Below are 57,671 nucleotides of genomic sequence, written 5' to 3'. Positions count from 1 at the left end.
GTGAAAAACCACCACCTGCTGCTCCGCCTTTTAGTCCCATTGTTGGTCCAAGAGATGGTTCGCGAAGTGCAATTACTGTTTTCTTACCAATTTTATTAAAAGCTTGACCTAAACCAACTGTTACTGTTGATTTACCTTCTCCAGCTGGAGTTGGGTTAATTGCTGTTACTAAAACAACTTTACCGTCTTCCTCATCTTGTAAGCGCTTAAAAATATCAAGAGATAACTTACCTTTATAATGCCCGTATGGCTCTAATTCATCTTCTAAAATATTTAAATCAGCTGCAATTTCTTGAATCTTCTTCATACTCGCTTCTTGTGCGATTTCAATATCGGATTTCACTGTTGTAGTAGTTGTCATATACCCTAGTCCCCCTTTAATTGGTTCTGATGATATTGTATCAGTTTTTTGTATTTTCTGCACTTATTTACCTCCTAAAAATTCTTTCATTTCTTTATACGTTTTTTAACATAAATACCCATAAGAATGTTAACGATTGTTGTAACTCTGTAGGTAGTTGACCTAGCATCTTCTCATTTACTCCGCGCTTATATACGCCGATGCCATCTACAACTTCAAAACCTTGTTCTTTCGCTAACTGTTCAAATTCCCAAGGCATCATCGTATTACAAACAACGTCTTTTCCATACAAGCGAGGATAACTGTTCTCTCGTGGCTTTGCTGTCGGTCCTAAAATTGCAATACATGCATATCCATCTTTCTTTAACACACGCTTTATTTCATTTAACGCTCGTAATGGCTCTTCCGTCCATTCTAAAGAATTAATTGCCATAATTGATTCAAATTGCTCATTTTCAAATGGTAATGCAGAAAGATCTCCTTTTATAAAAGATAAATTCGGTCCTTCTCCGCGCTCCTTACCTTTTTGAATCATCACTTCCGATAAATCTACTCCCACTGCTTTATAGCCTGCGCGACTTAATTTATATGTACCGTAGCCATCACCACAACCAACATCGAGCACTTGTGCTTCTTTCTTCACGTATTGTTCAAAAAACGGAATAATTGTACTTCTGCTACCACTGTCCCACATCTCTTGACTATTTTGATTCCAAAACTCTGCACTACTATCCCATTTCTTCTCCGCTGACTCGTGCCAATTAAATTTCGTCATACATTCCCCTACCTTCACGTATTATCATTCATTTCATTCTACATCATTTTCCAAAATTCCTGTTTTATCCCGCTTGCAGTAAGACACCTACCTCAAAATTCAATGGATGCGGACCAGTTAATGGGAGAGAACTGCTCATAAAAATCCAATTGTTGCTGGCTGATAATCAGTCGTGATGTAAAAAATCCCGCACTTTATCTTCAATAGGAGATGGATATGTTAACGATGGAATGCGTATTCTCCAATTTTTGCTTTACTTGGGTTTAACTCATACTCATGCTCTTCTCATTTTGAAAGATACTATAGATACACCCAATTGAAAGAGAGGGATGTACATGCGAAGAAAGAGAAATCATCATTTTAAAAGTGGTGAAAAAAACGAAGAGTATGCTGCTGAAATATCACCAGCTGGCATTCCAATTAGACATAAGCGTAAAGAAATTGCAAATGAGATAGAAGGTACAAATACCGGCGCAATGGTAGGCTATGTCGCTTTATTTCTTTCGTTATTCTCCATTGCTTTTTATCCCGTTACGCTCGGCTCCCTAGCAATTTTAGTTGGCCTATTAGCTGTCAATTTCGGAGCAAGAACACTTGGATATACAGCAATTGGTTTTGGTAGTTTTTCTGTTTTATTTACTTTACTTTATCCGCTTGCTTTGTCAGCGTTTTAAAAAAACACACCAAGTTATACTTGGTGTGTTCATTCATGATACAACATAATATGACCGCATCCACAACAATGTTTCGCTGTAATTTCTTGAAACACTGGATAATTTTCTTCATCTCGATGCTCAATAAATACTTTTTCAAATCGATACATGTTTGGTGCATATGCCCAATCTTGTTTCGTACGTGCATATAACGTTGAGGAAAAAAACTCCTCACCACCGCAAACGATACATGTGTTCTTCATCGCTATCCCTCCTATGCTTGTCTTACTTCATCTATATGAACATAAGCATAAAAAAAAGACCTTCTATTACTAGAAAGTCTTCTCTGAAACAAAAAGAAATGTACCAAACATTCCTACTCCGCTATATTCTTTTGAAACACCAGCTTCTGTTTTAAATGTTTGCTTTACAGTCATAAAGAATACACCATTTCGTGCATCTGTACTTTCAAATTGTAGTTTTTCTTTTTTACCATCTACATTTTGCGTGCATTCAAAACTACTCTCATTACAATTCAACGCATACTTATCCTCTACATACACTTTAAAATCTGATTCTTTCGGACAAGTTATAAGTAATATTGCCACGAGAATAATACTTATAATACCCACAATTGTATAATATTTCTTCATTTGTACTCCTTTCAAATGACAAGAAAACTTGACTTCATACGCCAAGTTTTCTTAGTCAACAACCCATTGCCACTCTTGTTCTTTCTTATCAAAAATGAGCCAACCTGTTTCTGTTGCTTCCTCTTTCAATTCATCGATATTATCTAACACCTCATCCGTACTTTCATACGAACCAACTACATATACCGGAATTTCAAGACCTCTTCTTGACTCAATCTTCCCTGCTAGATCTATGTAAAGACCATCTTCCATTAGTGGAATCAGTCCCATGATCAATTCTTTTGAAATTGCTGGGAAAATTTTTGATTTTTGGAAGAAAGAAAAACGTTTCTTACCGAAAGCACCGAGTTTATACGGAATGACTTTACTTAACATTCCTACAAAATCAGCAATTCTACGATAATACACTTTGTTGTACCATCCGTCATCATGTGAAAAATAAACAAATCGATTTTTCAACAGCGGAAAGAATGTTCTTGCAAGTGGTTCTTTTTTGTGAGCCAAATATAATAATTCTGCAATTTCTTTCGGCTCTAATTCATCTAAATCGCTTGCATCATCAAAATCTACCCAACAAAATTCATCAAATTCATCAATCTCTGCTTGAATTAACTTATGTATATTTTCTTCCTCAACATATTCAAATAAAGTATGATAATGAAAATCCGTCCATTCAAAGTTGTGCTTCAAAAGCAACACTTGATGAAGCGGTGAAGGGATGTTACTCGCAAACTCTTTAAACGTAATTCCTGATGTAATAAAACAATGACCTCGACGATTACCATTAATATATATCATATTCTTTACTTGGTCAGATCCTCCAGACAAAGCACCTAGCCACCTTCGTTTTATATGTTTCAATTCTATAGCATATTTTAACATGAAAAATTTTAGAAACATAGAAAAAACTTCAAAAACTATTTACAATTTCATGTGTTTTATTACATAGTGATTACAAGAAAAAACGCCTGCTCATAAGCAGGCGTTTTTAAAGGATTTCATCAGGGTTTTGAGGATGATGATTTCCCTCTTTCTTTTCTTCTTTTTGGAACATCGATTGAATTTTATCAATTGTTTGTGGAGCTAATTCAATCATTTTTTCTGCTAAATGTGTAGCATTTTGTAAATGAAGAATATTTACTCCATCTTTATTCACCACAAGAAATGCTACTGGTGTAATAGAAACACCACCCGCGCTACCGCCACCAAATGCAGCGTTACCGTTTGCTCTTTGTCCATCATTCGTTTGGAAATCAGAACCTCCTGCTCCAAAACCGAACGCTACTTTAGAAACCGTTAACACCACACCACCGTCAGCCGTTTGAACAGGCTCTCCAACAATCGTATTTACATCAACCATTTCTTTTAAATTTTCCATTGCTGCTTTCATTAACCCTTGAATTGGATGATCCACCGTTCATAACCTCCTTTGTCATATCTTTCCTAGTTTTTCCGAAAGTTTGTGAACTAAACATAAAATTTAATATTGATTTCAAAAAACTTAAGTTGTAATATTTAGAAAAATAAAAAAGAGGTCGATTCGTTATGATGCGAAAATTAACAAAGAAAGATCATGAACAAGTATTCCCTTACCTAAAAGAAGAAGCAGCCCTTAACTTGTTTATTATTGGAGATATTGAAGCTTTCGGTTATGACACAGATTTTCAAGAATTATGGGGAGTATTTAAAGAGGATGGAACATTAAAATCAATTTTACTCCGATTCCACGATTCATTTATACTATATAGTAAAGAAGACTTTGTTACCACTGATTATGAGGCACTTCTTTCAGCGTATAAGCCGCTTAAACTATCTGGTAAGTCAACTATCGTAAAAAAATTTGAAACTTCTCCTGCTATTCAACTAGGTGTCAAAAGTGATATGTATTTTTGTGAATGTCTAAATGGCAACAACTTACCTGACACGCCTATTCATGAAACGATTAAACTTGCATCAATAGATGATGTAGATCGAATTATGCAATTAAGAAGTAGCATCACTGAATTCCGAACTGCTCATGAATCAGAAAAAATTTTACGACAATCTATTGAAACAAATACAGGACGTACATATTATATTGAAAAAGACGGTGCAATCATCGCATCCGCCTCTACTTCCGCTGAAAATTCATTATCCGCTATGGTAGTTGGTGTATGTACACACCCGAATTATCGTGGAAATGGATTTGCTTCACTCATACTACAAAAAATGATTCAAGACTTTACGAAAGAAAGCCGAACACTTTGTTTATTTTATAACAATCCAGCTGCTGGACGAATTTATAAACGACTAGGATTTAAAGACATTGGGATGTGGACGATGTATCGATAATAAGAAGTACTCTATAAGAGGAAATAGTCGTAACTTAGTAATACAAGCAAATTACAAAATAACTCACACCGTTATTATGAAGATGGAGAAACTACTTGTAAAGCCGTGCCCCTAACTAAAACATGTCATGTATTCAAGCTAAATTTAGACAGATAAACGCCCCAGTTGCATCTACTCCAGCAACTGGGGCTACATATTTATACTCAATTTCTTTCCACTACAAATAGAAATATTTATGAAACATTTATCACACTTATGTCGCTATTATCTTTCCGTACAAATGCCCTTCTAAATATTACTGCGTCTCATTATACTTTGCTTTAAAATCAATATATTCCTGTTTCACATCTTGGTTATTACCTTGGTGACTATCAAAAGATGTGTGTATTTGTGATATATATTCTACTAACTTACCTTCATCATTTCGCTTCTTATAATTTATTACAATACTTACCTCCAATATCTGCTCTGAACTATCTTTAGAATCTATATGCAATGCGATTGATCCACCATCATATTCATCATATTGTATTTTCAACTTATCATTAACAATACTCTGAAACTCTGATTCATTTAGTTTGTATCCAACAGTACTAGGCTGATCAAACTTTTTTATATCATCCCCGGGCTTCATCTTTAGTTTCCCTATCCCTTTTAAACGATCTACAATTAAGTTCACATATGAAACATCCAGATTCGATTCCGGACTTTGTACCTGTCCATTTTTATACATAATATTGGTACGATAAACAACTTCTTCTTTATTATCTTTGCTGTCTACTGCTGAAGTAACCTCTTGTGTTGTATTTCCATATAAACTTTTATCTTTCGTATTATATATCCCTTCCGAAGTTTGATAGATTGTTTTTCTATGCTCTCCATCTTCCTTTTGCTCATATGTACTATATATACCTCTTTGTTTCACATACGCATATCCATCATCACTAGCGGACATAACCTTTTTCATGTCACCTTCATCCAATGCTTTGACAAATGGCCCATATTCTATCTTCGTCTCCCCAAAACCACATCCACTTAATAAACTTGATACTATTAACAGAACTATCATCATCCTAGCTTTCTTCTTTAACTTCATACTGACACCCCGTTGATTTCTCTAGGCATTTTTAGGTTCATTACATTCCCATTTTGATAGTAATATAGTTCACCTTTACTTACCGGTATTTATTAACTCATACAGATTATGTTGAAGATACTTTAATTTTTAATAGCATCGATTTTTATACAATCCTTAATTGTTTATATATTCCGTTCGAATTTTCAGAAAGCAAAACTTATTTTATTTCTTTGGCTTGCTTTTTTTCCTTTTCTTCATAAAGCTTTAGTCTTTTCTGACGTTCCCTTTCGTGTTCCTCCCATGAAATATAAAATGACGGAAATTTAAATCTACAATAGGCTAATAATTGGAACTCTGCTGCGCCTACGGCTACCGCGTACATTACAAGAGTTCCTGCTATATACCCTGCTAATATCTCTATTTCATAATCATTATGAAAATAAATTAAAATAAGAAGGATTAGTGCATATACCGTAACACCAATCATTACGTTGTTTTTTGTTTTACTAAAAAATGAAGCTGCCCTTTCATCCATACTAAATGCTCCACTCTCTGCTTGTTTAAAGGTATCAATTGTTGTCACCAGATGAACAAAAACTGCTACTAGAAACAATAAACCCACATACAATAATGTAATTTGATCAATCGAATAATTTGAAATTGCTGGAAGTATAAACAATGTGAATCCTATAGTTCCCAGCTGAAATGTACATAATAATATCACAAGCGCTTGCAACCTTTGACATTTAAAACGAACTTTTGGAAATAGATATAGAATTAAAAAGATTACTTGCAAGGTATATAAAACTAATTCAATACAAACAATTATTTTGTCAAAGAGATTTGGATAGTAACCCCAGCCAAATTTAACTAATGCTCCAAAAATAAAAAGCATGAATAATGAACTATAAACAGTTGCGCCAAGTATAAACACCATGGAGCGTTCTGGGCTTAAACGATTTCTACATGTAATTCTAAATTCATCTAAATCTTCTTCTTTTATGTTCCACATTTGTTAGCTCCACCTTTCCCCGAACTATAGTATATTACCAAAATAAAGATTCAATTTTCTTAGTCACTGATTTTATACCTTTTTATGTTCATCGCCACTCTTAACTATCTCTTTTGTTGTACTGCGCCTTGTATTTTAAATATTCCTGTCTTGCATCTTGGTTATTATCCTGTTTTCTATTAAAATACGTTATTATTTGGAACATATTTTCTACTAATTTTCCATCCTCATTCTTTTCTTTAAAATCTATATCTATCCTCATTTGCAAAATTTGTTTTGGATTTTTTGAGGCATTCAGGTGCAATACGATTGTTGCTCCATCAAATTCATCGTATTGTATCTTTAATTTATTATTAATAATATCTTTAAATTCAGATTCAGTTAGTCGATATCCCACTGAATTAGGCTGATCAAACTTTTTTATATCACCTTCGGGCTTCATCTTTAGTTTCCCTATCCCATTTAAACGATCTACAATTAAGTTTACGTATGAAACATCTAGATTTGAATCCGAACTTTTCACCTGTCCATTTTCATACTTAACATGAGTACTATAAATAGTTTCTTTTTTATAATTCTCATTTGTCCTTTTTCCCTTGTCTTTTTCTATATCAGTCATAACTGTTTGTATCGCCTCTCCGTATAAACTTTTATCTTTTGTATTATATACACCTTCCGTAGTTTGACGAATTGTCTTACTATGCTCTCCATCTTCTTTTTGCTCAAACGTACTATAAATACCTCTTTGTTCCACAAAAGCATACCCATCATCACTTGCAGACATAACCTTTTTCATGTCACCTTCATCCAATGCCTTAATAAATGGCTCATACTCTACCTTTTCTTCAAAAAAACTGCATGCTTGTAGTAGGCTGATTGTTATTATGATAGTAATCATTTTAGAAACCTTTTTTATGTTCATTTCATCATCACACTACCCACTCTACATTTTCGATCAGATAACCTTCTAATCACTTTAATCACCTTACATAATTAAATTTTCTTTTAGAAGTTAAAATACTCTCTTGTAAATAATTACTTTTCTATCATCAAAACGTACAATACGCACTTTCTTTATGCCTTACGTTTCGATTTACCTTTTTTATTTTTCTTTCGATATCTTGGAGTCTCTCTTTTATGTTGCTCCCACGTTTTATTAAATGATGGAAATTTAAATCTGCAATATGCTAATAGCTGAAATTCAGCTGCACCGATTGCTATCGTATACATTAAAAAGGTCCCTACTACATACATAAATAAATCATCAAACCCATAATCGTTATGAAAAGATATCAAAATAAGAATAGTTACTGCGTATAGTGTAGCCCACTTCATCATCTTTCCTTTTCCTTTACTAAAAAAGGAAGCGGATCTTTCATCCATACTAAACGCACCTTCACTCGCTTGCTTAAGTGTATCAAGCGTTGTAACAATATGAACAACAACTGCTCCTAAAAATAACAATCCTGCATACAGTAATGTAATCTGATCAATTGAATTATTAGCCATTTTAGTACCAATCAAAACTACGAGTAAGATTATTGCCATTTGAAATGCATTTAATAATACAACAAGTGTTTGTAGCTTTTGAAATTTAAATTGAGCTTTTGGAAATAAATATAGAATGAAAAAAATTACTTGCAGAGCATATAACAACACTTCCAGCTTAACAATTCCTATATTAAGGAGGACCATACAGTAATCCCAATCACCTGATACAATAATAGAAAAAACAGCTATTGAACTATAAAGTATTCCTCCAAACATAAATCCTGTAGCACCCTCAGGACTTAAACGATCATTACATGTCATCCTAAACTTATCTAAATCTTCTTCTTTTATATTCCACATCCTGGCCCTTCACCTTCTATACGTTTCAATTATTTTTCGCGCACTAAAATTCTATTAATATATTATTTATCCCGCTTTAATGGGCAGTAAGACCCCCACCTCAAAATGCAGCGAAAGCAAAGAAGTTAGGTGGGGGATCAACTGCCCATAAAAGTCCGATTGGTTCAACTAATAATCAGTGGGGGATGAAGAAAACCCCCACTGATTAAAGTTTCACTTTATTTTTCGTTTTGAATTTCTTATTTCGCTTTCGAATTCTCCCACGCATTCTCTCATTCTCTTCCCACGTCATATGAAATGACTTAAATTTGAATCTACAGTACGCCAATAGTTGGAATTCTGCCGCTCCGATTGCAACCGCATACATTAATACAGTTCCTACTCCATACATAACAAAAAAATCAATTGAATAATCATTTTGAAAATACATCAAAATAAGTAGTATGAATATATATATTATAGCTCCCTTTATCATAGCCCCTTTTGTCTTACTAAAAAACGATGTGGATCTTTCATCACTACTAAATGCACCTTTACTTGCTTGTTTAAATGTATCTAGCGTTGCTACACTATGGATAATAACTGCTCCTACAACTAGTAGCCCGGTATACATCCTACCAATTGAATTGTCAGCCATTTCAGAAACAATCGAAACTACAAATAATATTGTTCCAAGTTGAAACGCATATAGTAATACGATTAGCGTTTGTAACTTTTGAAATTTAAAACATGCTTTCGGAAATAGATATATAATTAAAAATATAATTTGAATACTAAATAACACAATTTCAGTTTTAACAATTGCTCTATCAAAAAAATTGTTGTAGTAATTCAAATCACCTACAAAAATAATAAACATAAATATTGAAATATAAAATATTGTTCCAAGCATAAAACCCGTAGCACCTTCAGGACTTAAACGTCCTTGACATGTTATTCGAAATTTATCTAAATCTTCTTCTTTTATATTCCACACCCTGACATTTCCCCTTCTATACAGTTTAAATAATTTTCGTGCACTAAAATTCTATTACATTCTTAATATTTTTAAGTACATAGATCTTTGTACAATTAAATTCAGATAATCTTTTAGATATACCATTACCACATTAATTACCATAATCATATACTCAGAATGCTTTTTGATAGTTCAAATAGTATCCTTTCTCCTCAAAAGTTCCAAATATTCTTCTCTCTTTCACTTAAGTATAACCGTCTTCTTGTCACCTTCATCCATTGCCTTTATTAGGCTCTCATACTTTATTTTGATTTCCTAAAACTACACGCGCTCAGCAAAACATAACTGTTATCACAGTAACTATTTTTCACTACCCCTTTACTCATATCCTCACAACATTTATCATTCTCAAAATTCAATTAAAATATCTTATTTTTAATTTATATACTCTTTTTCATAATTTACATATTCTTTTTTGGCACTTTGATTATTATCTTCTCTGGTATGATAATATGTTGAAATTTCTTGATTGCGTTTTATAAGCTTATCTTCTTTTTTCTTCATAATTTACCGCTATTGTTATTTGTATTATTCTCATTTGATTTTCTTTTGTATCATTAGGCGTATTAAATTCGATCATCAATATTGCAGAATTAAATTTATCATATTTTAAATTTAACTTGTCATTTATGATGCTTTTAAACTGTAATTCAGTTAAATCATAGCTTATTATGCTCGGTTCACTAAATCTTTTTGTATCTTCACTCGGTTTCAATTTACTAAGTTCATTTAATCCTCTAAACATTATTTTTACATATGAAACATCTATACCTTGATTGTGGGCTATTGAACGGGATTTTTCATTTTTCAAATTTGTACTATAGACAGTTTCTTTTTTGTAATTTTGATTACTACCAACGTTTTTATCATTTTTTATATCAGTAGCAACCTTTTGAGTTGTTTTCCCATATAAGTCGTCTTCTTTCACATTATATACTCCATGGGTTGTTTGATATATTATCCTGCTATGTTCACCATCTTCTTTTTCTTCATAAGTACTGTCGCTAGTCTCTTCTTTCACATATGCATATCCATCATCACTCGCAGACATAACCGTTTTCATATCACCTTCATCCAATGCCTTTACTAATCTCTCATACTCTATCTTCGTCTCCCCAAAACCACATCCACTTAATAAATTTGCTATTATTGACAGAACTATCATCATCTTGGCTTTCTTCTTTAACTTCATACTGACACCCCATTGATTTCTCTAGGCATTTTTAAGTTCATTATGTTCCTTTTTGGAAAGTAATACATCTCACCTTTACTTACTGATATTTACTTACTCGTACAGATTATATTGAAGATGCTTTAATTTTTAATAGCATTGATTTATATACAATCCTTAATTGCTTATATATTCTATTCGAATTTTCAGAAACCAAAACTTATTTTATTTCTTTCGCTTTCTTTTCCTCCCTCTCTTTATAACGTTTTAAGAATTCCTGACGTTCCCTTTCATGCTCCTCCCACGAAATATAAAATGATGGAAATTTAAATCTACAATAGGCTAATAATTGGAACTCTGCTGCACCTATGGCTACAGAATATAGTATAAGGGTCAATACGGCATACCAACCTATTTGCCCCATCGTATAATCATTATTAATATAAATTAAGATTAAGAGAGTTAATACATATAGTATAGAGGCAATCATTAATAAATCTTTTGTCTTACTAAAAAATGAAACTGAATTTTCCCACTTACTAAATGCGCCTTTGCTAGCTTGCTTAAAGGTATTAATCGTTGTAAAAATATGAATAATAAAAGCTCCTAACAATAATAAGGCTACATAAGTCAATGTAATACGATCATTTGAATAACCAAAAATACTCGAAACAACTACTGTTACAAATCCTATAGTCGCAAGTTGAAGTGCATATAACAATATAACTATAGCTTGTAACTTTTGAAATTTAAAACGGGCTTTGGGAAATAAATATACAATAAGAAAAATGATTTGTAAGCTATACAAACATAACTCTATTTTAATAATTGTTTCCTCTAGTAAACTAGGATATACTGACCAACCAAATTTCACCAAACCATAAATTACACCTAACATGATTAATGAGATGTATATGATTGAACCTAGCATAAAACCTACAGCAGCCTCAGGACTTAAACGATTTCTACATGTTATTTTAAATTCATCTAAATCTTTTTCTTTTATATTCCACATTCAGTTTTTCACCTTCTATACAGTTTAAATAATTTTCATTCACATCAATTCTATTTCACTCTTATTTACTTTTCGATTTGGATTTTTTATTTTGTTTTCGAGTTTTCCCACGCATTCTCTCATTTTCTTCCCAAGTCATATTGAATGATTTAAATTTGAATCTACAGTACACCAATAGCTGGAATTCTGCTGCACCAACGGCTACTGTGTACAGTAAAACAGTACCTATTACATATCCAATAAAAGTATCAATCGCATAATCATTATGAAAATAAATCAAAACAAGTAGGATTAATGCGTATATTAAAGCTACTTTCATCATAGCTCCTTTTGTTTTACTAAAAAAGGGAGCGGATCTTTCATTCATACTAAATGCACCTTCACTTGCCTGTTTAAACGTATCAATCGTTGTCACAATATGAACAATCACTGCTCCTATAAATAAGAAGCCTACATATACTAATGTAATTCCGTCGATTATATAATCAGACATTCTAGGAAGAATTAAAGCCGTGAATAATATCGTACCTAATTGAAATGCATATAATAACACAACAATCGTTTGAAACTTTTGAAATTTAAATCGAGTTTTTGGAAATGAATATAGAATTAAAAAAATTATTTGTAAGCTATATAGCACAAGTTCAATTTTAACAATTGTTTTTTCGAATAAAGTAGTATAGTAGTCCCAACCAAAGGTTACTAAAGTACCAATAAGAAAAAACATCATAACTGAAACATACACTATTGTTCCTATCATAAAACCTAAAGCACCTTCCGGACTTAAACGCCTTCTACATATCATCCTAAACTTTTCTAAATTTTCTTCTTTTACATCCCACATCTAGTTACACACCTCTAGCTACTTTTTGGGTATATATCACTATGAATTACTTAATTTCTAAGTGAGATAGCTGACAACAACCAATCATCCTTTTTACAATTTGAGTGATGCTTATTAAATTAAAAAGCGATAATGCTTTATAGTGAACTTTCATAATCACTACCCCTTATACAATGTTTTAATTCTTCACAAATAGATTCTTCCACCATAAAAAAACCATCTATTACTATTATCATTTCAGTTTTTATTTTGCTTTTGTTCTTTCTCTCTCATTCTTTTTCTATTTGCTATAAATTCCTGGCGTTCCTTTTCATGTTGTTCCCACGTAATATTAAATGATGGAAATTTAAAGCGACAATACACCAATAGGACGAATTCTGCTGATGCAACGGCAAATACATATAATATAATTGTTTGTAAAAAATAAAACACCATCGGTTTTAGCGCAAAACGAATACTTGCAAAGATTAATATCAACAGGACAACTATATAAATAAACATTCCAATTAACATCCAAAGTTTTGTATTAGTAAAAAATGAGGCTGACTCCCCTTTTAACTTATAGCCTCCATATTTTGCTTTTTTAAAAGTATGGATTGTTATTACAATATGAGTAATTATCGCTCCTAATAATAATAGACCTACATAAAATACTGTTAGATTTTCACAATAATATCCAAATATTGCTTCAATTAATACATACGCATAACCTACCGTTGCAACCTGAAACGAGTTAAAAACAATTACAACGGCTTGTAATTTTTGTAATTTAAATCTTAATTTCGGAAATGAATAGATTATCAAAAAAAGGATTTGCAGAATATATAATGCTAACTCTACAGAAACAATTATTCGTTCAAAAGATTTTGGATAAGTCTCCCAACCAAGTTGTAAAAAACCCAAAATAATAAAAAACATCGGTAATGAAGCGTATACAAAAACTCCAACTAAAAAGGCCATTACACCATCAGGACTTAATCGGTTTTTATTTGTAATTTGAAAAAATCCTAAATCTTCTTCCTTTATTTTAAGCATTCATCTTTCCTCATTTCGACACAAAACTTATTTTATTTCTTTAGTTTTCTTTTTTCCTTCTCTTTATAAAGCTTTAGTCTTTTCTGACGTCCCCTTTCGTGTTCCTCCCACGAAATATAAAATGACGGAAACTTAAATCTACAATAGGCTAGTAGTTGGAACTCAGCTGCGCCTATTGCTATCGCGTACATGATGAACGTAAATATAAAGTAACCAAACATTATGCTCAATGAGTAATTATTTTGTATATAAATTAAAACAAGAAGAATTAGTACATAAATTACCACACCCAACATTACATTTTTCTTTGCCTTATTAAAAAATGAAGTAGATTTTTCTCCCATACTAAATGCACCTTTACTTGCTTGTTTAAAAGTATCAAATGTTGTTACACCATGAACAAGTATTGCTCCTAATACTAGTAAACCTACATAAATAAGCGTAATAAAATTAATAGAATAATTACTCATCCCTGGAAGAACAAACGCCGTAAGACCTATAGTACCTAACTGAAACGCATATAATAATATCACCAATGTCTGGAGCTTTTGAAATTTAAAACGTACCTTAGGGATCAGATATATAATAAAAAAGATTACTTGTAGGCTATATAACAACAATTCCATTCTGACTATTACTGTGTCAAAAAGAGTCGGATAGTAATCCCAGCCAAATCTAATTAGTGCTCCAAAAATAAAAAGCATCAATAACGAACTATAAAGCATTCCACCAAACATAAACAACATAGCTCCTTCAGGGCTTAAACGATTTCTACATGTTATTTTAAATTCATCTAAATCTTCTTCTTTTATATTCCACATCCAATTGTCCCACCCTTAACTACATTCACTTAAATCATGTAGATTAAAAATAAAAACCTTCTCATTTTGATGAAAAGAGAAGGTTCTATTAATCTCAGATATTCTTACATTATAATAATGATTCTTTTTAAGCTATTTCATAGTGCTCTGCTATTGTTTTACACATCTTTTTATATTCCAGCATCCACTCTGCTATTTCTTCTTTCTCTTCGTCAGTGGATTTTTTCTTATATTTAAAATCAATCACTTTCATATCCAAAAATACTTATTCTTCCATTTCCTCATCTACCGGAATACATTGGATAATAACTTTTGTTGTGTTTGAAACTTGTACAAAAATTTCAAATGTACCAACAAACATAGCAACCGTTCGGGATAATTCTTTATTACTAATATATAAAATCGTTGCAAGTTCTTCTGCAAATTTAGGTATATAAACAATATATCAAGCATTTCAACAGCTATTATGCAATCATCCACCGATACTTTATCCAATATTTTCTGTTCAATTAATCCCCCAGTTTTATCCCCACACTCTTACTGAAAGTACAAAGGTTTTTCTTTTGAAAATAACCACATATGTAGGCCCCTTACTACTAAAAACAACAATTAGAACTCTTAATTCAAGAATACCTTTATATTCTTCAATAAAACAAAAATTAGGGTTTTACTTTTCATATCTTTATTACTAAAAGTGTACTAAATTATTATTGTGTATCTACTGCAATTTTTATTTCAACATACTGTAACTCTTCATCACCACTAAAAATATGGTAAATAGGTGAGATCATATCAAGTTCATTATCTTCCATATACTGAAGAATCTCAGCATATGCATACTCTGTTAATGTTTCAAAATCTCCTGCATATCTTTTCATTAGCATGTTATCAACATAGTAATAACTTCGAAACTTCATTGTTTCTGATTTAGGAATACTACTCTCATATACTGGCATAAATAATTCAATAAACATATCTCCATCTGATGGTACATTTTTCAGCGCATAAAACATTGGGCCTTTGACCGTTAAATTCGCTTGCGCAATTTCTGTCAATAAATCTTCTATTACTTTTTCCATATCAGTATAGTGAAAAAAATATTCTTTCGATACAACATTTGTATAAGCAATGCTTTGTTCCTCAACTATCATCGCACTAATTCACCTACTTCAATAATAGGAGCATAAATATCCAACCACATATCACCATATACATCTAAACATACGTGATAAAAGCTACTATCTAATTTCATATGATTCTGTTCAGCAAATTCATTTAAAACACGATAAGCGTCTTCAATATCACCATCTTCATCTGAGAATCTAACACAAAGTGCTTCTTCAATAAGAATTGCATCAATATACTCATAAGGTGAATCCTCTTCCATATTTACCCTTCCATTCACTGGGACACAATACATATATTCACCATATTCCGGTTCATTCTCTAATGGTGAATACGTAAAAAGAACAGGTCCTATTGGGTATATATCGTTATGAACTACTTGATTTCTAAGTGCGATAGCTGGTAATAACCAATCATCTTTTTTTACAATTTGAGTGATGCTTATTAAATTTAAAAGCGATAATGCTTTATACTGAACTTTCATAATCTCTACCCCTTATACAATGATTTATTTCTTCACAAATAGATTCTTCCACACATAAAAAAAGTTTATGACTATTATTTACAAATATCATTTCAGTTTTTGTTTCGCTTTTGTTCTTTTTCTATTATTCTTTTTCTATTCGCTATGAATTCTTGGCGCTTCTTTTCATGTTGTTCCCACGTAATATTAAATGATGGGAATTTGAAGCGACAATACACCAATAGGACGAATTCTGCTGATACTACAGCGAATATATATAATATTATTGTTTGTACAATATAAATTGCCATTTGGCTAAATGTATAATTAAGATTTAAAAAAATTAATATAAGTAGAACCATTACACCAATTGTCATTCCAATCAATAAATATAATTTTGCGTTAGTAAAAAATGAGACAGCTGGTCCTTCCGATTTATATCCTCCATGTTTTGCCTTTTTAAAAACATTAATTGTAGTTACAATGTGAGTACAAAGCGCACCTAACATTATTAAACCAATATAAACTAACGTTTTATTATTACTTGGAAAATCAAACATTCCTTCAACCATCATAACGATAAATGGTAATGTTGCTAATTGAAAAGAATAAAATAAAGTCACGATGGCTTGGAGTTTCTGTAATTTAAAAGCAACCTTTGAAGACATGAAAATTATTAAAAAAATCAACTCCAAAATGTATAACTTTACCTCAGTTCGTACCAAAAATGTTTCAAATGGTGTTAAAGAAATCTTATCACCGTTCAGCAAAACACCTAAAAACATGATGAGCATTGGTATAGAAGTATATGCAAAAACTCCCCCATAAAAGATTCTTATATAATCCGGACTTAATCTGTTTCTATTTTCAATTTCAAAAAGGCCCAAATCTTCTTCCTTTATCTTTAGCATTCATTTATCCTACCTTCTAATTTTATATAAATTACCAAAATATTGATTTTAATTTTTTCAGGACCTTTTCATTTTCTTTCGTAAACTCTTTATAATTTCCAGACTTTAAATTATCGTTCATATTTACTGCCCATTTTACTAATTTCTTTGTTCCGCTAACTACACTTTCACCTCCTAATATGCTAAGTTTCTCATTCACCAGTAATGAGGCTCCAATCCCCACCACTGCACCTATAGCTCCTCCTGCCAAGGTTCCAAGTGGTCCCACAGCAGTCCCAATCGCTGCTCCAGTTGCTGCTGCTCCCGCTGCATATGCTAAGTCCACACCTGTATCTAATGCAACATCTCTTACATCCTGTAGCTGAAATCCATCATCTTGTGACTGTATAATATTATCTACAACTGTCAACCCCGTTCCAATAATTGCCACACTTTTGAAGAGCGTCCCAGTACCTTTGAGTTTTTTAAATGTCTCTGGCCACTTCTTAAAATTGAATTCGTCAATGCTCTTTTGAAATTCGGTCCCAAATGAATCTGTCCATCTATTTTTAAATGCTTTTAAAAAACCTCCTGCATTCCGAGTCATCATAAAATCTTCAACCGCTTTAAATTCAGGCAATTTATAAATATCTTTTTTTGCTTGTTTTATTACATTTCTTGTTTCGTTGTTGTAATTGACTTTAAATTTATCTTTAAAAATAAATTTAAAAATAGCATCTTCATTTGCATCTGAAGCTAAAAGTTTGGAAGCCGCTACAATATCGGCATCGTTTAAAGTTTTAAATACATATGCCCCTTTTCCTTTTCGAGCATCAACATGAAAATCAACACCAAACCCCAAATTTTTTTTCATGTAAACAAGGCGTAAATAACCAGAAAATAATCCGACTACTCCTTTTTTCACTTTACCCGTATATCCCGCAATCTTTTTAGCTACTCCAACTATAGATGCAAAGGTTCCTTCAGACAGAAGTTTTTCGGTTGTATCACTAGAAAAGTTCCCTTCAGTCTCTTGTATTTGTCTCATAGCACCATCTAATCCGCGTAACATGTCATCAAAATTTTGAAGATCATTTTGTTGACTATTGTAAGCCTCTAGTTTTTCTAACGTATCACTGATTTCTTTTTGACTTTTTTCAACCCCTTCAGAAATTCCTGATGATGGGGGATAATGGATCGGAACAATATCATTAATTGAACTGATAGTCTGTTGGGCTAACTCATTCGATTGATTAAAACTGTTACTATACCCATTAATTTTTTGCTTTACATTATCTAAATAACTCCCATAAATCTTCGTATCTGCATCACTATCAACAGAACTATTAAAATCTTCTAATGCTTTTTCAAATTGCATACTTAAGCTTTCTGCTGCGACCATACAACCTGAAATAACACTTCCATGAACTCTAGATAAATGGCCTTTAATTCCATCAGCAGCAGCACCTTGAAATGAATTAATCTCACTAAAATCCGCTATCTTTCCTAATAATGATTCAAACTGTTGATTCAACTCAGTGGCACTTGCTTGAAATCTATTTTGAAGTTCTTTTACTTCTTGTAACTCTATATTTTTATCCACGTTTCTCCCTCCTTATTTTGCATGATAATTTGAATCTATCATTCTTAATTGCTTCTCAAGTTGTTCGTCTTTTTCAACTATTTTCTCCCCAGTTTGTTGTATTTTATTTAAGTCATTTTCTAATATCTGTTCATATCGCTGCACCTTTTGAGATAACTTTTCAATTGCTTCACAATATTGAATCAGCCTAGTCAAATTCGTACGACTCAACTGCATACCATTAAATTTAGTCTTACCTAAATCACTAGCACCACTTTTCAAATCACTTACTTTCGCATCAAATACCCCTTTATTTAATTTAATTTCCCCCATTTATCATTTCCCCGCCTTCTGTACTTCTACTTGAATACTAGCATCAACCATTGAAACACTTCTACTTAGAGAAAGAATACTAGACTCACATGTAGCGATTTCTCTTTCAAGCCGCCGTATAGCTTGATCGATGTCTTCTTGCACTCTCCCTAGTTCTCCGATAAACTTCCCTAAATTCGAAATGACTTGTTGTTGATATGTTTCTTTAAAAGTAGTTGCTCTTTGCCCTTTCCAACTACTTTCGTTTATTTCTAAAGACTTAAACTGCTCTTGATTTTGTTTAATTGCTTCAAGATTATTTACAAATTTCCCTTTAGCAGTTATTAGCCTTCTTAGTTTCATTTGTAGTTCAGCCAATTGCCCTTGTTGATGACTTATACTACTTAATAAACCAGATTTTTGACTATTTAATTCCTCTATCCCCATGCAAATCCCCCCTTAAATAGTTGGCACTTTAATTCTAGTAGCAAAACGATTTTCAACAAAATACCCTTCAAATGGATTTAATTTTGTACTACTTAAATCTTTATTAGATACATCGAAGACCATTTGGCCTGATGATTTTCTAAGTAAAATAACATGAGATTGCGTTTTTATTGTTTTTGAAACTAAGTCGTATCGACTGTCAATTGAATCAACATCACAGCCAATTACGAAGTGGATGCCCATAAATGCACCATTTGTTATTAATTCCGCTAAACTATATATATCGCTATCTTCTAAATTACTTAAAATATCATTTACATCTGCAATTACGATTACAATCGGCTTAAATTTCTTAATAAATTCTGCCGGGTTCACTGTTTCACTTGATGCTTCCTGCTCCTCTTTAAACGCCGCTTCTCTCGATTTATAAGCGTTTGTAACTTGTTTAATCGTTTTCTCAATTCCTGTTTTTTCAGCTACATATAAAGCAGCGCTCTCTCTATAGTTTGAGAAATTTCGTGTTCTTGTATCAATTAAACCTAGGTCAAAGTGTCCACTGTCTGCTAACTGTTGAAGGAATTGATGAACTACATTTTCAACTTCATCTTTCTTAATTCCCCCTACAACAATATTAGACGCTTCCGTTAAATCTAATTCGAGAGGCGTAACGTTTTCTGTCTCTACACCAAATGTTAGTTTGCCTGCTTCAATAATTTTTCTTGTTTCTGGCCATGCAATGAATTCCTTGTATTCCAGAACTTCAGGTACCATAGGAATTGCTTTCGGTCTTTCTCCATCCCAGAAGGAATCCATCTCTTTTCCTTCAGCTTGTATATTTTCAATTCGAGTAAGGACATCTTCTCCATTTGTCGGTAAAGCTGTTTGGAAGATTGTTGGTTCGTCAATTTTAACTAAACCACGGCCTGCTAATTCTTCAATTTTTAACTCTGTTCTTCCTACAATAGCTCTAGATTCTGCCTCATCTATCATATATAGAGCAATTTGTAGTTTAATATTTGTATTTACTTGTACTCTCAATGCATTTTGACGTGTAGCCGTAAGCATTAAATGAATTCCTACTGCTGCCCCTTCACGTACAATTTGTGCAATAATGCGTTCAAAGTCTTCGACAAATCCAGCTTCTCTAACAGCATCATAGTTATCTAACGTAATTAATATTGTTGGTAATACTTCTTTACTAGCTCTCTCATACATTTCAAGACTCGCAACACCATATTTACTTAGCAATTGCTTTCTCTCTTTTAATAGGTCTTCTATGCGACGAAGAAATTTCTCGCATTTTTCAACTTGGTCTAATGTAATGATGTCTGCCACATGCGGTAAAGATTTTAATGGCATTAAGCCATTTGTTCCGAAGTCTAATAAATACACATGCAAATGCTCCGGACTATGCTGGCGAGCTACATCCATAATGACTGATTGTAAGAATGTTGATTTTCCGTAGCCTGGACTTGAGAAGACTGCTACGTGTCCGTCTTTACTAATATCTAGTGTTAATGGTGTTTGTGATTGTAATTCAGGCTGATCTAGTAGACCAACTGTTGCTTGTAATGGTTTCTTTTCTTTCGTCCATGCTTCTTTGAACTGAATAGCGTGTAAGTCTTGTAAATATACGCTTTCTGGAAGTGGTGGTAACCACGGTCTAGCTAACGCTTCAATTTCATTTATTTCTGCGTAATCGTGAATGTAGTCAATAACAGCATCCAGTTCAGATGGTACGCTTATTACTTCTTTACTGCTACCAAGTCCACTTAAATCTTCACTTAATATTTCATATTGTCCTAGATCATTTATTGCATAGATTGTTGCGTCTAAATGTTCTTTATCCTCTTTGTTTTCTACATAGTCTGCTCCGCTCCAAGCTGATTGGAATAGTTCATAAATTTCATTATTCCCAACTTGTAAGTAAGCACGTCCTGGTAATGTAATTTCAGCAGCATCTGGCGTTTTTAAGATTTCATTACTATCTGACGTATTTTGAACTTTTAGTGCTAGTTTGAATTTCGAGTTACTCCAAATTTGATCATCTACAACACCACTCGGTTTTTGCGTAGCTAATATTAAATGGATCCCGAGTGAACGACCGATACGCGCTGTTGAAACTAACTCTTTCATAAATTCTGGTTGTTCTGACTTCAGTTCCGCGAATTCATCACTAATTAAAAATAGGTGTGGCATCGGCTCACTTACTAAGCCTTCTTTATACAGTTTTTGATACTGATTAATATGGTTTACATCATTTTCCCCAAATAAGCGTTGTCTTTTTTGCAATTCAGCTTTAATTGATGCGAGCGCTCTCATACTTTGTGCTCCATCTAAGTTCGTAATTGTTCCTAATAAATGCGGTAAGTTTTTGAATAAATTCGCCATTCCGCCGCCTTTATAGTCAATTAGTAAAAAGGCTACTTCGTACGGGTGGAAATTGACTGCTAGAGATAAAATATACGATTGTATAATTTCCGATTTACCTGAACCGGTTGTACCTGCTATTAATCCGTGTGGTCCGTGTGCTTTTTCGTGTAAGTTTAAGTTTACGATATCTTCTTTACCACGTAATCCAAGTGGTACAGCTAAAGATTTATGCGCTGCATTTTTCTCCCAACGACTTGTGATATTCAGTTCTTTTACTTTTTCAACGCCGTACATTTCTAAAAATGTTACGCTTTCTGGAATACTATTTTTTAAGTTTTGCAAATGATTTAATGGTGCTAATGCCCGTGAAATATCTTCTAAATTGAACCCTTTCGGTACGTGATTTAGTTTAAATTGACGGTTAACAAGCTCTCCTTGCTCTAAGATGATGTTCCCTTGTTTTGCATCTCTTATATCTATTACCGTTTTCACATGCTCCGGTAAACTTTGCATAACATCTTGTACAAATACAAGTGATACACCTAATTGACTCGGATCATCATTAAAGAATTCCATAACAACATGGTCTAATATTAGTTTTTCATCTGTAATGAGAACGACATAGTGCGGTGCAAAGTACATTTTTTCATTAGTAGAACTTTTTTCATCTAGTTTTAATTTTCGTTCTTTCAATATTTGATACAAACTATTTAACACTTGATCACGGCTACGATCATGGTATACAAATCCACGTACATTTATATCACGAACACTTCCATGAGGTAACCAGCGCATCCAATCCCATTTTTCTTTTTCTTCTTCCGGAAAAATAGTAATAAACTGCAAGTCATAATAACTATGGAATAAAGCCGTTTGTGCAACTAATAATTGTAATTGCTCTAACACTAAAGAGCGTTGGCCAATATAACCGACTGGTCCATTCATTAAATCTGTTACAACTGGTACATCTTCCAATGATAGATAACGCTGTCTTAGTTCACGTGCTATATCGATTAATTCATCTTTCGTTTGACTAAATTCTTCTTCATTAAATTGAATTTCAAAACTCGTATTAGCTTGTCCTGTTCCAACGCTAAATGTTAAGAAATCATGATGTAACATTGTTTTTTCATAAATTCTAGGATTTACTTGAACTGCCATATTACGTATTACTTCTACATTTGGATTGTGATAATGTAATGCGTGACGCTGTTTTTCACTTTCTGCATGTAAATCTTTCGTTTTTTGTTTTATATACTCTCTATAGCTTTTATCTCGTTCAACAATGTCGACTTTATATTGCTTCAAATTTTTAATATACGATGTGACAGAAACAATGATTGTTACTAATGTCATCGCAATCGATGCAATAATAAACATTCCATATTTCATGAAAATAGCAAGTAATACAGTTACGACAATCATGACAAGTGAAGGTGCAATGATTCTTGCTAAATGCTCCGTTGGTTTTGATGGCATACTTGAAGGCTTTGCAATTGTCATTTTCTCTTCTGGTTCACGATAAATAATACGCGGTGAACGATGATAGTCTGGATAACCACTTTGATAATTTGTTTCTGATTCTACTAAAATAGGTAACGCAGATTTCACTTTATCTTCTGAAGAAAGTACTTGAATGTCTTCACTACCAATCTCCAATAAAATACCATCAAAATATAATACGTCTCCTGATTCCAACATAACGCTATCTTTTAACTTCGTATAATTATGAAATACATCCCCGCCATACACGTTCACTTTAAAAGAATCGTACAACGTTTCGCGAGATAGCATTAAATCTACACTAGTCCCGGTAATAGAAATATCATCGTAATCGTTTTGACTCACTGTAAGAGAATGTTTCGTTCCGATATCAAACACTTTAGTTGTGCCAACAATAGATATAAAGATTTTCAAGCTCACATCTCTTGTTTTCCCAATCTCAATTTCCTTATTAAATTCTATTAATTGATCCTGTACCATCCAAGCATTTACTTCATTATTCCACTTTAACTCTACTTCTTGTTCTAAACTTGGATTCGTAATATCATTTGTCCACTCTTTTCCAATCGACACTATTGATTGCTCATTTGGATGTAATGTGCACTTATATATTTTGTCTCCATAAGTCAATACTAATAGTTGCTCCATCCGTGTTCACTGCTCCTTTTCAACTGTCTCATCAAGTGCTTACTCTTTTTTCTCTGTGTCCGACAAATTTTTATCGCTTGATGAATTGCCATATTTCTTTTTATATTCATCTAATTGTTGCTCATATGTTTTTAACTTTTGATCACGTTCTTCCCCTGATAAATCCGGATTATTTTTCAGTGATTCAATTTGTTTAACAAGGCCGTACATAATAAGCTGAGGATCATCAAGTGTCTTAGCTAAATCTAATGATTTATCAAAATTACCTTTTCCGTTATACATCCAATACAGCAAATACTTTTCATCACTTTTCAAACTAATGTTTTTCATAATCGATTTCTTTTGAGCTTCACCTAGTTTTTCAGCTGTAATGTATGCAAATGCTAACTCATATTTAGATGCAATCGGTAATGATTCAAACTCCTCTTCATTCAATTGCGTAATGACTTTGTCATAATCAGTTGCTATGAAACTTGCATTTGCTTCTAATAATTTATTTTGATAAGGAAATTTTATAAAAGTGAAATATATTAAAGGAGCAGCTAAAATAACTGTCGCCGCTATGAAGGAAAAAGCTAAGTATTTAAATGATTTATAGCTTTTTTTAGGTACTAACTGCATATTTTTTCTGTTTTTGTTTGTTCCTTCTCAAAGCTGTCATCAAGAAACTGCAGTAATGCATCTAAGCTTTCCATTTGAGCAACGGTCTGTTCAAATGTTGTTTCTTTTGCATCTTTTAGTAACCCAGCATACAAATCATCAAAGTTATGTTTTTGGGAGAATAAAGCAATAATTAGACACTTATATTGTGTTAAAAATTGCTCTTCTAATAACGGGGTTGGTGGAACAATATCTCGAATTCCTCTATGTATAATACTTGGTATTAAATTAGCATTAAAAACTATATTGTCTGGATGTAAAAAGAACGTGATTCGTTTATTTAAATATTTACGAAACTGCGCAACATTCCGAAGTAGTCTTAATTTCTCATTTCTTCCAAAACGGCTAAGATCGTCCCACTTATATAATTTTTTATCTACTTGATATAGAAACGTAAACATATCATCCGTTTCTTCTATTGTTAATGGTACAAATTCAGATGATTCGCCCGTAATTATATCGAATTGACGGAAGTCTTTTATACGTGTTTGAGATTTGGTCATCTCCAATTTCCAATTTTCTTTTTCTATTTGAAATTGATAGTTCATTGCATCAATTTGAATTATTTTTTCCGTCATGTTTATCCTCTTCTCCTTTTCTTTATAACCCGTAATAACTTATTTTCAAATAACTAAAAGTAAAAAATATTCTTTATAAAACTTGCAAAATATCTCCATCTGTTATTTGGTGATCAATTAAACGATCATTATCTGTTAAAACAATTGACTTATTTTTCACTTTAATTACAAAATGTGAACCTTCATGATTATCAATCTTTAGCGTATCTAATAAGTTTTCCAATAAATATTTAATAGATTGGTGATTCGGAATACGCAAATCGTATGTATTTCCATTCCATTTATTAAAATCTACTGTGACATTAATATGTGTTTGTATTGCCATCGCTTTACCTCCAACTTTTACGAAGAACCGTATAAATACCGATGCAAATAAGTAGAATGCCGCCGCCAAATAATAATATTATTGTTATACTAATTGGCTCTTCATTCATTGTTTCATTACTCGCTACTTCATCTGCACTTTTTCTGACAATGTATTCACTGCTAAACAAACTATTTTTCGTATCTTTAACACTATTATTCTCTTTTTGTTTTATAAAAAGAGAATCTCGCAGAGCTTCCATATCTTTTTGTTCTTTCTTTTTCTTTTTCTCAATTTCTTCTTCTATATCTTGGTTAAATAACTCAATTGATGCTTTATCTAATTCTGTTTCCTTATGTTCCTTTTTATTTTTTTCTTGGTCGCTTTCTTCAAGTCGATCCACTTTAAACTTAATCTTCCCATCATCACCAAGATAACTGTCAGCCGCGCTCCTGATCGGTAGCGCGACAAACAGTAAAAGGATAGAGAGAAATGATAACTTAGCCACTATGCTCCATTGTTTGATCATTTACTTCTTTTTCCTCCCATTTCTTATGCCATACAAATAGATTACTAACCAATCCAATAATGGCAATTACAAACAATACGACAAAAATAACTTTCCCAGTATCTTTACCACTAATAAAATCATTTAGAAAACTTTCTATATACTGAAGCGGTGAGAATTGACGTATCTTTCCGACAGACGACATTTGATCTACTTTACTTCCAACTGCCTCAGTTAAAAATAGGTACATGCTTAAAAATACTAATAGTATAAACATTCCTACCATTTTTATTTGTCGTAATAAGTAGGTTGAGACTAATACAAACGCCATCATAATAAATGTGATGAACGCAATCCATAGTAAACTTTGATCCTGACCGAACTTTAAAAGACGCCCAGAAATGATACCTATACTAATCCCTTCCACAATTGATATACCGAAAGCTACTACTGTAGTTGGTACATTCATATCAATTAATGAGAATTTCTCTTCAAAATGATCTGATTGCATTCGTTTCTTTTCTTGATTCGCAATTGCGTATGCTGTAAATAATGCAACAATGAAACAAGTTAATACAATTAAGTATGGTGTAAAAGCATTTCCTGCTACAATTACTCCATCATTTTGCTTTTGAACTGGACTAGCTAAAAAGTCATATAACATCTCATTTTGACGATCTCCAATACGGCTATTCGCTAAAATTTTCGTAAAGTTTTTGGAGAATGATTTATCATCTTCCATTTTCTTCGTAAAGTCATTTAATAATAAATCAGCTTTTGAAACAATTGTCGTTCCGCTGTCTTGAATTTCTTTTGCTTGTCCATTGATTTGATCAAATGTTTTATATACATCGTCTGAAGTTGCTAAACTATGCTTCGAACTTTCGACCAATGACTGACTTTGCATCATTAATGATTTAATACCAGAATCTAACGATAAAACAGCTGTTTGCTCACCAGCATGATTTGTTGTTACTACTTGCTGCTCTTCAACTAGCTTTAAGCTATTCTCACGCCATTTCGCTAAACCTTTTACATACTCACCTAAATTTTCATTCATACTAGTTGCTTGTTGCGTCGTTCCATTTAATTTCTCTGCTAGTAGTATTGAATTTTGATCCGCACTAGTAATGAATTGTTGATAAGAGTCTATTTTTTGTTTTAACCCTGTCATATCTTGCTTAACTTCTGTCGTAATACTAGATGACACAAGATTTGAAATTAAATCAATTAAGCTTTGTTTATTTAATACGTAGTACAAAGATTGATCCGTCGCAATTGCATCTAAACTTCCCTCTTCTAACTTAGGACCTACATCTTTCGTTCTTAAATCAATCCCATAATACATTTCGTAAAGGCTCATTAAACCTTGATAACTTTCGACTGTATCTACTGCTTCTTTTATTAATACACTAGATATATTTTTTGTTAATACTTCTGCTTTTTGATGTACAACTTGATTCGTTGTACTTTCAATAACTTTACCGTTATCTGTTCCTGTTTCGCCTCCTGGATTTCCTCCGGTTCCGTTATCTGTTCCCGTTCCGCCTCCTGGGTTTCCTCCGGTTCCGTTGTCTGTTCCCGTTCCGCCTCCTGGGTTTCCTCCGGTTCCGTTATCTGTTCCTGTTTCGCCTCCTGGGTTTCCTCCGGTTCCGTTGTCTGTTCCCGTTCCGCCTCCTGGGTTTCCTCCGGTTCCGTTGTCTGTTCCCGTTCCGCCTCCTGGGTTTCCTCCGGTTCCGTTATCTGTTCCCGTTCCGCCTCCTGGGTTTCCTCCGGTTCCGTTGTCTGTTCCCGTTCCGCCTCCTGGGTTTCCTCCGGTTCCGTTGTCTGTTCCCGTTCCGCCTCCTGGGTTTCCTCCGGTTCCGTTATCTGTTCCCGTTCCGCCTCCTGGGTTTCCTCCGGTTCCGTTGTCTGTTCCCGTTCCGCCTCCTGGGTTTCCTCCAGTTCCGTTGTCTGCTCCCGTTCCGCCTCCTGGGCTTCCTCCGGTTCCGTTATCTTTCCCTGTTGTGTTTTCCATTTTTTTTATAATAGGGTTTTTAGCACTGTGTACTAACGGCATTATGCCATACTGTGATTTATGAACCACATTTTCCACCTTGCTATTTTCCGTTTGTGTTCCTTTATCTTCTTTGTTAGGTTTTTCTTTTTCAGGACTAGTTTCTTTTTTATGAGTCCCACTCAATTCCCACTGCCACATTACAGGAGAGAAAACATCTATATTGATGTTTGAATCTTTTAACTTCACATGCAAGCTAATCTTTATATCCCCTTCATTACGAGGAGCTATTGTAATTTCTCCTGCTTCGCTTTGAAGAAAGTCACTTGTACGATCCACATCATCAATATATAAAGCTTCTGTACTTCCATCTAGTTTAAATTCTTCTGGAATCTTTATCTTCAAAATTTGCGGAGATTCCATTTTAATTACTTTAGCAGTATCACTAAATGTAATTCCCTCTGTATAAAGTCTATCCTTTACTTCTTTAATAGCGTTTCCTAAAGATACTTTATTTACAGGATCATAATAAAAATCATTTTCTTTATTATATTTTTTTGTAAATTGAATTACATTTTGCAGTTGTAATTTCGTTGTATCTGGTAAATCACTTTGACCGATTTCTTCCATGTTTAAACTAGGTAATTTCGCAATTAAATTCTCTATTTGTTTCTTTATTCGAACATCTGGTTGTTTCATTAATGTATTTATAAAGATTTCTTGCTTTCCATCATTCGACATAGATTGCTTTAACTTCTTAATTACCGTCTCTTGAATATCACTTTCTAACTTTCCAGCAAGTTCTGTATCATATTCAGACACTTGTTTTTTTACATCTGTTAAATATTTTTGAATTGCTGAAGCATCAGTTAAAATATTGGGTTCTTTCTCTGAAAACGTAAATTGATTTGAAATAATTTTATTAGCGGATTCCAATGCACTTAATTGCTTTAAAGCATCGCCTGTATTCATATCATTCATATATTGATTAAATTGATTTGTGAAATTATTCGCTAACAAATTATTATCAGTTTGCATTTTTTGAAAGTTATTAAAACCATCTAAGTACGTATTGTTAGATTTATTCCCCTCATCTAACGCTTGACCGAAACCTTTTAAAACATCCTGAAATCCTTTGAAACTATTAACAGAAACACCTGTATAATCTTGTACTGTTTTAAATTGATTTGTGTAATTTGCTAACGGACTATGTATATCTTTTTTATACATAGTTGTTTGAACGTTTCCTTTTTCAATTATTTTACCTATATTATCTTGTGCACCTTGTAGCTTACCGATAATACTCGCAAAATAAACGTCGATTATTTGCTTATTGAAATCTTCTAAAATAACAGAAGCTGTATTTTCTGCCTCAGCTTTCAAATCCTTATTCCCAGTTGCATTTACTTTGTAGTTTAACGTTAATTTCTCCGGAATCTCTGAATCAATCGCAACTGCCTTCCTAGAAAAATCATTTGGAATAACAATCATCATATTGTAATTATTATTTTTCAATCCATTTTCCGCTACCCCGCGACTAACTACGTACCATTCTTGTTTCGTATTTTTATTTACATTTTTAACAAATTGATCTCCAAACGCTATTTTATTGCCCTCAAATACAGTGCCCTGATCTTCATTTACCAACGCAACTGTCATTTTTGGTGTAGTATTCTCATTAGCTTTCTTAACATTTTGATTTAATGCTAAATAGGAGACCCCTGTCGATAGTACAAGAGCTAAAATAATAAACAACAAGATGCTCCATTTGAACTTTTTCACTACTTATCACTCCTGCGACTGCAAGTCTATCTAATGAAAGACTTCGTATCTTACTCTAGTTTTAAAGTAATTTAGCCATACAACGTATGGTTGCATGGCTAAATTATATATTTCTTTTTATCTGTCTTATTGTAGACCGAAATTACGAGAAAGATCTTCGTCATGTCTAGCAACAGCTTCTGCAGTTTTATTAAGCTGCATATTAATTTCTTGTAATAACTGTGCGAAGTTTTGTACTTTTGGCTTTAGTTGATTGAACTGTTGGTCAAAACCTTCGAAAGCACGACCTTCCCATTCTCCTCTTAATTCATTTTGTAAGTTTTGTAGTTGACGTAAAATGTCCTCAATTTGATTTGCACCTTGTCCATATCGAGTCGCTTTCGATTTAAGCTCCTCTGGTGACATACGAATTTGTCCTGCCATTATTAAATCCCCCTTAAAATTAAAAAATAGTAAAATTAACCAATAATCAATTCTACAAATTGATTATATCAATAATTTAAAAATTTCTAAACAAAAAAATGATATTTTTCCAAAATTTCTCTTTTACTATAATAACGATATATTGTATAATACTAATTTATTTGTTTTTTAAGCACACTCTATAAATCTACTATAAAATAAAGGCAAACCATCTATTTTATACTTATTCGCTTTAAATTCCAGCGATAAAGTAGCCACTAAATCATTATTTTCTCTTCTCTCATTCAGACTATTCTACTCACTTCAAAGTCATAATTACCTGCCTTTCAACAAACCCAAACTCTTCGTACATCTCTTTTGCAAAATTCCCAGCAAATACATTCAACCGAATTTCTGAATACTTCTCCTTTAATTCCTTAATACCAGCTTCCATCAGTTCTCGCGATAATCCTCTCCCGCGATATTCTGGGAAAACGTACAATTCATATATAAATCCAAGTTTTTCACGAGAAAAATAGTCTGTATTTTCCCCTATTAATATCCATCCCATTACTTTATTTTTTTCTTTAACGATTAAATAGTATGCTCCTTTTTCTACAATCGGCTTTGTAATCTCAATTGCTTTCTCGGTACTTAATTGACAATTCCCTCTCGTCCCTTCAAAAAGCGATTGAGCCGAATATTTTAATATTTCATTGGTATCTTCTTGATTCGCCTTAACAATCATTTTTCACAACTCCCCTTGAATAATAGGCATTACTATCGCTTGTTCAAGATTCTCCGCTTCCATAACAATTGCTGTTAATCCGTGTTCTGTACTTGTTTCATGGAGCTCTCCCTTTTCCCAAAACACAGCTTGTCCCGCCTCTATCTTTATCTTTTCTTTATTTACCCCACATACATATCCAGCTCCTTCCACAATAAGAAGCAGTTGAGATACAACTGCTTCATGATTACCGATGATTCCATTCTCGTGTAAATGCATAGCACCGATATGTATATTTCCTCGATGGTTTAATATTTTCGACATGATGAAATTAGATTGAAATACTGATAGGTGCTTTCCTACTTTTTCACTAAAATCAAAAATTTTCATTACTAGTTCTCCTTATACGTATAAAACCATCCTTACTGTCTGCATCATATGTCCTTCAAAGTCTTCTTCAAATTGCTCTAATTCAGCAAAACCTTTCGCTTCATAAAAGCGTTTTCCTTTTTCATTTGCTGCTTCTACATGTATGTACAATTTCCGTATCCCATTTAATGCTTTAATTCCTTTTTGTAATAAAGCACTTCCGATCCCTTTTCCTTGCTGATCTGGTAACAAATAAATCGCACCTAATTCCGCTTCATTTTGTAGTCTAACAGGTGAAAAGTTCGCAAACCCTATTACTTCTCCTTCTTCTTCCGCAACGAATAAATGCGTATTTTTAAGACGATATTTCATTTTTTCATCAGAATATGCCTCGTCTAAAAAACTGTCTTGAATTTCTCTTGGAATAATGCCTTCATATGTATCATGCCAAGCTATTTTTGCTACTGATTGTACAGCATGAATATCTTCTTGCTTCATTTCTCTAATTATATATGTCATCTCGATGTCTCCATTCTCTTTAAATTATATTCTGCTAATATACTAGAAGAAATGGCAGAACCATTTTCATAATTCACCTTAATTAATTTTAATTTCTCAATTGAAGCTGTTACAAAATCAAATTTCTCATAAATATATTCCATCACACTTAAAAACTGCTTTGTATGTAATCTATTTGCAATTGTACAATGCGGTACCCATTTTCCCGGTACGTAATATGAATTTGGGTTGTCATGAAAAGTTTTAAAATAATCATGATAAGAATAATGAAGTTTTAACAATTCATTGGTAACAGTCGGCGCTAGAAAGACCGTTCCATTAGTAGGAAAAATTCCAACAGAAGGAAAAGTTACTGCATCCATATTTTCTTGAATAGCTACAAACTCCCCTAGTTTCTCAGTATACAAATGAACATCTAACTCATTATAATCAGCTAACGTAATATGAGGTTCTACTCCAGCTAGTTGATTTGTTCCAATTACATTTGTTAATTCATTTTGCAGTTCTGTAATTTTATTAGTAAACACACGATCAAATGTAGCAATAATAGCGTACAATCTTTCTCACCCCTTCGTTACACATAGCGCTTCCCATTCTTCACGAATCATGCCCATTCGAATAGAATCATAGTATGTTCCGTTATAATAACGACACTTTCGCATTCTACCTTCTAAGCTCATTCCTATTTTCTCCGCTACTTTCATCATTCGTTCATTACCAGACCAAGTCGTGATTCCTACTCTACCAATCTCCATTTTTTCAAATAGCAAATCTCTATATAATGTCAATGTTTCTGTACCGTATCCACCATTCCAGTATGTTGGGTCATAAATCACAAGCCCCATCTCTAACCAACGCGTCGGTTTGTATTCCCAATAAAACCCAACTGTCCCAATGATTTGACCGTTATTTTCTATAATTAAATTGGATAGCGGTTCTTCTTTTAAACAAGTTTGCATCTTTTCCTTATAGGATGAGTATTCTTGCATTGAAAACGGAAAATACGGTGCATCCCATTTTTTCCATTCTGGATTTTCTTCTTTAAACACGAGATTCCATAATGTTTTTATATCTGATTCTTCAATTGTACGAATTGTTACTTTCTTCCCCATTAATACAACGTTTTGCATAATTCCCTCCTGCATTCCTCTTTATTTCATATATAATTATAATATTTTTTCAGAAAAATCAAAACTAATATCATTTATTATATTGTATAATTTTGTTATTAGATACCAATTATTGATTTAGAAAGCTGGTGATTCAGTGAAGAATCGATTTAGTATTGCTTTATTTCTTACTATTGTTACGACAAATATTATTCTCTATTTCTTCTTACCATTAAGTATTGTTACGAAATGGGACTTTAATGGAACGCCTACATCAACAATGGATAAAAGCACTTTTGTAATCGTAAATATAATTATATGTTCCTTCTTATTCTTTGTATTTTTAGCTTTATCTAAAGCAGCGAGTAACCAAAAATTTCTCCATTGGATCGGCAACACAATGTTACTATTCTTATTTTTTGTCGATATTGTCATCGCCCTCATCGCTCTTGGCTTTTCACTTCCTCTTGATCATTTCATATTTTTAGCATTAGGGCTTTTATTTATATTAATAGGTTATTTCAGTTCCAAAATTGATACGACTAAATCAACCGTTTCATTAGAATGGAATGATAAGCACCTTGAAAAAAGAGCTTCAAATATTAGTAGTATTTCAATGATGATAGCAGGTATTTTTTTAGCGATACTTCCTTTTATCGTTTCTGCTCCCTATAGAGGTTATGGCATACTAGCAATTCTTTTAGGAATGACGCTTATCATTCTGCCGAGTACGATTTATTTACTTATTAAAGACAGCAAGCAATCTACTCCTTTAAAAAAATAGGAGGTTATATCCCTCCTATTTCAGCTTAATGTTTTATTTTTCACTTTTTCTATCTCAACTAAAATCCCTTTCTCTATCCAACCCTCTACGCCATCTTTTTTAATTAAATCATATCCTGAACAGCTATCATCAATGAGAGAAACGATATCTCCCTTCCTAACGCTTATTTGCGCACAAGAAATATCGGTTTTCACTGTATATTCACCTGACTTAAGTTGTTTCATATATTCATTTTTTACAGTGAGCACATTATTCGTTTCCTTTTGTTTACATACGGTGTAATCTTGCATCTTCTCGATAGGCTCTATGTAATAATACGGATATGTCACTCCGCCCTGCATTTCTGAATTCGCATTAAAATCCGCTATTACTTCGTACTCTGGAAAATAGTCTACATATGTATAAGAAAACGTATCGCCCGTTTGTTTCCTCTGAATAATAAATACGTTTAATTGCCCTGCTTCTTTAATTGCATTTCCTCCATCAATTGCAATAATTTTTTTCTCCTTATCAATAACTGGATTATTAGACGGTGCTTCTTCAGAATAGTTCACGACAGGCCAATGACCGACTATTACATACTTATTTGCTTTATGTGATTGATTGAAAAACTCCGGCATTGCTATCGCATTTTTGCGCTCAGTTTCTTTCCAATCTACTCTATCTTCTAGACCGGCATGCACAAAAATATAATCTTCTGTTTCAATCGCTGTTGGCAACTCTGTTAGCCAATATAGTTCTTGTGAAAATTCACTTAACAATGCTTCTTTCACTTCACGAATTGAAGTGCCCTCATGAACTGAAAAACCCAATTGCTCTAGCCATTCATTAAAAATTGAATGCTTCCTCGTACATAAATAATTAATAAGACCAGGATTTTCATTTAGAAGAGCATCAACTAAAACTTCACAATTCCCTTCAACAACGTGAACCTTTGAATTGTTCTTTACAAGATTCATAACGTAGTTTACTACGCCTACGCTATCTCGTCCTTTCTCGCAAAGATCTCCATTAATAATTAAATAATCTTCATCTTTAAAGTTAACTTTATGTAGTGCTTCTTTTAAAAGATTTAATTCTCCATGAATATCAGATATGACAATAACTCTAGCATCATTAGGGATTGATAGTTTTTTTATTTTTTTCAAGTATAAGCGCTCCAATCATTCTCTTTATTAAATTAAAACAATTCGACAAAATACACTATATAACCTTTTCAAATACATATACCATAACTTACAACCTATTTACGGTTTAATAATAACTTAAAAAATAAGAAGGAGCTGTTCCCAACTTTTGCGGGACAACTTCTTCTTATTTTTTATAATTCTTTATGAAAAGAATAACTCACCTTATCATACCCTTCTCTTTCATAAAAACGATGAGCATCAATTCTTGAAAATGCTGACGTGAGGACGATAGACTCACATTCGTTTTCCTTTCCCCAGTTCTCTATATACGAAAGTAATACTTTCCCATGTCCTTTTGAACGATGTGCTTCTGCTGTTACAAGGTCATATACGAAAACGTGTTTCTTATTATAAAAGTTCGTACAAATCGCTACACCTGCAAGGCTAACAACTTCACCATTCTCATTACGCAGCGAAAATAGTTTATAATTTTCTTCTTTCATATTTCGAAATAAAGAGCTTGTTTCCTCTTTTGAAAGTTTCGTTCTTAATTGCTGTAAAACAGGTAATACTTCATGTAATTGCTCTTCTGTTACTACTTCTTTAACATTCATTTTTAACTCTCCCTTAACTATTTAAATAATTTTCTAAATCTTATATCATTATTATAGAAAGTAACTGCCCTTTACTTAAGTGGCAGTTTAAGTGTTTTTTATAAGGCCAGTTTTAAAGGAGAGTTTTATATGGATTTTACTATCCCATTGCAATTACAAAGTAACACACCTATTTACTTGCAAATTTACGAATATATAAAAGCTGAAATTATACAAGGGACTATTTCTGTCGGCACACGTCTACCCTCACACAGAAATTTAGCATCACAACTTAATATTAGCCGCATTACTGTTGAATCAACTTATCAACAATTATTAGCTGAAGGTTATGTAGAAAGTAAACCGAAACGTGGTATTTTTGTAGCAAATTTCGATATTGACGTTATCCCAAATAAAAAGCGAAATGCAGCAAAGAAGACGAGCAATTTGATAGACGAAAAATTTGAATATGATTGTAGCCAAGGACTTATTGATCAAAATGCATTTCCGATTACAAATTGGAAACGAGCATTACAAGAATCCATACTTACATACGAAAATGCACTATTTGCCAAAGAAGACCCTCAAGGTGAATTCGCTCTTCGAGAGCATATATCAACATATTTATATCATTCTCGCGGTGTCCATTCTTCACCTGATCAAATTGCGATTGGCGCCGGAACGCAGCCACTTCTCTGGCTACTACTTCAACTGCTTGGCCCTACAAAAGAATACGGCATTGAAAACCCTGGATTTCACCGTATACACGCAATCATTAAAAGCTGTGATAGACAAATTCATCCCATACCTTTGGATGAAAAAGGTATTGATATTTCTAGTTTATACAATACAAATTCCAATGTCGCATACGTTACACCATCACACCAATTTCCACTCGGGATTATTATGCCTTTATCTAGAAGATTAGAATTGTTAAAGTGGGCTAATGATTGCAGCGGATACATTATTGAAGATGACTATGACGGAGAGTTTCGCTACGCTGGTAAGCCGATTCCTTCTTTACAAAGTCTTGATTCAAATGAACGCGTTATTTATATGGGAACTTTCTCAAAATCTTTTTTATCTTCTTTACGAATGGGATATGTTGTTTTACCACCACACCTTTCAAAAACATATCAAGAACTGCATGGAATTTTCAAACAAACAGTCGCTACAATACAACAACTTGCTTTTGCTAACTTTATACAAAGCGGGAATTGGGAACGTCACCTTAATCGGAGTCGTACACTATATAAAAGAAAACATCATGCGTTAGTAAAATCCATTATGAAAGAAATGGGGGCTAATGTTCAAATTCTTGGCGAACAGTCCGGACTTCATATTGTTTTATGTGTCCATAACAGTATGAATGAAAATGAACTGATTGAATCCGCTAAAAAACAAAGCGTTAAATTATACCCACTTTCTCCATATGATTTCGTGAATGATTTACGTAAGGAATCATACGTATTACTCGGCTTTGGTAGTATTCCAGAAAATAAAATTGAAACGTTGGCTACATTATTAAAAGACGCTTGGTTTCCTAGTTGCAAGGAAACTTTTTAACAGTGGATTTAACTTGTAACATGTTAACAATTCAACAAAATAAAAAAGAAGGCTGTTCCAAAATAACTTTTTGGACAGCCTTCTTCTAGTTATTCACCTGACCTAGCTTTCCTTCCCGGACGTTTCACACCAGTCGTTTCTGTTGAATAGGAAGCTTCGATTATAGCGACTGGATCTACAGAGAGAACGAGATCTTTCATTTTCGGATAAATGAATCGGTTTGTAATGCAATAAATGATTCTCTTATGCTCCCCTAAAAAACCACCTTCTCCATGTAGATACGTAACAGATAGTTGCAATTCTTTCATAAGTAAATCGCCTATTTCTTTATTCTTCCCAGAAATAATCATAACGCTCTTACCTTGATTAATACCATCTAATATAAAATCAATCATCTTCGTAACAATATAGAAAATTGCTAATGAGAACATCGCTTGTTCGATTGAAAATAAAATGGCAACAAAGATGAAAATAACTGCATTTACTGCAAGTAAAAATGTACTAATCGGTACATTAAAGTGTTTATACATCCAAACTGCTAACATTTCCGAACCGTCAATTGCTCCACCCATTTTAACAACAATCCCAACACCAATTCCGAACAGCACTCCACCATAGAGTACAATTAATAACTCAGAAGTCGTAATTGCAGGAAATGGTTTTAAATAAATTAATCCGAGTGTTGTAACTACATTCGCATAAGATGTACGGATAAAAAATTTCTTTCCCATTACTTTTGCAGTAAATAATAAAATTGGGATATTAATTCCTAAAAAAACGCCATAAAGCGGCAATCCTGCAACTTTATTTGCCATAATAGCAATAGCCGTTACCCCGCCATCTACTAATCCATTAGGTGCTAAAATAAGCTCTAATGAACCTGCTACTATAATTGAGCCAATTGTTAATAATACGTATTCAAATATTTTCTTCATTCATTACCCCCAAAACTTATATATTTTCTTAGTATTATTTTAACGTAATTTTACTACTAATTCAAAGGTATCGATTTATATACACAAAAGTTTCACCTTTATCGCTATTTTTATGTAACGCATGTAACGCGTAATACTAGAAACACACTTACAAATTAAAAGTAAGTGTGTTTTTAACATCTATTTAATCTTTACGTACGGATTCATTTTTAATTCAAGTATTTCCTCAACTGCCCTTTGATATCCACCAGCATTTCTAAGCGACTCTCCCACTTTACGACTATTTTCCTTAAACGTTACATCATCCATTACTTTCTTTACAGTCTCACGTAACAATTCAGAAGTTAACTCGTTACGATTAAGTCTTACGCCTGCCCCTACTTCAGTCAATCGTTTTGCAACGAATGGCTGATCTCCTGTTACCGGAATTACAACTAATGGTACACCGTAATATAACGCTTCACTCGAACTATTCATACCACCATGTGTCACGAATACATCAGCATGCTGTAAAACTTCTAATTGCGGGACATAATTATACAACTTAAAGTTTTTCGGGATATTTTCAAATTGACTTATATTTATCTTCTTACCAACGACTAATACGACTGTCGCATCTACATCTTTAAACGCTTCAAAACACTTTTCATACAGAGCAGGTTGTTCATTAAAAACTGTTCCCATAGAAATGAAAATTACTTTTTCATTTTTTAAATCTTCAGTAGGAAAACTCCCCACTTCTTTTCGAGTAGCAATTGATGGGCCTACAAATTTATACGATTCATCAAATACATCTGAACGCGGCTGATATTCTTTTGAAGTATATACAATCGTAATATCACCAGGATGGTTCATAATATCATACATACTATTACATTTCATTCCATACTGCTTATTCCATCTTTCCATTCCCGCTAAACAAGATTGATATAATGGATTCATTTCATCTACTTGTCTCGATTCTTGCCCATCATGAAAATTAATGTACTGATTAACAGCAAACGTTGTACAAGATGAAACGCTTGGTAATTGTAAAATATTCGCTATAATACGCCCTACTGGAAAATGATTATCATATATTAAATAATCGTATTTTTCCTCTTTGGTTTCTTCTACAATTTGAGTAACAATACGCTCTGATGCTTCAATCATATGAGATAGCATTGTCAAAGGGCTCCCACCTTCATTTACTCGTTCCATAATATTAATTTGAGAGAGAAAATTCTCAAACACTCGGAATTCCGCACCTGTTGCTTCAACCTTCTTTCTATAATCTTCAATACAATAAGAAACAACTGTTTCCCCTCGCTGAATTAACTCACTTACAATAGCTAAAGTCGGATTAATATGACCTTCCCCAGGGAAATTTATTACGAGTACATTTGCCATAATATTCTCTCCTATCCAGTTAATATAATAAAATTAACAATTAATCATATTAATTAATTTAAGTCTATTATAAATGAATGCATTCTACTTCTTCATGCTTTTCTCTTCATTTTATTATTGAGAAATATTTTCAATACTCTACATTATTATGATTCACAATCTTATAAATGAATGCTTAATTTTACTTTTACTCTTCATAGATTTAAAGATACGAGTCTTACATTCAAGTATTACCACCATTATTTTCAGACAATTCATACAAAAATAGAGAAATATAATATTTTTAATGAGTTTTCACTATAAATGTAAGTATGCTTTGAATCTTTTTATCTTTATCCTCATAACACATCATCTGTTATATAATGAATTTATAGAATTTACAGAAAAAGGAGTCTTTTCATGTTACAACAACTATTCAATTCACCTATTCTATCCGTTCAAGCCTTGCACCCAGGTTATGAAGATCATGCAAGTGATGTTTTTCTCGTTCAAACAGAAGATACAGAAGTTATCGTTCGTGCTTCTAAAATGAATGAAGAACCAAATAATGATTTTTGGTGGGGATGTAAAAATCTATTTGGAATTGATCCAAGGAACGTCCATCATTTAGAAACGGTACATACATTGCTGCAAGAACATACGAATCTTCCTATCCCAACAATATTAGAAAAACATGTTTTAAATGGCCGTGAATTTGTGGTGGTTGAAAAGTTAGTAGGTAACACAGTTCAATCTTTTATCGAGCAACCAGATTCTATTTTATTCAGCCTAGGAAAAGGACTTGCAGAAATACATAAATTTAAAGCCGATTTCATAGGAAATCCGTCAGGCACGCTCCAAGTTCCACTAGATGAATTCCAATCACATATTTTAAACATGAGTAAAGAGCTTGTGAATATTTTTTATTCCGATGATGAAAGCATACAAAATGCATTCCCTACCTTTGAATCACAACTTTCTTCCCTGTCCGTACCAAAGGAATCTACACTCGTCTTAATTGATATGGATCCTACTCAATTTTTATCTGACGGTACAACTATTACGGGTTTAGTAGATACTGAAGCTTACGCTGTTTCTCCGCGAGAGCTTGATTTTATCGGACTAGAATATGTACTTACCGAAAAAGAAGCACATGCCTTTAAAAGTGGTTACGAAACAATTATGTCTATTCCTCACTTAGAAGAATATAGACAGCCTTATCGTTATTTATACCGACTGTTATCTGTGCAAGGTAATGTGGAATTAAAGAAATGGTTAAGTCACCCATCCTATTTTTAAATACGAATGAGAGGGAGTATAACAATGGATATTCAGAAAAAGCGTTCTGTAACAGAAAGTGAAATACAGCAAATGAAGGATTTGGCTTATATTTGCGGGCAACAAGACAACCTTGATTACTCTTCAGATTTACATATCAACTTTTTAAAAAATCGAAATGAAGATTATATAAACGATTTTCTTCTTTATAACGGCACTCAATTAATTGGCGCTTTAAATATGTACGATTTCGAAAGACCAACAAAGCTTGAACTAATAGGCTTTGTACATCCTCATTTTAGAAAACAACGTTTCGGAACTATCCTTTTACAAACTGCAATGAAAGAAATACAAAATAGAGAGACAGATGAAGCTCTTCTTATTATTAATGGGGATTCTATTTCTGGGAATGAATTTGTAAAACATATAAAGTTACCATATTTATATAGTGAATATAGTATGGAGTTCAAAACAAACGAAATTCAAAAAACAACAGATAATAATATACAACTTACTCTTGCAACTTCAGAATCACTTCTTGATCTTATTGAAATTTCTAGTAAAGCTTTTGGTGATTCAGTAGAAAATACGGCTACATGGTTACAAAAAATGATGACTTCACCTTCTCATAAAGTTTACAGTGCTCTTGTCGATGAAAAAATGATAGGAACGATTACAGTTACTGAGCAAGATCATTCTACTATATTATCAGGATTCGCTGTCCACCCTTCCTATCAAGGTAAAGGCTACGGTAAAGCTATTTTAAACTATATGACACATAAGCTCTTCACAAATGGTGCTACAACAATTGAATTACAAGTTGAAACAAAGAATAACAATGCTTTGAAGCTTTATACACAATGCGGTTTTGAAATTATGATGAAGCATGATTATTATAATTTAATGAATAGCAAGGAGAATATTTATGTCTAAAAAACTTATTTATTCTGATTATGATATTTTCGCATCTATTTATAATAAACATTGGGGACATTTTGCCGAACACTCCTATCCAGCTTTTGAAAAACTCGTTTTACAATATGCACAACCACGTTCTCATATTTTAGATCTTTGCTGTGGGACTGGTCATTTTACTAGGAAACTACTTGATCATAATTTTGTAGTAACTGGTATAGATGGTTCTACTCAAATGATTGAATACGCACGTAAAAATGCGCCAAATGCAACCTTTATCGTCGATGACGCTCGCTATTTCAATATAAATGAGCAATTCCACTACGTCATCTCTGCCGGTGATAGTTTAAACCATATTATGAATTTAGATGAACTAAAAAATGTGTTTCAGAAAGTTTACTCCGTATTACATAACGAGGGTATATTCGCATTTGATATGAATATGGAAAAAGGATTTCTTGAAAACTGGATTGCTTCATTTCATATTTCAGAGAAAGAATATGTTTGTACGATTGATTCTACATATGATAATGAAAATAAAAAAGCAGAAATGAACTTTATACTATTTCAACATGACATAGATAATAATTGGACAAGAAGTGACTTTTCTTTTGAAGAAGCTTGTTATTCCAATGAAGAAATAATTTCTTCATTGGAATCCATAGGTTTTAAGAACATTCAATTCCACGGTACAAATAGAGCATTTTTCACTTGCCAAAAATAAAAAAACTGAATCAAAACGATTCAGTTTTTTCTTAATATATTTACAACTGCAGTTGTTTCGTCATTTTCTTTATAGACACGCGGAATTCTTCTATCTAGCATACATGTAACTTCATAGTTTATTGTACCTAACATATCCGCTATTTCTTCTACTGCGATTTTCTCGTCGCCTTGTTTACCGTAGAATACTACTTCGTCTCCTACTTGTACTGGCATCGCTTTTGAAACATCCAACATTAACTGATCCATACAAACACGGCCGATAACAGGTACTCGAACCCCGTTAATTAACGCATAGCCTTTATTAGATAATTGACGATTATAACCATCAGCATAACCAATTGGTACAGTCGCAATCCATTCTTCACCAGTTGTTACATACGTATTCCCATAACTTACACCACGATTCTTCTTCGCATGTTTAATATGAGCTACTTTTGATTTTAACGACAACGCAGGCTGTAAAGAAACGACTGAATGATCCACTTCTTTTGATGGATACATACCGTACACTCCTATCCCAACTCGTACCATATTTTGGAATGCGTTACTTAATTCCATTGATCCCGCACTATTTGAACTATGAATATATGGTATTTGAATTCCTAATTCTTTCGCTGTATTAACAGCTTTTTCAAATAAACTTGTTTGCATATTCGTATATGATTTATCGATTTCATCTGCCGTAGAGTAATGCGTAAATATTCCTACTACCTCTACATACTCCATACGGTTTAATTCTTCTAAAAATGGTTTAACCTCTTCTTCTTGTAAACCGATACGACTCATTCCTGTATCAATTTTCACTTGAATTTGTACTTTCTTTTGAAGACGGTTTGCAATTTCATTTATACCATGTAAATCTTCTACTCTATAAACAGTCATCATAACGTCATATTGAATTACATCTTCTACAGCCGCTACTGGTGTGTATCCTAAAATTAAAATCGGCACAGTAATTCCTGCTTCTCTTAATTCTATCGCTTCATCTACAAACGCAACTGCAAGTTGATTTATTCCTGCTTCAATTGCAGCTTTAGCAACTTCAACTGCCCCATGGCCATACCCATTCGCTTTTACAGCAGCCATCATCTTAATTTCTTCATCATTTACATGTTTTTTAAATTCTTTTACATTATGTTTTACAGCATTTAAGTCAATTTCTACAATTGTATCTCTTCCATATTTCAAACTCATTGGTCTAACTCCTAACTCAATAATTGCATTCCATTCTATTTCACGTTTCATATGACCTTTTACAATATAATACTTTTCATTATGCTAGTCAAACTACTAGAATTTTCGGAATTTTGAGTATGATATAATATCCTCAAGAAACTATTATATACGGAGACGAGGAGAATTACAATGTTTGTTCAATCTGCATTGCATCAACTAAAAGTTGCTATTGATACTTCTATTTATATACTTAACGAATATAATGAAAACGATTTAAAAATACAACCGATTCACTCAAAACGATCATTATTTGAAATGTGTGCACATCTTTCTCTTATTTGTCATGCTGATTTACTCATTTTAAATGGTATTTCAGAAAAAGAATTACATACCTTTTATATAGAACATACGCCCGTAACAATTGCTCACATGCAACAAACGATGATTGAAGGATACAACCTTCTCTCTAAAATATTTCTTTCCTACTCCCAAATAGAATTAGCAGAAGTTATGACTGCCTATTGGGGTATTTCTTATTCGCGCTTTGAATGGTTACTTGAAATTGTTGCACACTTTTATCATCATCGTGGACAAATTCATATTTTATTATGTGAGCATATGAAAGATCCTCGCATTCCTTTATTTGAGTGATTTTCCACTCATTCATTAATGATAAATAGAGAAGCTACAAAACCAATAAAAAGTATCATTCCTAATAAAATAAATGTTTGAGCATAACCTCCTATTTTCATAAGATAAATAGAAATGATAGGTCCTATACTAGTACCTAAAAATAAAATAAAAGTATAAATAGATACCGCTATTCCCCTTGCTTTCCCTCCTAATTGACCTACAAGAGAAACTAAAGACGGAACGGATATAGCAATACCTATTACAAAACAGACACTCATCATTACAAGTAGAGATAGATACGAAACAAAGCCCATTGAACTTAGACTAAAAATAGCGATCAACAATCCTCCCTGAAGAACTTTTCTTACTTCAAACCTCTTTGTTAAACGACCTGCCAGCGGTGACAGCAACATACCCAATAGCCCCGCTAAGCGAAAATAAAGGATTTGTTCTGCAGTTAAATTGTAAGTAGGAGAGCTCAAATAATTCCCTAAAACAGTATACATATTAACAAAAGCCATTATTAAAACAGGATTCTTCACACTGACTAACTATTAGTTTTAAATAATGCGCAACTTCTTTAAGGCATAAAAAATTCCGCCTTCACTCGCCTTCGTTGTAACGAAATCAGCCCTTCTCTTCAACTCCTCTCCACCATTTCCCATCGCAACTCCTAATCCTACATACTGCAACATCTCAATATCATTTCCACCATCACCAAAAGCAATGGCTTCTGATTTACTAATATTTAAATGTTCCAATACTTTTTGAATTGCAGTTAGCTTCGATACTTTACTATCTTCCAATACATTTATAACGTAACCATGAAAACGGTCAAACGTAAGTGCTGGATATCTTTCAATGAATTTTTGAGCTTCTGCTTCATCGGCATACAGACATATGCAATACATCTCATCTGAAAAGTTTCTAACTTTGTCAGGATACCGCTCTAAATTTAAAGTTTCATTTAACGCTCGTATGACACGTTCATCTTTGGAGGCAATATCATTCATTGCAAATTCTTCTGTAAAGTAAGAAACACTGTGACCATGTAATTCAGCAAAATTTGAAATATCATGAACGATTTCGCTTGAAAGTACTGATTTATGTATAACTTCTTCCCCACATTTTATATGTGCACCATTTGCAGAAATATACGTATTTATGCCTAACCCCTTAAATTGTGAGCATAAACTATATGGTCTCCCTGTTGTAACAACTACGTGAATCCCCTTATCTATTAATCTTTGTACCGCTTCTTTTGTACTTTCGTGCATACTTCTATCAATCTCGCTTAAAAGCGTACCGTCAACATCAAAAAATGCAACTTTGTACATAAGTCTTTACATCCCGTCCAAATGATTCGTATCATTAATGAAATGCACCGTTTTTTGTTCACCCTCAATTTCAATTAAACTTATTCCCGTATCTCCCATTTTGAAATAGTAGTCCATTGAAATTGGCATATTGAAAAATGCACGTAATAGACTATTAATTACGCCTCCATGGGCAACAATCGCAATTCGATCATATGTATTCTCTGTCACAATTTTAGAAAAAATCCCTTCTATTCTCATTCGAAACTCAATAAATGACTCTCCGTTTTCAAAACGGTCATGAAGAAACTTTGGTTCTGGATATTTCTTTGCTTCTTCAAATGATAAGCCAGCTTGTATTCCATTATTAAACTCCATTAATTCCTCTTCTAATTGAATTGGACAACCAATTACTTCTGCTAATGTTTCACCCGTTTCACGAGCGCGTTTTAATGTGCTTGCCCAAATGAAATCTGGTGCAAAATCTTTTTTCACTTTCTGTACAAGTTTTTGTACTTGTTGTCTCCCTTTTTCAGTTAACTCAAAATCAGCTCGTCCTTCATGCACATGTAAAATATCAGCTTCTGATTCTCCGTGGCGTATTAGTAGTATTTGCATGTTTCTCTCTCCCTTTATTTAACATCCATAAAATTCCATTATATCACATTTTAAGATTTCAAAATAAAAAAGGAACGGTCTCCCGTCCCTCATCCATTCACTTTTTCCGCATCATTCCAATAATATTTACTAAACGCTTCTGTTAACACATCAATTGTGTTATATAATTCATCTAACGTATTATCAACACCACCAACTTCAATTAACATCGCATTTTTCGATAAATCTTGGTTATAAACGCCATTTCCATCTTTTTTATACTTTGGAAAAATCCCTCTACTTAATCCGTAGTAGTTTTCATCTAAATAACTATTGATTGCTCTTGCAATTTTTTCATTTTCAGCACGGCCTTCATTTTCCATCCCAATTATAAAATATAATCTTGCATACGATTTTCCGTTAATTACTTTTGTTGTTACTTTCTTACGCTGATCATCACGATGTATATCAATCGGAAACGCAATTTTATTATTTTGTGCTAATGCTCCTTTTACATATTCATGAGATGCTTTATATGACTGATACCATACCCACTTTTTACTCGCTAATAAATCACCCATATTCGTTTTATCGTGAATTACTGGAATCCCTTGCCCTTCAAGTTGCTCCTTCATACGTTTCCCTAATAAGGACACATTTACATCTGGACTTGACGGATCGGTAGCCCCTGGTAATAGCGGAAAGAAGGATTCCCAGCTATGTGTATGATAAATATATACTGCACTCTCACCTTTTTTCGCTCCGTTCTTTTTCTGAACCGGATTATTCTTTTCCGCTTCTGTAACTTTATCTTTTGCTACTTCCCGCTCTTTCGTTACTTCTTCAATCGGTACACTAGATTCATTTGGGATATTCGTCAAGTTTGTCCCTTCCCCAGCTACGATAATATTAGAATAATACTTTGACATACCAGGTACTTCTTTACCAACAAATGTTCTTAAATCTTTAATTTTCAAATCTGTCGCAATAGAGAACATTAAATTCCCAACTGACTCTCGTTTATTCTGCTTAAAATAATCAAATCCGTAATAGCGATTCTCACTTTCTATCATTTGAACAAAACCTTGCATCGATACTTTTCCAAACCATTGATTCGCATAATTCGATTTCATTGTATGTAAAAGTGACGTCAAAATCGACGCTATCATAATTACTATTAGCGCATATAAAAGGAGTAACGAAATCAGTTTCTTCCCATGTATTCGAGTTGCATACTTTTTCACTGCATCACCTTCTTTATACATGGATATGTACAAGCTTTTCGGAATATACGCACAAAAAAAGAGAAATGGTATCCCATTTCTCTTCCTCACTTTTATTGTTCTTTTCCTGTATCATTTGAAGGTAGTTTCTTCGCTTGTTTTTCTTTAAATATTTCTCCAATTGCCCCAAGAGTACCAAGTGTTTCAATTGCATTAGACGGAATAAAGACTTTATTTGCTGGTCCTTTTGCAACTTCTTCTAATGATTCGAATGATTTATAAGCAAGTATACGTTCATCTATATTCGCTTCACGAAGCAATTCAATACGGTTTTGTTCTGCTTTTGCGATTTCTTCAATTGCTCTTGCTTCCCCTTGCGCTTCTAATTCTTTCGCTTCTTTTAAACCTTCAGCTTCGCGAATACGCGCTTCTTTATCCCCTTCAGCCATCAAGATTTTACTTTGCTTTTCCCCTTCAGCGCGAAGAACTTTATCTTGTTTTGCTGCTTCAGCTTCTAAAATAATCGCACGTTTATTACGCTCAGCCTTCATTTGTTTTTCCATTGATGCTTGCACATCTTTTGGCGGGTTAATATCAACAACTTCGACACGTTCAATACGTACGCCCCATTTTTCTGTTGCTTCATCAAGCGCTAAGCGGATTTCTGTTGAAATTTTTTCACGACCAGATAACGTTTCATCTAGTTCCATTTTACCGATGATTTGACGCATCGTTGCTGAAGTAATATTACGAACACCATATTCATAGTTTGAAATACCATATGTCGCAAGTTCTGGTTCAACAATTTGATAGAAAATAATTGTATCAATTTCTACTTGAACATTATCTTTCGTAATTACCTTTTGCGGTGGTACATTCGTTTGTTGAATACGTAAGTCATGATATACACGGACACGATCTACAATTGGTATTAAAATATTTAGCCCAGGGTGCATGATACGTTGAAACTTACCAAATCTTTCAACAACCCCAACTTTTTGCTGAGGAATAATTTTAATTGTTAATGCGATAAATGTAACTACAATTAGTGCGAATATAATCGTTAACGTTAATGCTACCATATTTATTCACTCTCCTTTTTCACTTGTAATATAGTACTATGCCTCTTTATAACAACGACTTTTTCTCCAGCATCAATTGAAGAATCTGCAATAGCTGTCCAAGTATCTCCATCCACCTTTACAATCCCATTCGCTTCATTTGTAATCGCTTGCATAACAATCCCTTTTTTACCAACAAGCATATCTACTGTATCAGTAAAACCTTTTGCTTCTCGAAAGTTTTTTGAAATTCTTTTCGTAAAGAATGTCAAAGTTAAACTTACAATTGCACCAACAGTAACTTGTAACAGTAGTGCATCAGGAGCAAACAAAGCAATAAGACCTCCGACAACAGCTCCAATTCCAAGCCAAAGCATGTAAAATGTAATCGACAACATTTCTGCGATAAATAAAATACCAGCTATTATAAACCAAATTACCCAAGCAGCCATATGCAACCCTCACTTTCTTTCTCATTTTCTATATGTATATGAAGAAAAGAATGGTTTATCCGCCCTTTCTTACACTTGGGCGTTTGCTACAAGCTATTGTACATATTCACTGTTACAATGATTATTAATATAATACTATATCAATATATTCTTCATTATACATGAAAATTCCTTTCAAAAAGTGACAAAAAATGAAATTCTTTAAAAATTTTAATTTTTAAACTACAATTATTCTAATTACTAAATACTATTTTTTAGAGGTGGTATTCTTATTGAAAAACCATTCACTAACTTACTACTTAGGTTCCAAAATATGCATTACTCTTGCTGACATCGTATATGTAATGATTATTACAACTCATATTTATATAGCAACTAAATCAGCTACTATTACTGCTCTTTTTCCACTATTACAAGTTATCACAAATCTAATTGCTAACATCTCTGCACCTCTTATAGTAAATCGTTTTCCACCTTATACGTTGTTATATACGCTACAATGGCTAAAAACAGTCTTTTTACTATTATTAATGATTTTATTTCCGGTCTTATCCACAAACATTATAGCTCTATTAACTTTTATTTTTTTCATTTCATTATGTAGTGGATGGAGTGCTCCATTACTATACAGCATTCTTCCTCGCCTTACACCAAAAGAAAAATTAGTAAAAGTAAATAGTATCTTTTCCTTTTCAACACAAATTGCGCAAGCCGCCGCTTATTCATTTACGAGTGTTAGCGTTCTTCTCATTGGCGCTACATCTACACTCATGATTAATAACATGTTGATGATTTTTGGATGCATTGCATTACACTTTTCATTACATAACATACATACTGAACGAATAGCAGACCCTCCCTCTTCAAAAAGTACTGCTTTATCGGAAGGTTGGAAACTCTTATTTCAAAATCCTTCTCTCCGTACCGTTACATATATGGACTTAATTGAAACTTTCGCAGGGACAATATGGATTGGTGCTATTACAATGGCATATGTTACGTCTATTCTTCATAAAAGCGAAGAATGGTGGGGATATATTAATACAAGTTATTATGTTGGTACGTTAATCGGTGGTCTATTAGCATGGAAAATGAGTTCCTATATTCAAAACAATTTAATACGATCCATGTCGATTGGCTCTCTTATGTTTAGCATTCTTACATTTTTATATGGTATGACGAGCAGCGGATTTATTGCGCTTTTTCTATGTGTTCTAATGGGACCATGTTATCAAATTAGAGATATTTCTCAAACGACAGTTTTACAATCAAGTGTCGCCCCTTCTTTATTATCAAAAATGTATACAGCACATGGCGCCCTTCTTTCAACAGCTTCTGGTCTTTCTATGCTTAGCGTTGGCATTATTACTGATATGTTCGGTGTCCGTACAATTTATATAATCGCTTCTATTCTTATTTTATGTTCCGCTTGTTTATCTTTCAGTTTATTAAAATATTATAAACCAGAGTAGAATAATCTATCACTGTAGTCAACACAGCAAAAAGGACAGGAATTCCCTGTCCTTTTTGTTTATTCTGTTCATGACAAGTTCGGGATTTTTCTATGTTTTGTCGCCTGTTCAAAAGCGTAAGCTAGCTTAATTAATATCCCTTCACTAAAGGCAGTACTTGCAATCGTAATTCCAAAAGGTCTCCCGCTTTCCATATACCCTGCTGGTATTGCTATAGACGGATAACCCGCTTTCGCACATATAGTAGAACCTATATAGGAAGGAAACAGTATCGCATCAAGATTATATTTTTCCAATGCAAAATCAATGCCTTGTTCTTGAGAAAAATATATATCTTCTAATCTCGCATTTAAATATTCTGGATTTCGTAACGTATTAGGAAAATCTTTTCTTCCCTCTAACTTAATTTGTCCATATTTTAATGCTCTTTCTGCTATGTTTTTATTAAACTCCATTAACTCCGAAATAGAATGTACCGGAATAGTAGAAGGTAATTTAGAAAGATAGTTATCTAAACTATGCTTCAGCTCATAAAGCGGAACTCCCCAGCTCCATTCTCTATGAAAAGAAGGAATATCAATATTTTCTACTACTGTCGCTCCTTCATTACGTAATACTTGGATCGTTTCCTTAAACAAGATTTCATCATACTCACCATTTTCGTAATAATCTTTTGGTGCATCGTTAAACACACCAATCTTCGCTCCATTTAAACCATTTGCATCAAGATAAAATGTATAATCCCGATATGCCCTATCTTCACTTTTTCGAGTAACTACATCTTTCTCATCCACTCCAGTTAAACTCCCTAGCAAAATAGCAGCATCGGTTACTGTTCTAGCAAATGGTCCAGCTGTATCTTGCGAATAAGTGAATGGAATAATTCCTCTACGACTAATTAGACCGACAGTCGGTTTAATGCCAACTACAGAGTTTTGAACAGCGGGGCTCAAAATAGAAGCATCGGTTTCTGTCCCAATAGATACTACTGTAAAGTTAGCGGCAACTGCTATCGCAGAGCCTGTACTTGAGCCCCCAACAAACATACCATCCTTACCCGTTCCGTATGGATTAATTGTTTGACCACCTCTTGCACTATATCCAGCCCACATTTCAAAAGACATTGCATTTGCTAATTCTGTCATATTCGTTTTTCCTATTATCACTGCCCCTGCTTCTCGCAGTTTAGTAACGAGAAATGCATCTTCACTGCTTATATTTTGTTCTAGAGCTATTGTACCTGCACTTGTATGCATGGAGTCATTCGTTTCAATATTATCCTTAAGCAAAACAGGTATTCCATGCAATGGTCCCCTTACACCTTTTGTCTTTCTTTCATGATCTAACGCTTCTGCAATAAAAATAGCATCTGGATTGATTTCTAAAATTGAATTGATTTTCGGCCCGTCTTGATCATACTTTGCGATTCTATAGAGATAATACATCACTAGCTCTTTTGAAGTTAGCTTTCCAGATTCCATTTCATTTTGAATATCTTGAATTGTTAATTCCTTTTTTAAAATTGGATTAAACTGAATTTCCATTTATATTCTCCCTTATATGAACTTTTTTAGCATATAACCCTTACTTTTTCATTTTTTCACCTCAACACATCCTAAATTAATATCCCTTTAAAGAAATTCAATTTCCTTATTTAAACACCTTTAATTTCCCGAAAAATAAAAATAGTCTGAAACGGATTAACCTTCGCTTCAGACTCTTACATTACTGTGCGTATACTTCATCGAACAAATGTAAAAACTCACCTTGTTTCCCAGCTAATTCAGGGCACTTTGCAATATCAACCCATTCGTAGCAAAATACTAATCCTTTATCTTCCTCACCAGCACTTACAATATGTTCCCAAGTATCCTTTACATCTGTTAGTAAAGTTACATGGAAAAAGTGGCGTTTTTCATACTCCTGTTTTTCTTTCATATGTATAATGTAATCTGCTAAAAAACGCTCTATGCATAAATGACGCAATCCGGATTCTTCCTGTACTTCACGCAATATAGCCGCTTCTAACGTTTCACCTTCATCAACCGTTCCCCCTGGCACTTGAATACCAGCTTCATGTATATCACGATGTTTAAAAACAAGTAATTGCATAACCCCCTCTTTTTCTCTTGTAATATATGCATGTACTTTTTTCTTATATAACATCGTCATTGTACGTCTCTCCCCTCAATTGTTCACTCTGTTACTTCTTCAAGCGTCAGTTGATTATCATACAAATATGTAGCTTGTGGATTTCCCACATACCTTACGTGCCATGGTTCATACCGATAGCCCGTAATCGTTTCTTTCGCTTTTGTGTATCGAACCACAAAACCAAATTTATGAGCATTTTCAGAAAGCCACTGACCTTCTTTCGTTTCCCCAAAAACTGTCTCTAACTGAAATTTAGCAGATTGAGACGTAATATCCATAGCTAGTCCAGTTTGATGCTCACTTGTGCCAGGAACCGCGCTAGACATTGCTGTTTTTGCTTCCCCGTCTTGTTTTTTATACATCGTATTTAATGCTTTTTGTCGATCAAAAGATCTAAATCCAGAAACTGCAAAAAGAAAAATACGCTCGTTGTCAGCCTGCTGAAACATATCCTCAAGCGCCCTCGCTGCCTCTTTTCTCATCTTTTTCTTTTCTTGATCACCTTCACTAGAGTAGCGCACTTTCGGAATAACTAAATCTGGCGGTCTATACCCATCGGGTAAACGCCTACTTTTATTTACAAGTACAAGCATTGAATTCGGATTATTAATTACCGCAATATCCCCATCCATATTAGCAATCGTTTCTTTCGCTTTCGGAAATATGCTATTTACACTTACTTCCCGCGCCTGCTTATCCTTATACATTTTATAATTGATTCCTGCTACTCCAATAATAATTATTGCAGCTACAATACCAAGTAGTGCCCATCTTTTTTTCATATAACGACCTCTTATTTTAATAATTTGGCCATTTCATACTCATCGATGCCCTTTCCATCGATAATAAGAGCAGCTTTTTTGACACCTTCTTTCTCAAATCCAGCTTTTTTATATAGTGCCTGAGCTCTTGTATTGTGGGCCATTACTGTTAATTCTAAACGCCATACATCATGTAATTTTGCCCACTTCTCAACCTCTTTAAACAATTTCGTCCCAATACCTCGCCCGTTATACTCTTGCAAAATACCAATTACAATGGTCGCCACATGCCTCTTTCTTTGAATGTTATTTCCATTCACTAATATAAAACCTACTATCCTCTCATCTTCAACTGCTACAAATATTGTTGCATATTCATTTTCTATAAATCGATGGATCATTTTTTCTTGTTGCTCAGCTGTAGTTTTTCTTTCTCCTGGTTCATATAACATAAACTTCGTTTCTTCATCTAATTGCTTACTTAATTGCAAAAATGATGATGCATCTTCTATTTCGATCTCCCTAATCACTTCAATCACCCTACCAGTTTCATAATAAAAAGTTTTCCTTATAAAAAGATTTTCTCTACTTTCCCGAAAATCCCTTTGTAAATCTCCTACTATAAATTGACAAATTTCGATATTACTATAACAACGACAAATTATGTCTATTCTGTGACGTCTCATCATTACAAAGAAAAAACGCAAGCATTACACTTACGTTTTTTCAAAAATACTGTGAACTCATCCTCATCAAGTGAGGTCTCTCACCAATTTAAATTTCACTTTATCCATTCACTTTTTCTGCCTGCCAAAAATATTCACCAAATGCTTTAGCAAGTGCATCAATTGATCGATTCAATTCTTCCTCTGTATTATCTACACCGCCAACTTCTATTAATATCGCTTGTCCTGATAGGTCCTGATTATAGATTCCATTTCCTGTCTGGAACCCTTTTTGAATGACCCCACGACTCACTCCTGGATATTTCTTATTAATTGCCTCATGTAAAGCTGTCGCTAATTGTAAGTTTTTTTCATAGTTTTTATTTCCTTTCCCTACTACAAATGCAAGCTTTGCATATGATTTATCTCCAATTGTTTTTGTCGTTACATTCTTTCGGGCACTATCACGATGCAAATCAAAAAAGTATTGAAGACCTTTATTTCCAGCCATAGCTTGCTGCACAATTTCTCGAGACATCTTATACGAACTATTACTGTTTAAACCTTTACTTATTAACTTTTGACCAACATCACTCTTATCGTTAGTAGCTCCAATCCCTTCCCCTTCTAGTTGTTCACGGAAACGGTCTCCTAATATAGAAATATTCGATACAGAACTCGTTGCTTTATTCGGATTCGGGTCATTCGTTAAGTTAAGTAAAGGTAAATAGGATTCCCAGCTATGTGTATGATAAATAAACGCAACTTGTCTTTTCCCGGTCGTTTGGGACGGCTGTTTTTTCTCTTTATTCGTATCTTGTTTAGGTGCTTGTCCAGTTCCACTGGTCCGTTCCTTCACTACTTCTTCAAGAGGGACACTCGACTCTATCGGTAAGTTAGAATAATTTGTACCCTCACCCGCAATAACAATTTCTGTATCGTACTTACCAAACCCAGGGAGCTCTTTCCCGACAAAACTGCGTACATCATTAAAGCGAATATTTGTAGCCATAGAAAAGAGAAAAGAAGAAATTGAAAAATCTTGATTCAAATTTCGATACTCCTGTGTAAAATAATGATTCTCTTTTCCAAGTACATACATGTAACCATTCATCGATAACTCATTTAACCAATTATATAAATACGTTGACTTCGTCTCTTTCATAGAGGTTACCATCATACTAATAAGAAAAAAAGTCGCTAGCACTGTAGTAATAACAAATAAAACTAACTTACGCATGCTTGTAAACTTCATAAAAAAAAAGCCCCGATTCATACTATCACCTCTCTATTTCAAGTTATGTACAAGCCCTAGAGAATAGACCGTTAAAATTTCGGCTATATTGTTAATGAGGTGAAATGAATTGAAACTATTAATAGGAATATTACCAATCGCTCTATCATTCATTTTTTATTTGTCCGCTAAGCATCCAAAAGTCTCTATTGTGCTACATATTTCTGCGTACTTGGCACTGTATGTACTCGGTACAATTATTTCCATTAATATATACGATGTTTTAATACAGGATTTAGTTTTTATGACGAGCATTCATGGAATTTTACTGAATCCATTTTTCCTTATTGCAGGAGCGTATATAGGAACATACACTTTGTACCTACTTTTGTCTCACATTATTATGAAAATAAAAAATGGAGCGTAACGAAATGCAACCACCGTTCATTTGTCATACATGTAGAAAAAGAATTACACGAAAGAAAGACCTTATTACCACTACACGGTACTTCCATTTTTATTTATTTCACAACAGTTGTTTTAAGAAGGAACAACTTTTCATCCCACGTTTTATCCCTATGAATACACTTTTTTGTTTCTTTCTTATTATATACGGCCTTATTGTTGGTAGCATTCTTATGCTTACGGAGCCATCTATCATTTGGCTTATTTTTTTGCTTCCTATTTTATATCGATTTCTTTCATATTATTATGTTGAACGTTTTTTCTCTACATAACGAGTTGACTGTCCTTTAGGAATGCTTAAACATAGCCACTCATTTTCTTTTAACATTTTACCGATGTAAATAATCTGTCCAATATGCAATGCATAATGAGAAATTTGCCTTTCAATTGCTTGCAGGACCGTATGAGCTTCACCACGAATGTATACCGTCTTCAATAGATGTTCCGGCAATATCGTATTCATCGTATTAAAAACGTATTCCCATCCTTCTTGCCACGCTGCAAGGGCTTCCTCCTTTGAAGAATAGCCTCCTTCAAATTCACCATCTCGGTCACGATCAACTTTTTCACCATCAGATGTTAAAAAATCCGTCCATCTAGAACGCATATTACCGTGCAGATGCTTTATAATAATCGCTATACTATTTGTTTCTTCATGAGAAGACCATTGTATTTGTTCGTATGATAATTGAGAAAGTGCCCGTTCCCCTTGCTTCTTTGTTGCTTTAAAGTTCGAAATCGCACATTGTAAATATTCTCGTCCGATATCCATATTAGCCCCTACCTTCACCCTAGCTAATTTTTGTTCCATTTGGTAATTCCATATTAGGCTGAAGCAACACAACATCATCAGCTTCAGGAACGCCGCCAAGCACAAGCACTTCTGATTTGAATCCAGCTACACGCTTCGGTGGAAAGTTTACAACCGCAACGATTTGTTGACCGACTAAATCTTCTGGACTATACCTTTTCGTAATTTGAGCACTTGATTGCTTTATCCCAATTTCTCCAAAATCAATTTCTAGTTTAATCGCTGGTACTCTCGCTTCTTTAAATTCCTCAGCATGTATTACAGTTCCAATTCTCAAATCCAAATTTAAAAAATCTTCAAAATTAGCCATTTTATCATTCCTCCCAATTATTACTTAGACAAAATACAAAAATCCCCTTCAAAAAAAGAAAGGTGCCTAAGCACCTTTCTTTTGGAATTCACTTGATTCATTTGATTTATAGAAGAAGAAACCGAGAATCCCGCCAATACATGATGGAATTAACCATCCGATTCCTTCGTTATATAACGGTAACATTTGTAGTACATTAGAAATCGCGTCAATTTTAATATTCGCACTTTCTAAACCGTTAAAGAAACTAATTAACAATGCACCTAAAATAGCTCCAATATAAATTGTATTACGCTTCCCAATCCACTTATGGAAATACGAAAGTACGATTAATACAATTGCAACTGGATAAATGATCATTAACACAGGTAATGTTACTGCGATTAATTGTGTTAAACCTAGGTTAGATACAATCAAACTAAATACACATACCATTGTTACAATCGTTTTATGCGAAAGTTTTGGGAATAAGTTTGTAAAGAAACCCGCACACGCAGATGTTAACCCAACAGAAGTTGTTAAACAAGCGAGTATAATAACAAGCCCTAATAAAATTTTACCACTCGTCCCATATAGCTCATTTACAACATTCGTTAAAATAAGACCACCGTTTTCTGAGACACCAAGTGATGTACTTGTTGAACCAAGATAAGCAAGTGATAAATAGATTAACGTTAAACCAAGTACAGCAATAATACCTGATACTACTGTTATTTTTGCAATTTGACTACTCTCTTTTATCCCTTTAGAGCGGATAACTTGTACAACGACAATTCCGAATACGAGGGCGCTAATTGCATCCATCGTTAAATATCCTTGAATAAATCCACCAAAGAAAGCATTTTCTTTGTAAGCAGCTAACGGCGCAGCCGGCTCTCCAATTGGATCAATAATTGCCTTTCCGACAATAACAGCGACAATTAATACCAATAGTGGCGTAAGAAACTTTCCGAACCAATCCACTAATTTAGATGGATTTAATGATAAATACCACGTTATTCCGAAGAAAACTATCGTGAAAAGAAATAGCATGTACCACTCTGAAACCATTGCCTCTGATAAAAACGGCTTCATACCCATTTCAAACGAAACAGCTCCAGTACGCGGAATCGCGAAAAATGGTCCAATTGC

61 protein-coding genes and 4 pseudogenes (2 of these 65 running past the window's edge) are annotated in these 57,671 nt (G+C 33.4%); 11 read left to right on the top strand and 54 right to left on the bottom strand.

Going from position 1 to position 57,671, the window contains the following annotated elements:
• Both JFU02_RS30020 and JFU02_RS30015 read right to left on the bottom strand, forming a co-directional pair.
• Window positions 1-361: the 5' end (the start) of a formate--tetrahydrofolate ligase gene (locus JFU02_RS30020; RefSeq protein ID WP_013141915.1), read on the bottom strand. 1,328 nt of this gene lie to the left of the window's left edge; 361 of the gene's 1,689 nt are visible here — the first part of the coding sequence; the start codon lies at window positions 359-361; its stop codon lies off the left edge, out of view.
• A 94-nt stretch (window positions 362-455) separates the two neighbouring features.
• Window positions 456-1,136, bottom strand: coding sequence for a class I SAM-dependent methyltransferase (locus JFU02_RS30015; protein ID WP_061666634.1), 681 nt, complete (start codon window positions 1,134-1,136; stop codon window positions 456-458).
• A 335-nt stretch (window positions 1,137-1,471) separates the two neighbouring features.
• Here JFU02_RS30015 and JFU02_RS30010 point away from each other — a divergent pair, with 335 nt between their 5' ends.
• Window positions 1,472-1,810, top strand: coding sequence for a hypothetical protein (locus JFU02_RS30010; RefSeq protein WP_001253201.1), 339 nt, complete (start codon window positions 1,472-1,474; stop codon window positions 1,808-1,810).
• Between the two features lie 29 nt (window positions 1,811-1,839).
• Here the strand turns inward: JFU02_RS30010 and JFU02_RS30005 are convergent, their stop codons facing one another.
• The 4 genes from JFU02_RS30005 to ytfJ form a co-directional block, all read right to left on the bottom strand.
• Window positions 1,840-2,052, bottom strand: coding sequence for a hypothetical protein (locus JFU02_RS30005; RefSeq protein ID WP_000798747.1), 213 nt, complete (start codon window positions 2,050-2,052; stop codon window positions 1,840-1,842).
• A gap of 69 nt (window positions 2,053-2,121) precedes the next feature.
• Complete coding sequence (locus tag JFU02_RS30000; RefSeq protein ID WP_000761171.1) at window positions 2,122-2,442, bottom strand: hypothetical protein; 321 nt, start codon at window positions 2,440-2,442, stop codon at window positions 2,122-2,124.
• 51 nt (window positions 2,443-2,493) lie between these two features.
• Window positions 2,494-3,270 (bottom strand): oxalate:formate antiporter, encoded by a 777-nt coding sequence (locus tag JFU02_RS29995; RefSeq protein WP_000014087.1) that lies wholly within the window; start codon window positions 3,268-3,270, stop codon window positions 2,494-2,496.
• A gap of 160 nt (window positions 3,271-3,430) precedes the next feature.
• Window positions 3,431-3,856 carry a GerW family sporulation protein gene (ytfJ, locus tag JFU02_RS29990; RefSeq protein ID WP_000349986.1) on the bottom strand — a complete coding sequence of 142 codons (426 nt, stop codon included), beginning with the start codon at window positions 3,854-3,856 and terminating at the stop codon, window positions 3,431-3,433.
• Window positions 3,857-3,987: 131 nt separating this feature from the next.
• Between ytfJ and JFU02_RS29985 the strand changes: the two genes are divergently transcribed.
• Window positions 3,988-4,773 carry a GNAT family N-acetyltransferase gene (locus JFU02_RS29985; protein ID WP_061666635.1) on the top strand — a complete coding sequence of 262 codons (786 nt, stop codon included), beginning with the start codon at window positions 3,988-3,990 and terminating at the stop codon, window positions 4,771-4,773.
• Window positions 4,774-5,068: 295 nt separating this feature from the next.
• On the opposite strand, the gene JFU02_RS29980 is transcribed toward JFU02_RS29985, so the two are convergent.
• The 29 genes and pseudogenes from JFU02_RS29980 to JFU02_RS29850 all read right to left on the bottom strand — a co-directional run bounded on the left by JFU02_RS29980 (window position 5,069) and on the right by JFU02_RS29850 (window position 32,936).
• Window positions 5,069-5,869, bottom strand: coding sequence for a DUF3952 domain-containing protein (locus tag JFU02_RS29980; RefSeq protein WP_201072049.1), 801 nt, complete (start codon window positions 5,867-5,869; stop codon window positions 5,069-5,071).
• A gap of 199 nt (window positions 5,870-6,068) precedes the next feature.
• Complete coding sequence (locus JFU02_RS29975) at window positions 6,069-6,863, bottom strand: hypothetical protein (RefSeq protein ID WP_016109862.1); 795 nt, start codon at window positions 6,861-6,863, stop codon at window positions 6,069-6,071.
• 100 nt (window positions 6,864-6,963) lie between these two features.
• The gene (locus tag JFU02_RS29970; RefSeq protein WP_390226812.1) at window positions 6,964-7,761 is read right to left on the bottom strand and encodes a DUF3952 domain-containing protein; all 798 of its coding nucleotides are present in this window, start codon (window positions 7,759-7,761) and stop codon (window positions 6,964-6,966) included.
• Window positions 7,762-7,937: 176 nt separating this feature from the next.
• On the bottom strand, window positions 7,938-8,714 hold the full coding sequence (locus JFU02_RS29965) for a hypothetical protein (protein WP_061666638.1): 777 nt from the start codon (window positions 8,712-8,714) through the stop codon (window positions 7,938-7,940).
• Between the two features lie 205 nt (window positions 8,715-8,919).
• Window positions 8,920-9,690 carry a hypothetical protein gene (locus JFU02_RS29960; RefSeq protein WP_098013427.1) on the bottom strand — a complete coding sequence of 257 codons (771 nt, stop codon included), beginning with the start codon at window positions 9,688-9,690 and terminating at the stop codon, window positions 8,920-8,922.
• Between the two features lie 231 nt (window positions 9,691-9,921).
• Window positions 9,922-10,058: pseudogene (locus JFU02_RS32850) on the bottom strand (DUF3952 domain-containing protein); the annotation flags it as partial.
• A gap of 49 nt (window positions 10,059-10,107) precedes the next feature.
• Window positions 10,108-10,924: pseudogene (locus JFU02_RS29955) on the bottom strand (DUF3952 domain-containing protein).
• Between the two features lie 199 nt (window positions 10,925-11,123).
• Window positions 11,124-11,918 (bottom strand): hypothetical protein, encoded by a 795-nt coding sequence (locus JFU02_RS29950; RefSeq protein WP_016109857.1) that lies wholly within the window; start codon window positions 11,916-11,918, stop codon window positions 11,124-11,126.
• Window positions 11,919-11,979: 61 nt separating this feature from the next.
• Complete coding sequence (locus JFU02_RS29945) at window positions 11,980-12,762, bottom strand: hypothetical protein (RefSeq protein ID WP_086406042.1); 783 nt, start codon at window positions 12,760-12,762, stop codon at window positions 11,980-11,982.
• A gap of 237 nt (window positions 12,763-12,999) precedes the next feature.
• On the bottom strand, window positions 13,000-13,797 hold the full coding sequence (locus JFU02_RS29940) for a hypothetical protein (RefSeq protein ID WP_016109855.1): 798 nt from the start codon (window positions 13,795-13,797) through the stop codon (window positions 13,000-13,002).
• A 32-nt stretch (window positions 13,798-13,829) separates the two neighbouring features.
• Window positions 13,830-14,618, bottom strand: coding sequence for a hypothetical protein (locus JFU02_RS29935; protein ID WP_016109854.1), 789 nt, complete (start codon window positions 14,616-14,618; stop codon window positions 13,830-13,832).
• A gap of 127 nt (window positions 14,619-14,745) precedes the next feature.
• On the bottom strand, window positions 14,746-14,877 hold the full coding sequence (locus JFU02_RS32525) for a hypothetical protein (protein ID WP_254905302.1): 132 nt from the start codon (window positions 14,875-14,877) through the stop codon (window positions 14,746-14,748).
• Between the two features lie 448 nt (window positions 14,878-15,325).
• On the bottom strand, window positions 15,326-15,769 hold the full coding sequence (locus tag JFU02_RS29930) for a DUF5085 family protein (protein WP_086406040.1): 444 nt from the start codon (window positions 15,767-15,769) through the stop codon (window positions 15,326-15,328).
• Window positions 15,766-16,227: a DUF5085 family protein gene (locus JFU02_RS29925; protein WP_061667204.1), complete on the bottom strand. Its 462-nt coding sequence runs from the start codon at window positions 16,225-16,227 to the stop codon at window positions 15,766-15,768. The genes JFU02_RS29930 and JFU02_RS29925 overlap by 4 nt, the downstream gene beginning before the upstream one ends.
• Window positions 16,228-16,319: 92 nt before the next feature.
• Window positions 16,320-17,117 carry a hypothetical protein gene (locus JFU02_RS29920; protein WP_061667205.1) on the bottom strand — a complete coding sequence of 266 codons (798 nt, stop codon included), beginning with the start codon at window positions 17,115-17,117 and terminating at the stop codon, window positions 16,320-16,322.
• Window positions 17,118-17,148: 31 nt separating this feature from the next.
• The gene (locus JFU02_RS29915) at window positions 17,149-18,699 is read right to left on the bottom strand and encodes a T7SS effector LXG polymorphic toxin (RefSeq protein ID WP_061667206.1); all 1,551 of its coding nucleotides are present in this window, start codon (window positions 18,697-18,699) and stop codon (window positions 17,149-17,151) included.
• Window positions 18,700-18,711: 12 nt separating this feature from the next.
• On the bottom strand, window positions 18,712-19,011 hold the full coding sequence (locus JFU02_RS29910; protein ID WP_053512322.1) for a TIGR04197 family type VII secretion effector: 300 nt from the start codon (window positions 19,009-19,011) through the stop codon (window positions 18,712-18,714).
• Window positions 19,012-19,014: 3 nt separating this feature from the next.
• On the bottom strand, window positions 19,015-19,437 hold the full coding sequence (locus JFU02_RS29905; RefSeq protein ID WP_201072046.1) for a YwqH-like family protein: 423 nt from the start codon (window positions 19,435-19,437) through the stop codon (window positions 19,015-19,017).
• Window positions 19,438-19,449: 12 nt separating this feature from the next.
• Window positions 19,450-23,961: a type VII secretion protein EssC gene (gene essC, locus JFU02_RS29900; RefSeq protein ID WP_097960441.1), complete on the bottom strand. Its 4,512-nt coding sequence runs from the start codon at window positions 23,959-23,961 to the stop codon at window positions 19,450-19,452.
• A gap of 39 nt (window positions 23,962-24,000) precedes the next feature.
• Window positions 24,001-25,199, bottom strand: a pseudogene (essB, locus tag JFU02_RS29895) (type VII secretion protein EssB).
• Window positions 25,200-25,272: 73 nt separating this feature from the next.
• Window positions 25,273-25,524 (bottom strand): EsaB/YukD family protein, encoded by a 252-nt coding sequence (locus JFU02_RS29890; protein WP_201072036.1) that lies wholly within the window; start codon window positions 25,522-25,524, stop codon window positions 25,273-25,275.
• Window positions 25,525-25,528: 4 nt separating this feature from the next.
• Complete coding sequence (gene essA / locus JFU02_RS29885; protein WP_000595661.1) at window positions 25,529-26,032, bottom strand: type VII secretion protein EssA; 504 nt, start codon at window positions 26,030-26,032, stop codon at window positions 25,529-25,531.
• Window positions 26,004-29,789 carry a type VII secretion protein EsaA gene (gene esaA, locus JFU02_RS29880; protein WP_346656161.1) on the bottom strand — a complete coding sequence of 1,262 codons (3,786 nt, stop codon included), beginning with the start codon at window positions 29,787-29,789 and terminating at the stop codon, window positions 26,004-26,006. The genes essA and esaA overlap by 29 nt, the downstream gene beginning before the upstream one ends.
• A 126-nt stretch (window positions 29,790-29,915) precedes the next feature.
• Window positions 29,916-30,212 carry a WXG100 family type VII secretion target gene (locus tag JFU02_RS29875; protein ID WP_000918601.1) on the bottom strand — a complete coding sequence of 99 codons (297 nt, stop codon included), beginning with the start codon at window positions 30,210-30,212 and terminating at the stop codon, window positions 29,916-29,918.
• A gap of 298 nt (window positions 30,213-30,510) precedes the next feature.
• On the bottom strand, window positions 30,511-30,939 hold the full coding sequence (locus tag JFU02_RS29870; protein WP_000635650.1) for a GNAT family N-acetyltransferase: 429 nt from the start codon (window positions 30,937-30,939) through the stop codon (window positions 30,511-30,513).
• A gap of 3 nt (window positions 30,940-30,942) precedes the next feature.
• Window positions 30,943-31,308: a cupin domain-containing protein gene (locus JFU02_RS29865; RefSeq protein WP_000688076.1), complete on the bottom strand. Its 366-nt coding sequence runs from the start codon at window positions 31,306-31,308 to the stop codon at window positions 30,943-30,945.
• A 12-nt stretch (window positions 31,309-31,320) separates the two neighbouring features.
• Window positions 31,321-31,806 (bottom strand): GNAT family N-acetyltransferase, encoded by a 486-nt coding sequence (locus tag JFU02_RS29860; RefSeq protein ID WP_000221048.1) that lies wholly within the window; start codon window positions 31,804-31,806, stop codon window positions 31,321-31,323.
• On the bottom strand, window positions 31,803-32,363 hold the full coding sequence (locus tag JFU02_RS29855) for a 2'-5' RNA ligase family protein (protein ID WP_086405912.1): 561 nt from the start codon (window positions 32,361-32,363) through the stop codon (window positions 31,803-31,805). Before JFU02_RS29855 ends, JFU02_RS29860 begins: the two co-directional genes overlap by 4 nt.
• A gap of 6 nt (window positions 32,364-32,369) precedes the next feature.
• On the bottom strand, window positions 32,370-32,936 hold the full coding sequence (locus JFU02_RS29850) for a GNAT family N-acetyltransferase (RefSeq protein WP_201072034.1): 567 nt from the start codon (window positions 32,934-32,936) through the stop codon (window positions 32,370-32,372).
• 136 nt (window positions 32,937-33,072) lie between these two features.
• Between JFU02_RS29850 and JFU02_RS29845 the strand changes: the two genes are divergently transcribed.
• A complete protein-coding gene (locus tag JFU02_RS29845; RefSeq protein ID WP_086405914.1) occupies window positions 33,073-33,699 on the top strand; it encodes a DUF1648 domain-containing protein in 627 nt (208 codons plus the stop codon).
• Between the two features lie 20 nt (window positions 33,700-33,719).
• Here JFU02_RS29845 and JFU02_RS29840 read toward each other — a convergent pair whose 3' ends face one another.
• Together JFU02_RS29840 and JFU02_RS29835 are read right to left on the bottom strand one after the other, a co-directional pair.
• Window positions 33,720-34,847 (bottom strand): metallophosphoesterase, encoded by a 1,128-nt coding sequence (locus tag JFU02_RS29840; RefSeq protein ID WP_000721385.1) that lies wholly within the window; start codon window positions 34,845-34,847, stop codon window positions 33,720-33,722.
• Window positions 34,848-35,020: 173 nt separating this feature from the next.
• Complete coding sequence (locus JFU02_RS29835; RefSeq protein WP_058840366.1) at window positions 35,021-35,443, bottom strand: GNAT family N-acetyltransferase; 423 nt, start codon at window positions 35,441-35,443, stop codon at window positions 35,021-35,023.
• 129 nt (window positions 35,444-35,572) lie between these two features.
• Between JFU02_RS29835 and pdxR the strand changes: the two genes are divergently transcribed.
• Entirely contained in the window at window positions 35,573-36,988 is a 1,416-nt protein-coding gene (pdxR, locus tag JFU02_RS29830) for a MocR-like pyridoxine biosynthesis transcription factor PdxR (RefSeq protein ID WP_201072033.1), read from the top strand.
• 89 nt (window positions 36,989-37,077) lie between these two features.
• On the opposite strand, the gene JFU02_RS29825 is transcribed toward pdxR, so the two are convergent.
• Together JFU02_RS29825 and JFU02_RS29820 are read right to left on the bottom strand one after the other, a co-directional pair.
• A complete protein-coding gene (locus JFU02_RS29825) occupies window positions 37,078-37,923 on the bottom strand; it encodes a YitT family protein (protein WP_201072032.1) in 846 nt (281 codons plus the stop codon).
• 180 nt (window positions 37,924-38,103) lie between these two features.
• Window positions 38,104-39,312, bottom strand: a complete 1,209-nt coding sequence (locus JFU02_RS29820; RefSeq protein WP_000024470.1) for a macrolide family glycosyltransferase — start codon at window positions 39,310-39,312, stop codon at window positions 38,104-38,106.
• Between the two features lie 399 nt (window positions 39,313-39,711).
• Between JFU02_RS29820 and JFU02_RS29815 the strand changes: the two genes are divergently transcribed.
• Genes JFU02_RS29815 through JFU02_RS29805 form a run of 3 tightly spaced genes read left to right on the top strand, consistent with a single transcriptional unit; the run spans window position 39,712 to window position 42,208 of the window.
• Complete coding sequence (locus JFU02_RS29815) at window positions 39,712-40,590, top strand: protein kinase family protein (RefSeq protein WP_201072031.1); 879 nt, start codon at window positions 39,712-39,714, stop codon at window positions 40,588-40,590.
• A 24-nt stretch (window positions 40,591-40,614) separates the two neighbouring features.
• Complete coding sequence (locus JFU02_RS29810; RefSeq protein ID WP_000354417.1) at window positions 40,615-41,502, top strand: GNAT family N-acetyltransferase; 888 nt, start codon at window positions 40,615-40,617, stop codon at window positions 41,500-41,502.
• Entirely contained in the window at window positions 41,495-42,208 is a 714-nt protein-coding gene (locus JFU02_RS29805; RefSeq protein ID WP_201072029.1) for a class I SAM-dependent methyltransferase, read from the top strand. Before JFU02_RS29810 ends, JFU02_RS29805 begins: the two co-directional genes overlap by 8 nt.
• 20 nt (window positions 42,209-42,228) lie before the next feature.
• On the opposite strand, the gene alr is transcribed toward JFU02_RS29805, so the two are convergent.
• On the bottom strand, window positions 42,229-43,404 hold the full coding sequence (gene alr / locus JFU02_RS29800) for an alanine racemase (protein WP_042973268.1): 1,176 nt from the start codon (window positions 43,402-43,404) through the stop codon (window positions 42,229-42,231).
• 171 nt (window positions 43,405-43,575) lie between these two features.
• Between alr and JFU02_RS29795 the strand changes: the two genes are divergently transcribed.
• Window positions 43,576-44,037 (top strand): DinB family protein, encoded by a 462-nt coding sequence (locus JFU02_RS29795; RefSeq protein ID WP_000497999.1) that lies wholly within the window; start codon window positions 43,576-43,578, stop codon window positions 44,035-44,037.
• Window positions 44,038-44,045: 8 nt separating this feature from the next.
• On the opposite strand, the pseudogene JFU02_RS29790 reads toward JFU02_RS29795, so the two are convergent.
• The 6 genes and pseudogenes from JFU02_RS29790 to JFU02_RS29765 all read right to left on the bottom strand — a co-directional run.
• Window positions 44,046-44,549 (bottom strand): annotated as a pseudogene (locus tag JFU02_RS29790) (MFS transporter); the annotation flags it as partial.
• Window positions 44,550-44,579: 30 nt separating this feature from the next.
• A complete protein-coding gene (locus tag JFU02_RS29785; protein WP_086405919.1) occupies window positions 44,580-45,356 on the bottom strand; it encodes a Cof-type HAD-IIB family hydrolase in 777 nt (258 codons plus the stop codon).
• 6 nt (window positions 45,357-45,362) lie between these two features.
• Window positions 45,363-45,953 carry a histidine phosphatase family protein gene (locus JFU02_RS29780; protein WP_001166447.1) on the bottom strand — a complete coding sequence of 197 codons (591 nt, stop codon included), beginning with the start codon at window positions 45,951-45,953 and terminating at the stop codon, window positions 45,363-45,365.
• 89 nt (window positions 45,954-46,042) lie between these two features.
• The gene (gene spoIIP / locus JFU02_RS29775) at window positions 46,043-47,248 is read right to left on the bottom strand and encodes a stage II sporulation protein P (protein ID WP_327957051.1); all 1,206 of its coding nucleotides are present in this window, start codon (window positions 47,246-47,248) and stop codon (window positions 46,043-46,045) included.
• Window positions 47,249-47,268: 20 nt separating this feature from the next.
• The gene (locus tag JFU02_RS29770) at window positions 47,269-48,237 is read right to left on the bottom strand and encodes an SPFH domain-containing protein (protein WP_000226256.1); all 969 of its coding nucleotides are present in this window, start codon (window positions 48,235-48,237) and stop codon (window positions 47,269-47,271) included.
• 2 nt (window positions 48,238-48,239) lie between these two features.
• On the bottom strand, window positions 48,240-48,668 hold the full coding sequence (locus tag JFU02_RS29765; RefSeq protein ID WP_000741974.1) for an NfeD family protein: 429 nt from the start codon (window positions 48,666-48,668) through the stop codon (window positions 48,240-48,242).
• Between the two features lie 272 nt (window positions 48,669-48,940).
• Between JFU02_RS29765 and JFU02_RS29760 the strand changes: the two genes are divergently transcribed.
• A complete protein-coding gene (locus JFU02_RS29760) occupies window positions 48,941-50,140 on the top strand; it encodes an MFS transporter (protein ID WP_140337670.1) in 1,200 nt (399 codons plus the stop codon).
• Between the two features lie 68 nt (window positions 50,141-50,208).
• Here JFU02_RS29760 and JFU02_RS29755 read toward each other — a convergent pair whose 3' ends face one another.
• The 5 genes from JFU02_RS29755 to spoIIP (JFU02_RS29735) all read right to left on the bottom strand — a co-directional run bounded on the left by JFU02_RS29755 (window position 50,209) and on the right by spoIIP (JFU02_RS29735) (window position 54,996).
• Window positions 50,209-51,684, bottom strand: a complete 1,476-nt coding sequence (locus tag JFU02_RS29755; RefSeq protein WP_098285925.1) for an amidase family protein — start codon at window positions 51,682-51,684, stop codon at window positions 50,209-50,211.
• Window positions 51,685-51,865: 181 nt separating this feature from the next.
• Window positions 51,866-52,312, bottom strand: coding sequence for an NUDIX hydrolase (locus JFU02_RS29750; RefSeq protein WP_061667484.1), 447 nt, complete (start codon window positions 52,310-52,312; stop codon window positions 51,866-51,868).
• 23 nt (window positions 52,313-52,335) lie between these two features.
• Window positions 52,336-53,076 carry a M15 family metallopeptidase gene (locus tag JFU02_RS29745; RefSeq protein ID WP_000747647.1) on the bottom strand — a complete coding sequence of 247 codons (741 nt, stop codon included), beginning with the start codon at window positions 53,074-53,076 and terminating at the stop codon, window positions 52,336-52,338.
• Window positions 53,077-53,087: 11 nt separating this feature from the next.
• Window positions 53,088-53,585, bottom strand: coding sequence for a GNAT family N-acetyltransferase (locus tag JFU02_RS29740; RefSeq protein WP_140337672.1), 498 nt, complete (start codon window positions 53,583-53,585; stop codon window positions 53,088-53,090).
• A 256-nt stretch (window positions 53,586-53,841) separates the two neighbouring features.
• Window positions 53,842-54,996, bottom strand: a complete 1,155-nt coding sequence (gene spoIIP, locus JFU02_RS29735) for a stage II sporulation protein P (protein ID WP_201072027.1) — start codon at window positions 54,994-54,996, stop codon at window positions 53,842-53,844.
• 88 nt (window positions 54,997-55,084) lie between these two features.
• On the opposite strand from spoIIP (JFU02_RS29735), the gene JFU02_RS29730 reads away from it, so the two are divergent.
• Both JFU02_RS29730 and JFU02_RS29725 read left to right on the top strand, forming a co-directional pair.
• Window positions 55,085-55,381, top strand: a complete 297-nt coding sequence (locus tag JFU02_RS29730) for a hypothetical protein (RefSeq protein ID WP_000770731.1) — start codon at window positions 55,085-55,087, stop codon at window positions 55,379-55,381.
• A 4-nt stretch (window positions 55,382-55,385) separates the two neighbouring features.
• Window positions 55,386-55,691, top strand: a complete 306-nt coding sequence (locus JFU02_RS29725) for a permease (protein ID WP_116365573.1) — start codon at window positions 55,386-55,388, stop codon at window positions 55,689-55,691.
• On the opposite strand, the gene JFU02_RS29720 is transcribed toward JFU02_RS29725, so the two are convergent.
• The 3 genes from JFU02_RS29720 to brnQ4 all read right to left on the bottom strand — a co-directional run.
• The gene (locus JFU02_RS29720; RefSeq protein WP_000435832.1) at window positions 55,664-56,230 is read right to left on the bottom strand and encodes a DUF1572 domain-containing protein; all 567 of its coding nucleotides are present in this window, start codon (window positions 56,228-56,230) and stop codon (window positions 55,664-55,666) included. The two genes, JFU02_RS29725 and JFU02_RS29720, sit on opposite strands and share 28 nt — an antisense overlap.
• Entirely contained in the window at window positions 56,211-56,540 is a 330-nt protein-coding gene (gene csaA, locus JFU02_RS29715) for a chaperone CsaA (RefSeq protein ID WP_001263020.1), read from the bottom strand. Before csaA ends, JFU02_RS29720 begins: the two co-directional genes overlap by 20 nt.
• A gap of 66 nt (window positions 56,541-56,606) precedes the next feature.
• A protein-coding gene (gene brnQ4, locus JFU02_RS29710) for a branched-chain amino acid transport system II carrier protein BrnQ4 (protein ID WP_412472302.1) crosses the window boundary here: on the bottom strand, window positions 56,607-57,671 show its 3' portion. Its footprint extends 273 nt past the window's final position; 1,065 of the gene's 1,338 nt are visible here — the last part of the coding sequence; the start codon falls outside the window, past its right edge; it ends in the stop codon at window positions 56,607-56,609.

This window comes from Bacillus sp. TH13 (assembly GCF_016651175.1).
Taxonomy (GTDB): Bacteria; Bacillota; Bacilli; order Bacillales; family Bacillaceae_G; genus Bacillus_A; species Bacillus_A thuringiensis_S.
Note: the sequence above shows the minus strand (reverse complement) of the source record. Positions and strands in the feature narration are given on the sequence as shown.

What these genes read in the sequence shown, in the direction of transcription:
- JFU02_RS29755 (WP_098285925.1), bottom strand. Translation starts at nt 51,684, where the DNA reads ATGGAAATTCAGTTTAATCCAATTTTAAAAAAGGAATTAACAATTCAA.
- JFU02_RS29890 (WP_201072036.1), bottom strand. Translation starts at nt 25,524, where the DNA reads ATGGCAATACAAACACATATTAATGTCACAGTAGATTTTAATAAATGG.
- JFU02_RS29910 (WP_053512322.1), bottom strand. Translation starts at nt 19,011, where the DNA reads ATGGGGGAAATTAAATTAAATAAAGGGGTATTTGATGCGAAAGTAAGT.
- csaA (WP_001263020.1), bottom strand. Translation starts at nt 56,540, where the DNA reads ATGGCTAATTTTGAAGATTTTTTAAATTTGGATTTGAGAATTGGAACT.
- JFU02_RS30015 (WP_061666634.1), bottom strand. Translation starts at nt 1,136, where the DNA reads ATGACGAAATTTAATTGGCACGAGTCAGCGGAGAAGAAATGGGATAGT.
- JFU02_RS29750 (WP_061667484.1), bottom strand. Translation starts at nt 52,312, where the DNA reads ATGACGATGTTATATAAGAAAAAAGTACATGCATATATTACAAGAGAA.
- JFU02_RS29975 (WP_016109862.1), bottom strand. Translation starts at nt 6,863, where the DNA reads ATGTGGAACATAAAAGAAGAAGATTTAGATGAATTTAGAATTACATGT.
- JFU02_RS29795 (WP_000497999.1), top strand. Translation starts at nt 43,576, where the DNA reads ATGTTTGTTCAATCTGCATTGCATCAACTAAAAGTTGCTATTGATACT.
- JFU02_RS29945 (WP_086406042.1), bottom strand. Translation starts at nt 12,762, where the DNA reads ATGTGGGATGTAAAAGAAGAAAATTTAGAAAAGTTTAGGATGATATGT.
- JFU02_RS29925 (WP_061667204.1), bottom strand. Translation starts at nt 16,227, where the DNA reads ATGAAAGTTCAGTATAAAGCATTATCGCTTTTAAATTTAATAAGCATC.
- JFU02_RS29920 (WP_061667205.1), bottom strand. Translation starts at nt 17,117, where the DNA reads ATGCTAAAGATAAAGGAAGAAGATTTGGGCCTTTTTGAAATTGAAAAT.
- JFU02_RS29835 (WP_058840366.1), bottom strand. Translation starts at nt 35,443, where the DNA reads ATGAATGTTAAAGAAGTAGTAACAGAAGAGCAATTACATGAAGTATTA.
- JFU02_RS29720 (WP_000435832.1), bottom strand. Translation starts at nt 56,230, where the DNA reads ATGGAACAAAAATTAGCTAGGGTGAAGGTAGGGGCTAATATGGATATC.
- JFU02_RS29820 (WP_000024470.1), bottom strand. Translation starts at nt 39,312, where the DNA reads ATGGCAAATGTACTCGTAATAAATTTCCCTGGGGAAGGTCATATTAAT.
- JFU02_RS30010 (WP_001253201.1), top strand. Translation starts at nt 1,472, where the DNA reads ATGCGAAGAAAGAGAAATCATCATTTTAAAAGTGGTGAAAAAAACGAA.
- JFU02_RS29935 (WP_016109854.1), bottom strand. Translation starts at nt 14,618, where the DNA reads ATGTGGAATATAAAAGAAGAAGATTTAGATGAATTTAAAATAACATGT.
- essC (WP_097960441.1), bottom strand. Translation starts at nt 23,961, where the DNA reads ATGGAGCAACTATTAGTATTGACTTATGGAGACAAAATATATAAGTGC.
- JFU02_RS29825 (WP_201072032.1), bottom strand. Translation starts at nt 37,923, where the DNA reads ATGAAGAAAATATTTGAATACGTATTATTAACAATTGGCTCAATTATA.
- JFU02_RS29815 (WP_201072031.1), top strand. Translation starts at nt 39,712, where the DNA reads ATGTTACAACAACTATTCAATTCACCTATTCTATCCGTTCAAGCCTTG.
- alr (WP_042973268.1), bottom strand. Translation starts at nt 43,404, where the DNA reads ATGAGTTTGAAATATGGAAGAGATACAATTGTAGAAATTGACTTAAAT.
- spoIIP (WP_201072027.1), bottom strand. Translation starts at nt 54,996, where the DNA reads ATGAATCGGGGCTTTTTTTTTATGAAGTTTACAAGCATGCGTAAGTTA.
- JFU02_RS29970 (WP_390226812.1), bottom strand. Translation starts at nt 7,761, where the DNA reads ATGATTACTATCATAATAACAATCAGCCTACTACAAGCATGCAGTTTT.
- pdxR (WP_201072033.1), top strand. Translation starts at nt 35,573, where the DNA reads ATGGATTTTACTATCCCATTGCAATTACAAAGTAACACACCTATTTAC.
- JFU02_RS29780 (WP_001166447.1), bottom strand. Translation starts at nt 45,953, where the DNA reads ATGCAAATACTACTAATACGCCACGGAGAATCAGAAGCTGATATTTTA.
- JFU02_RS29905 (WP_201072046.1), bottom strand. Translation starts at nt 19,437, where the DNA reads ATGGGGATAGAGGAATTAAATAGTCAAAAATCTGGTTTATTAAGTAGT.
- JFU02_RS29860 (WP_000221048.1), bottom strand. Translation starts at nt 31,806, where the DNA reads ATGACATATATAATTAGAGAAATGAAGCAAGAAGATATTCATGCTGTA.
- JFU02_RS29875 (WP_000918601.1), bottom strand. Translation starts at nt 30,212, where the DNA reads ATGGCAGGACAAATTCGTATGTCACCAGAGGAGCTTAAATCGAAAGCG.
- JFU02_RS29940 (WP_016109855.1), bottom strand. Translation starts at nt 13,797, where the DNA reads ATGCTTAAAATAAAGGAAGAAGATTTAGGATTTTTTCAAATTACAAAT.
- JFU02_RS29930 (WP_086406040.1), bottom strand. Translation starts at nt 15,769, where the DNA reads ATGATAGTTGAGGAACAAAGCATTGCTTATACAAATGTTGTATCGAAA.
- JFU02_RS29850 (WP_201072034.1), bottom strand. Translation starts at nt 32,936, where the DNA reads ATGCAAAACGTTGTATTAATGGGGAAGAAAGTAACAATTCGTACAATT.
- JFU02_RS29745 (WP_000747647.1), bottom strand. Translation starts at nt 53,076, where the DNA reads ATGAAAAAAAGATGGGCACTACTTGGTATTGTAGCTGCAATAATTATT.
- JFU02_RS29985 (WP_061666635.1), top strand. Translation starts at nt 3,988, where the DNA reads ATGATGCGAAAATTAACAAAGAAAGATCATGAACAAGTATTCCCTTAC.
- JFU02_RS29965 (WP_061666638.1), bottom strand. Translation starts at nt 8,714, where the DNA reads ATGTGGAATATAAAAGAAGAAGATTTAGATAAGTTTAGGATGACATGT.
- JFU02_RS30005 (WP_000798747.1), bottom strand. Translation starts at nt 2,052, where the DNA reads ATGAAGAACACATGTATCGTTTGCGGTGGTGAGGAGTTTTTTTCCTCA.
- JFU02_RS29805 (WP_201072029.1), top strand. Translation starts at nt 41,495, where the DNA reads ATGTCTAAAAAACTTATTTATTCTGATTATGATATTTTCGCATCTATT.
- JFU02_RS29870 (WP_000635650.1), bottom strand. Translation starts at nt 30,939, where the DNA reads ATGATTGTTAAGGCGAATCAAGAAGATACCAATGAAATATTAAAATAT.
- essA (WP_000595661.1), bottom strand. Translation starts at nt 26,032, where the DNA reads ATGATCAAACAATGGAGCATAGTGGCTAAGTTATCATTTCTCTCTATC.
- JFU02_RS29980 (WP_201072049.1), bottom strand. Translation starts at nt 5,869, where the DNA reads ATGAAGTTAAAGAAGAAAGCTAGGATGATGATAGTTCTGTTAATAGTA.
- JFU02_RS29810 (WP_000354417.1), top strand. Translation starts at nt 40,615, where the DNA reads ATGGATATTCAGAAAAAGCGTTCTGTAACAGAAAGTGAAATACAGCAA.
- JFU02_RS29785 (WP_086405919.1), bottom strand. Translation starts at nt 45,356, where the DNA reads ATGTACAAAGTTGCATTTTTTGATGTTGACGGTACGCTTTTAAGCGAG.
- JFU02_RS29950 (WP_016109857.1), bottom strand. Translation starts at nt 11,918, where the DNA reads ATGTGGAATATAAAAGAAAAAGATTTAGATGAATTTAAAATAACATGT.
- JFU02_RS29770 (WP_000226256.1), bottom strand. Translation starts at nt 48,237, where the DNA reads ATGGTAGCATTAACGTTAACGATTATATTCGCACTAATTGTAGTTACA.
- JFU02_RS29725 (WP_116365573.1), top strand. Translation starts at nt 55,386, where the DNA reads ATGCAACCACCGTTCATTTGTCATACATGTAGAAAAAGAATTACACGA.
- JFU02_RS29865 (WP_000688076.1), bottom strand. Translation starts at nt 31,308, where the DNA reads ATGAAAATTTTTGATTTTAGTGAAAAAGTAGGAAAGCACCTATCAGTA.
- JFU02_RS30000 (WP_000761171.1), bottom strand. Translation starts at nt 2,442, where the DNA reads ATGAAGAAATATTATACAATTGTGGGTATTATAAGTATTATTCTCGTG.
- JFU02_RS29765 (WP_000741974.1), bottom strand. Translation starts at nt 48,668, where the DNA reads ATGGCTGCTTGGGTAATTTGGTTTATAATAGCTGGTATTTTATTTATC.